General features: G+C 71.1%; 41 protein-coding genes (2 of these 41 running past the window's edge). 25 read left to right on the forward strand and 16 right to left on the reverse strand.

Features of this window, described 5'->3' with window-relative positions:
• Window positions 1–3,637: the 5' portion of an ATP-binding protein gene (locus tag ACZ31C_RS11590; protein WP_465795206.1), read on the reverse strand. The gene continues 1,826 nt to the left of window position 1, outside the view; only the first 3,637 of its 5,463 coding nucleotides appear in the window; the start codon lies at window positions 3,635–3,637; its stop codon lies beyond the left edge, outside the window.
• A gap of 350 nt (window positions 3,638–3,987) precedes the next feature.
• On the opposite strand from ACZ31C_RS11590, the gene ACZ31C_RS11595 reads away from it, so the two are divergent.
• From ACZ31C_RS11595 to ACZ31C_RS11605, 3 genes are all read left to right on the forward strand, one after another.
• On the forward strand, window positions 3,988–5,340 hold the full coding sequence (locus ACZ31C_RS11595; RefSeq protein WP_465795207.1) for a hemolysin family protein: 1,353 nt from the start codon (window positions 3,988–3,990) through the stop codon (window positions 5,338–5,340).
• Window positions 5,337–6,371 carry a hemolysin family protein gene (locus ACZ31C_RS11600; RefSeq protein WP_465795208.1) on the forward strand — a complete coding sequence of 345 codons (1,035 nt, stop codon included), beginning with the start codon at window positions 5,337–5,339 and terminating at the stop codon, window positions 6,369–6,371. The genes ACZ31C_RS11595 and ACZ31C_RS11600 overlap by 4 nt, the downstream gene beginning before the upstream one ends.
• 206 nt (window positions 6,372–6,577) lie before the next feature.
• Window positions 6,578–9,031 carry a cation-translocating P-type ATPase gene (locus tag ACZ31C_RS11605; protein ID WP_465795209.1) on the forward strand — a complete coding sequence of 818 codons (2,454 nt, stop codon included), beginning with the start codon at window positions 6,578–6,580 and terminating at the stop codon, window positions 9,029–9,031.
• 84 nt (window positions 9,032–9,115) lie between these two features.
• On the opposite strand, the gene ACZ31C_RS11610 is transcribed toward ACZ31C_RS11605, so the two are convergent.
• Window positions 9,116–10,750 (reverse strand): ricin-type beta-trefoil lectin domain protein, encoded by a 1,635-nt coding sequence (locus ACZ31C_RS11610; protein ID WP_465795210.1) that lies wholly within the window; start codon window positions 10,748–10,750, stop codon window positions 9,116–9,118.
• Window positions 10,751–11,109: 359 nt separating this feature from the next.
• Between ACZ31C_RS11610 and ACZ31C_RS11615 the strand changes: the two genes are divergently transcribed.
• On the forward strand, window positions 11,110–12,084 hold the full coding sequence (locus ACZ31C_RS11615) for a hypothetical protein (protein WP_465795211.1): 975 nt from the start codon (window positions 11,110–11,112) through the stop codon (window positions 12,082–12,084).
• A 71-nt stretch (window positions 12,085–12,155) separates the two neighbouring features.
• Here ACZ31C_RS11615 and ACZ31C_RS11620 read toward each other — a convergent pair whose 3' ends face one another.
• The 5 genes from ACZ31C_RS11620 to ACZ31C_RS11640 all read right to left on the reverse strand — a co-directional run bounded on the left by ACZ31C_RS11620 (window position 12,156) and on the right by ACZ31C_RS11640 (window position 16,327).
• Window positions 12,156–12,629 (reverse strand): response regulator, encoded by a 474-nt coding sequence (locus ACZ31C_RS11620; RefSeq protein ID WP_449950466.1) that lies wholly within the window; start codon window positions 12,627–12,629, stop codon window positions 12,156–12,158.
• A gap of 121 nt (window positions 12,630–12,750) precedes the next feature.
• The gene (locus tag ACZ31C_RS11625) at window positions 12,751–13,425 is read right to left on the reverse strand and encodes a response regulator (protein WP_465795212.1); all 675 of its coding nucleotides are present in this window, start codon (window positions 13,423–13,425) and stop codon (window positions 12,751–12,753) included.
• Window positions 13,422–14,630, reverse strand: coding sequence for a sensor histidine kinase (locus ACZ31C_RS11630; RefSeq protein WP_350697874.1), 1,209 nt, complete (start codon window positions 14,628–14,630; stop codon window positions 13,422–13,424). Before ACZ31C_RS11630 ends, ACZ31C_RS11625 begins: the two co-directional genes overlap by 4 nt.
• A 9-nt stretch (window positions 14,631–14,639) precedes the next feature.
• Entirely contained in the window at window positions 14,640–15,437 is a 798-nt protein-coding gene (locus ACZ31C_RS11635) for a carbohydrate-binding protein (RefSeq protein ID WP_465795213.1), read from the reverse strand.
• A gap of 113 nt (window positions 15,438–15,550) precedes the next feature.
• Window positions 15,551–16,327: a hypothetical protein gene (locus ACZ31C_RS11640; RefSeq protein ID WP_396751518.1), complete on the reverse strand. Its 777-nt coding sequence runs from the start codon at window positions 16,325–16,327 to the stop codon at window positions 15,551–15,553.
• A 211-nt stretch (window positions 16,328–16,538) separates the two neighbouring features.
• Here ACZ31C_RS11640 and ACZ31C_RS11645 point away from each other — a divergent pair, with 211 nt between their 5' ends.
• From ACZ31C_RS11645 to ACZ31C_RS11690, 10 genes are all read left to right on the forward strand, one after another.
• A complete protein-coding gene (locus ACZ31C_RS11645; RefSeq protein WP_465795214.1) occupies window positions 16,539–18,482 on the forward strand; it encodes a DUF1996 domain-containing protein in 1,944 nt (647 codons plus the stop codon).
• A 279-nt stretch (window positions 18,483–18,761) separates the two neighbouring features.
• Window positions 18,762–19,463: a tryptophan 2,3-dioxygenase family protein gene (locus tag ACZ31C_RS11650; RefSeq protein ID WP_465795215.1), complete on the forward strand. Its 702-nt coding sequence runs from the start codon at window positions 18,762–18,764 to the stop codon at window positions 19,461–19,463.
• Between the two features lie 44 nt (window positions 19,464–19,507).
• Entirely contained in the window at window positions 19,508–20,767 is a 1,260-nt protein-coding gene (locus ACZ31C_RS11655; RefSeq protein ID WP_465795216.1) for a tryptophan 2,3-dioxygenase family protein, read from the forward strand.
• Window positions 20,764–21,942: an aminotransferase class V-fold PLP-dependent enzyme gene (locus ACZ31C_RS11660; RefSeq protein ID WP_465795217.1), complete on the forward strand. Its 1,179-nt coding sequence runs from the start codon at window positions 20,764–20,766 to the stop codon at window positions 21,940–21,942. The genes ACZ31C_RS11655 and ACZ31C_RS11660 overlap by 4 nt, the downstream gene beginning before the upstream one ends.
• Entirely contained in the window at window positions 21,939–22,970 is a 1,032-nt protein-coding gene (locus tag ACZ31C_RS11665; protein ID WP_465795218.1) for a methyltransferase, read from the forward strand. The genes ACZ31C_RS11660 and ACZ31C_RS11665 overlap by 4 nt, the downstream gene beginning before the upstream one ends.
• 279 nt (window positions 22,971–23,249) lie before the next feature.
• Window positions 23,250–23,915 (forward strand): YceI family protein, encoded by a 666-nt coding sequence (locus ACZ31C_RS11670; protein WP_465795219.1) that lies wholly within the window; start codon window positions 23,250–23,252, stop codon window positions 23,913–23,915.
• A gap of 139 nt (window positions 23,916–24,054) precedes the next feature.
• Window positions 24,055–24,687, forward strand: a complete 633-nt coding sequence (locus tag ACZ31C_RS11675) for an HNH endonuclease family protein (protein WP_465795220.1) — start codon at window positions 24,055–24,057, stop codon at window positions 24,685–24,687.
• A 134-nt stretch (window positions 24,688–24,821) separates the two neighbouring features.
• Window positions 24,822–25,763 (forward strand): AEC family transporter, encoded by a 942-nt coding sequence (locus ACZ31C_RS11680; RefSeq protein WP_465795221.1) that lies wholly within the window; start codon window positions 24,822–24,824, stop codon window positions 25,761–25,763.
• Between the two features lie 286 nt (window positions 25,764–26,049).
• Window positions 26,050–27,492 carry a family 43 glycosylhydrolase gene (locus ACZ31C_RS11685; protein WP_465795222.1) on the forward strand — a complete coding sequence of 481 codons (1,443 nt, stop codon included), beginning with the start codon at window positions 26,050–26,052 and terminating at the stop codon, window positions 27,490–27,492.
• Window positions 27,489–30,764, forward strand: a complete 3,276-nt coding sequence (locus ACZ31C_RS11690) for a discoidin domain-containing protein (RefSeq protein WP_465795223.1) — start codon at window positions 27,489–27,491, stop codon at window positions 30,762–30,764. Before ACZ31C_RS11685 ends, ACZ31C_RS11690 begins: the two co-directional genes overlap by 4 nt.
• 161 nt (window positions 30,765–30,925) lie before the next feature.
• Here ACZ31C_RS11690 and ACZ31C_RS11695 read toward each other — a convergent pair whose 3' ends face one another.
• Both ACZ31C_RS11695 and ACZ31C_RS11700 read right to left on the reverse strand, forming a co-directional pair.
• On the reverse strand, window positions 30,926–32,767 hold the full coding sequence (locus tag ACZ31C_RS11695) for a hypothetical protein (protein ID WP_465795224.1): 1,842 nt from the start codon (window positions 32,765–32,767) through the stop codon (window positions 30,926–30,928).
• Window positions 32,768–32,940: 173 nt separating this feature from the next.
• Entirely contained in the window at window positions 32,941–34,389 is a 1,449-nt protein-coding gene (locus ACZ31C_RS11700; protein ID WP_465795225.1) for a thrombospondin type 3 repeat-containing protein, read from the reverse strand.
• Between the two features lie 131 nt (window positions 34,390–34,520).
• Here ACZ31C_RS11700 and ACZ31C_RS11705 point away from each other — a divergent pair, with 131 nt between their 5' ends.
• Window positions 34,521–35,966 (forward strand): helix-turn-helix transcriptional regulator, encoded by a 1,446-nt coding sequence (locus ACZ31C_RS11705; protein WP_465795226.1) that lies wholly within the window; start codon window positions 34,521–34,523, stop codon window positions 35,964–35,966.
• A 174-nt stretch (window positions 35,967–36,140) separates the two neighbouring features.
• Here ACZ31C_RS11705 and ACZ31C_RS11710 read toward each other — a convergent pair whose 3' ends face one another.
• Window positions 36,141–37,088 (reverse strand): FAD-dependent oxidoreductase, encoded by a 948-nt coding sequence (locus ACZ31C_RS11710; protein WP_465795227.1) that lies wholly within the window; start codon window positions 37,086–37,088, stop codon window positions 36,141–36,143.
• 151 nt (window positions 37,089–37,239) lie between these two features.
• Between ACZ31C_RS11710 and ACZ31C_RS11715 the strand changes: the two genes are divergently transcribed.
• The 4 genes from ACZ31C_RS11715 to ACZ31C_RS11730 all read left to right on the forward strand — a co-directional run bounded on the left by ACZ31C_RS11715 (window position 37,240) and on the right by ACZ31C_RS11730 (window position 42,752).
• The gene (locus ACZ31C_RS11715; protein WP_465795228.1) at window positions 37,240–39,717 is read left to right on the forward strand and encodes a M14 family zinc carboxypeptidase; all 2,478 of its coding nucleotides are present in this window, start codon (window positions 37,240–37,242) and stop codon (window positions 39,715–39,717) included.
• Between the two features lie 233 nt (window positions 39,718–39,950).
• Complete coding sequence (locus ACZ31C_RS11720; protein ID WP_465795229.1) at window positions 39,951–40,484, forward strand: DUF1772 domain-containing protein; 534 nt, start codon at window positions 39,951–39,953, stop codon at window positions 40,482–40,484.
• Window positions 40,485–40,601: 117 nt separating this feature from the next.
• Window positions 40,602–41,393 (forward strand): hypothetical protein, encoded by a 792-nt coding sequence (locus ACZ31C_RS11725; protein ID WP_465795230.1) that lies wholly within the window; start codon window positions 40,602–40,604, stop codon window positions 41,391–41,393.
• Window positions 41,394–42,302: 909 nt separating this feature from the next.
• A complete protein-coding gene (locus ACZ31C_RS11730; RefSeq protein WP_465795231.1) occupies window positions 42,303–42,752 on the forward strand; it encodes a hypothetical protein in 450 nt (149 codons plus the stop codon).
• Window positions 42,753–42,898: 146 nt separating this feature from the next.
• Here the strand turns inward: ACZ31C_RS11730 and ACZ31C_RS11735 are convergent, their stop codons facing one another.
• Both ACZ31C_RS11735 and ACZ31C_RS11740 read right to left on the reverse strand, forming a co-directional pair.
• Window positions 42,899–43,993 (reverse strand): toll/interleukin-1 receptor domain-containing protein, encoded by a 1,095-nt coding sequence (locus ACZ31C_RS11735; protein ID WP_465795232.1) that lies wholly within the window; start codon window positions 43,991–43,993, stop codon window positions 42,899–42,901.
• A gap of 537 nt (window positions 43,994–44,530) precedes the next feature.
• Complete coding sequence (locus ACZ31C_RS11740; RefSeq protein ID WP_465795233.1) at window positions 44,531–45,127, reverse strand: DUF4352 domain-containing protein; 597 nt, start codon at window positions 45,125–45,127, stop codon at window positions 44,531–44,533.
• 612 nt (window positions 45,128–45,739) lie between these two features.
• Here ACZ31C_RS11740 and ACZ31C_RS11745 point away from each other — a divergent pair.
• From ACZ31C_RS11745 to ACZ31C_RS11760, 4 genes are all read left to right on the forward strand, one after another.
• A complete protein-coding gene (locus ACZ31C_RS11745; protein ID WP_465795234.1) occupies window positions 45,740–46,936 on the forward strand; it encodes a helix-turn-helix domain-containing protein in 1,197 nt (398 codons plus the stop codon).
• Window positions 46,937–47,503: 567 nt separating this feature from the next.
• Window positions 47,504–47,791 (forward strand): hypothetical protein, encoded by a 288-nt coding sequence (locus tag ACZ31C_RS11750; RefSeq protein ID WP_465795235.1) that lies wholly within the window; start codon window positions 47,504–47,506, stop codon window positions 47,789–47,791.
• A gap of 120 nt (window positions 47,792–47,911) precedes the next feature.
• Window positions 47,912–49,507, forward strand: coding sequence for a GGDEF domain-containing protein (locus ACZ31C_RS11755; RefSeq protein ID WP_465795236.1), 1,596 nt, complete (start codon window positions 47,912–47,914; stop codon window positions 49,505–49,507).
• Between the two features lie 230 nt (window positions 49,508–49,737).
• Window positions 49,738–50,268 (forward strand): hypothetical protein, encoded by a 531-nt coding sequence (locus tag ACZ31C_RS11760; protein WP_465795237.1) that lies wholly within the window; start codon window positions 49,738–49,740, stop codon window positions 50,266–50,268.
• 3 nt (window positions 50,269–50,271) lie between these two features.
• Here ACZ31C_RS11760 and ACZ31C_RS11765 read toward each other — a convergent pair whose 3' ends face one another.
• Window positions 50,272–51,150, reverse strand: a complete 879-nt coding sequence (locus tag ACZ31C_RS11765; RefSeq protein WP_465795238.1) for a LysR family transcriptional regulator — start codon at window positions 51,148–51,150, stop codon at window positions 50,272–50,274.
• Between the two features lie 68 nt (window positions 51,151–51,218).
• On the opposite strand from ACZ31C_RS11765, the gene ACZ31C_RS11770 reads away from it, so the two are divergent.
• Window positions 51,219–52,121: an EamA family transporter gene (locus ACZ31C_RS11770; protein WP_465795239.1), complete on the forward strand. Its 903-nt coding sequence runs from the start codon at window positions 51,219–51,221 to the stop codon at window positions 52,119–52,121.
• Window positions 52,122–52,218: 97 nt separating this feature from the next.
• Entirely contained in the window at window positions 52,219–54,363 is a 2,145-nt protein-coding gene (locus tag ACZ31C_RS11775) for an APC family permease (protein ID WP_465795240.1), read from the forward strand.
• Window positions 54,364–54,374: 11 nt separating this feature from the next.
• Here ACZ31C_RS11775 and ACZ31C_RS11780 read toward each other — a convergent pair whose 3' ends face one another.
• From ACZ31C_RS11780 to ACZ31C_RS11790, 3 genes are all read right to left on the reverse strand, one after another.
• The gene (locus ACZ31C_RS11780; protein ID WP_465795241.1) at window positions 54,375–56,765 is read right to left on the reverse strand and encodes an excinuclease ABC subunit UvrA; all 2,391 of its coding nucleotides are present in this window, start codon (window positions 56,763–56,765) and stop codon (window positions 54,375–54,377) included.
• A 69-nt stretch (window positions 56,766–56,834) separates the two neighbouring features.
• Window positions 56,835–57,245, reverse strand: a complete 411-nt coding sequence (locus ACZ31C_RS11785) for a VOC family protein (protein ID WP_465795242.1) — start codon at window positions 57,243–57,245, stop codon at window positions 56,835–56,837.
• Between the two features lie 5 nt (window positions 57,246–57,250).
• Window positions 57,251–57,671 carry the 3' portion of a helix-turn-helix transcriptional regulator gene (locus ACZ31C_RS11790; RefSeq protein ID WP_396693755.1) on the reverse strand. The gene runs 29 nt beyond the window's last position, so only the last 421 of its 450 coding nucleotides appear in the window; its start codon lies off the right edge, out of view — the gene reads right to left on this strand; it ends in the stop codon at window positions 57,251–57,253.

The following is a 57,671-nucleotide window of genomic DNA, read 5'->3' on the forward strand; positions in this document are numbered from 1 at the left end:
CCTCCAGCCCGGCGCCGGCCGTGGTCGGGCGGATCCGGGCGGCGAGGTTCTCCATCTCCTCCAGCGTCAGGCTGCTCGGCGGCCAGACGTAGATGACGATCCGGTTGGTGTGGAAGCGCTTCTTCGACGACCGGCGGGACTGCGCCCGGCGGATCGAGTCGAGGCAGGCGGCCACGGTGTCCTCGGTGGTGGGCAGCGCGACCAGCCGACCGTCGTGCTCCCGCAGCTCGGTCAGGTCGCGGATCTGTGCGAACGCCACCAGCCGCTCGTCGGACGGGTTCTCCCGGGCCACGCACTGGAAGAGATAGACCTCCTCGTCCGCCGACGGCAGCCGGGTCAGGTCGAACTTGTGCAGTCGCTCCAGCTGCATCCGCTGCGCGATGTGCGGGTGCAGGCCACGGATCAGCCGCTCCTCGGCCATCCCGGCGCTCGACGGGCGGAACGTGAAGTGGTGGTGCATCACCGCCCCGCCGCTGCCGGCGACCGTGGCGGTCAGCCGGCGGACCTGCGGCGGCAGCGGATGCGCGGTGACGACCGCCAGCAGCGCCGCCGCCATCTCGTCGAAACTCTCCGGCTGGTTCTCCCACGCCAGGTAGATGTCGGCGTCGACGGCGGGCCCGTCGGTGGCCAGCTCGGCGAGCCCGCGGAGCGCGTCGCCCAGCGCGTCGAAGCCGACGGCGGCCGAGACCAGCTCGGAGTCCGCGCGTCCGGCGACCACGAAGCGGCAGCCAGCCGCCTCGCGGCTGGTGACCCCGGTCAGCCCCTTGTTGCCGTAGTACCGCCGGGTCAGCACCTCCAGCATCACGGTGTTGTCCAGGTGGCCGCGCTGCAACCGCTGACCGAGCAGCCGGACCAGCGGCTCGGTGCTGCGGACCATGGCCGCGACGCGCTCGGCGCGGTCCGGCGCGTCCGGCACCGTGTCCAGGTGCCGCAGGTGGCGGCGGACCTCGGCGTAGACCCGGGCCCGGTTACGACGCAGCAGCGGCTGGGCGAACCAGGCGAAGGCCACCCCACGGGCGAGGTCGGCGATCACCGGGTAGCGGACCTGCGTCGCGGCCAGCAGCCGCTCCAGCGCGAGGCCGGTCGGTTCGCGCAGCGCCTCGTCCGGCGGCGGCTCCCGCAGCCAGGTACGCAGCAGCGTCGCGATGACCGTGGCGTCGGCTGCCGCCCGCTGTTGGGCCAGGAAGATGCGGAAGACGGCGCCTTCCAACGCGGGGGCGCGGTCCAGCTCGGCGACACCGTAGTGCCCGAGCGCCCGGGCCAGCTTGGCCTGGAAGGCGTCCGGCACACCGGCCCGCTCGACGTCGAGGCTCTGCAGATAGGTGTGGAAGTACTCCCGGGCGCTGTGCACGTGGGCGGCCTCGCCGTCCTCGCCGGTGGGCCGGTTGCGGCTCAGCTCGGCCAGGTCGGCGAAGACGTCGACGAGGTCGAGTTCCTCGGCCAGCGGCCGGTACCCCTCCTCGACGGTGGTCTGCCGCGCGGCCAGGTACTCGTCCAGCACCCGCCCGCCGTCGTGCGGGTCTACGTCGAAGCCGAGCAGCAGGCCGCGCAGGTCCTCGTGACCGCGCCGGACGCGCTGACGGGCCGGGAGCCCGGCGGGCCGGGTGGGCAGGTCCAACTCGACGGCGGCCACCGGGGACTGCGCCGTCTCGGCCTCCCCGTCGGTTAGTGGCTCCAGCCGCAGCAGGGCCGCACCGGCCTCCACCTGGCTGCCGACCGAGACGGCGCACTCCTTCAGCCGGGCCCGGAACGGCGCCCGCAGCACCGTCTCCATCTTCATCGCTTCCAGCACCAGCACCGGCGCGCCCGCCTCGACCTCGGCGCCGACCGTCAGCGGCGTGGCGACGACGAGCGCCGGCATCGGCGAGCGGAGCACGCCGCCCTCGTCCCGGCTGACCCGGTGCGCCACCCCGTCGACCTCGACCAGGTGCACCGGACCGTGGGTGCCGGTGAGCAGGCGGTGCCGGGCGCCGTTGACGACGATCTGCCCGGTGTGCCGGTCGAAGCGGTCCAGCTCGACGTCGGCGGTGTGCACCGTGTCGCCCGCCTCGATGCCGACCCGGAACCGGTGCGCGCCGGTGCGGGCGACCCGCATCAGGTATGCGACGCCCCGCAGCTTGAGGTCCAACGGCCGGCCACTGGCGTGCTGTACCTGGGGACGCCCGCCGGAGGCGGTGGCCAGCAGCCGCTGTTGCTCGACGCGCTCCTCCTCCTCGTACGCCTCGATGGCGGCGGCGGCCAGCGCGATGCCGGAGTGCCGGTGCGCCACCAGGCGGCCGGCGCCCCGGACCCGGTCGATCCAACCGGTGTCCGCGCTGGCGTCGATCACCTCGGGCTGGTCGAGCAGGTCGAGTACGAAGCTCTTGTTCGTCGCACCGCCCTCGATGATCACCGTGGTATCCGCCATCGCGCGGCGTAGCCGGCCCAGGGCCTCGTCCCGGTCCCGGCCGTAAGCGATGATCTTCGCGATCATCGAGTCGAAGTCGGCGGGGATGGTGTCACCCTCGCTGACGCCGGTATCCACCCGGATGCCCGGGCCGGCCGGCAGGTCCAACCGCGCGATCCGGCCGGGGGAGGGCGCGAAGTCCCGGTCCGGGTCCTCGGCGTTGAGCCGGGCCTCGATCGCGTGCCCGCGCTCGACCGGCGGCCGGCCGGTGAGCCGCCCGCCCGAGGCCACCTGCAACTGGGCCTTGACCAGGTCGAACCCGGTGGTGGCCTCGGTGATCGGGTGCTCCACCTGAAGTCGGGTGTTGACCTCCAGGAAGGCGAACAGCCGGTCGCCGGGGTGATAGAGGAACTCGACGGTCGCCGCGCCCCGGTAGCCGACGGCCACGGCCAGCCGCTCGGCCGACGTCTTCAACTCGGCCGTCTGCTCGGGGGCGAGCACCGGCGACGCCGACTCCTCGATCACCTTCTGGTTGCGGCGCTGCACCGAGCAGTCCCGGACGCCGAGTGCCCAGGCGGTGCCCTGACCGTCGGCGATCACCTGGACCTCGACGTGTCGGGCACCGGTGACCAGGCGCTCCAGGAACACCACACCGCTACCGAAGGCCCGCGCGGCCTCCTGGCTGGTGCGCTCGTACGCGTCGGCCAGCTCGGCCTCGTCGGTGATCACCCGGATGCCGCGTCCGCCGCCGCCCGCGGTCGCCTTGAGCATCAGCGGGTAGCCGATCTCGGTGGCCGCCGCGCGGGCGGCGTCCAGCGTCTCGACCGCACCCCGGCTCCACGGCGCGACCGGCACGCCCACCTGCTCGGCGAGCAGCTTCGCGCCGATCTTGTCGCCGAGCTGGCGCATCGCGTCCGGGCTGGGCCCGACGAAGGTGACGCCGATCTTCTCGCACAGCTCCGCGAAGGCCGGGTCCTCGGCGACGAAGCCCCAGCCGACCCAGGCGGCGTCCGCGCCGGTCTCCACCAGCGCCCGCTCCAGCGTGACCAGGTTCAGGTACGGGCGCGCGGCGGCGGGCCCGAGGTCGTAGGCGACGTCCGCCTCGCGGACGAACGTGGCGGTGCGGTCGACGTCGGTGAACAGGGCCACGGTCTCGATGCGGGCGCCGGTCTCCGCTGCCAGCTCCCGGACCGCGTGGATGAGCCGCATGGCGGCCTCACCACGGTTGACGATGGCGATACGGCTGAACACCCGACGGACCCCTCCGGTAGACCTACGGCGACACGCGTCAGGGCACGGTGGCCCCCGCACAGATCACTGTTCTGCCTACGGGCAACCAGCGCCATGTCGTAACCGCCGAACCCTGGCCAGCCCGAGTTGTGGGAACCCCACAAAACCTTTTGGCGGTCGCCTACGTGGGCAGCGGGTACGGCGCGACCACGGCCGCTCGGTTCGTCATCCCGCCGGTGGCCCTTTTCAGCATGCTCTCAGCGCGACCGACTACTCTCTGCTGCTCATGGATGATCTTCCGCATCATAGTCCGAGGCCCCTCGTCGTCCCGGTCGCCCGTACGGCCGTCGACCCGCGACAGGGGCTGACTCGTGTCTGAATGGATCCTGCTCGGAATAGGCCTGTTGCTCACCGTGGGCACCGGCATGTTCGTGGCGTCCGAATTCGCCCTGGTCAATCTGGACCGGGGGGAGCTCGAGGCGCGTCAGTCCCGGGGTGAGAAGCGGCTCGGTCCGACGATCGCCGCGCTCAAGATCACGTCGACGCACCTGTCCAGCGCACAGCTCGGCATCTCGTTGACCACCCTGCTCACCGGTTACACCTTCGAACCCGCGGTCAGCTCGCTGTTGGCCGAACCGCTGGGTGCGATCGGCGTACCGGACGGGGCGGTGACCGCCGTCGGCGCGCTCGTCGGCATCCTGCTGGCGACGCTCTTCTCGATGGTGATCGGTGAGCTGGTGCCGAAGAACTTCGCGCTCGCCGTGCCGTTGCAGACGGCGAAGTTCGTGGTGCCGTTCCAGGCGCTGTTCACCACCGTGCTCAAGCCGGTGATCCTGTTCTTCAACAACACCGCCAACGCGGTGATCCGGGCCTTCGGCATCGAGCCGAAGGAGGAGCTGTCCGGAGCCCGCAGCGCCGAGGAGCTCAGCTCGCTGCTGCGCCACTCGGCCCGGGCCGGCGTGCTCGACCCGGACCACGCCACGCTGCTGGACCGGACGCTGCGCTTCTCCGCGCACGACGCGTCCGACGTGATGACGCCGCGGGTCCGGATGACGGCGGTCGACGCCGCCGCCACCGCCGACGAGATCATCGAGCGGGCCACCGCCACCGGCCTGTCCCGGTTCCCGGTGATCGGCCGGGACGTCGACGACATCGTCGGGGTGCTGCACGTCAAGCGCGCCTTCGCGATCCCGCCGGCCGAGCGCGCCGGGGTACGGGCGCAGGACCTCGTCGTCGAGCCGGCGCGGATTCCCGAGACCATGCACCTCGACGTGCTGCTGCCGACGCTGCGCGGCGGCGGCCTGCAGTTCGCGGTCGTCTACGACGAGCACGGCGGCACCGCCGGGATCGTCACCCTGGAGGACCTGGTCGAGGAGATCATCGGCGATCTGGAGGACGAGCACGACCGGGCCCGCACCGTCATGCGGCGCCGGGGCCGCTCGGTCTACTTCGACGCCTCGCTCCGTCCGGACGAGATCTTCGAACGGGCCCGCATCGTGGTCCCCGAGGACGAGGAGTACGACACCGTCGCCGGCTTCGTCACCGCCCACCTCGGCCGGTTCCCCACGGTCGGCGACGAGGTGGCCATCGAGGGCGGTGTGCTCCGGGTGGAACACCTCAACGGCGTACAGGCCGACCGGCTGCGCTTCGTGCCCATCGAGACCACCGGCGGCTCCGGCGCGGACCGCCGGGTCGACGACCGCCAGGAAGGGGCGATCCGATGAGCGCCTACCTGCCCGGCATCATCTGGCTGTTCATCCTGCTGGTGGTCAACGCGTTCTTCGTCGGGGCCGAGTTCGCGGTGATCTCGGCCCGGCGGTCCCAGATCGAACCCAAGGCGCAGGCCGGCAGCCGCGCGGCGCAGACCACGCTCTGGGCCATGGAGCACGCCACCCTGATGCTGGCCACCAGCCAGCTCGGTATCACGGTGTGTTCGCTGCTCATCCTGAACGTCTCCGAGCCGGCGATCCACCACCTGCTGGAGATCCCGCTGGCGAACACCCCGCTGTCGCCGGGCATGGTCTCGGTGCTCGCGTTCGTCGTGGCGCTGGTGCTGGTCACCTTCCTGCACGTGGTGTTCGGTGAGATGGTGCCGAAGAACATCTCGTTCTCGGTGCCGACCCGGGCGGCGCTGGTCCTCGCCCCGCCGCTGGTGCTGGTCGCCCGGATCTTCAACCCGATCATCTGGACCCTGAACGGGATCGCCAACGGTGTCCTGCGACTGTTCCGGGTGACTCCGAAGGACGAGGCCACCAGCACGTACACGCTCGACGAGGTGGCCACCATCGTGGCGCAGTCGACCCGCGAGGGAGTGCTCGTCGACGGCAACGGCGCACTCACCGCGGCCGTCGAGTTCACCGGCAAGACCGTCGGTGACGTGGAGGTGCCGTTGGTGGACCTGGTGATGCTGCCGGCGACGGTGACACCCGCCGAGATCCAGCAGGCGGTGGCCGCGCACGGCTACTCCCGCTACCTGCTCACCAGCGACGGGGAGCCCAGCGGGTACCTGCACATCAAGGACGTCATGGACCTGACCGGCGACGCCTGGACCAGCCCGGTCCCGGCCAAGCGGGTCCGCCGGCTCGCGTCGGTGCGGCGCGACAGCGAGTTGGAGGACGCCCTGGCCGCGCTCCGCCGCAGCGGTGCCCACGTGGCCCGGGTCCTCGACTCCGACGGCGGCTCGACCGGTGTCATCTTCCTGGAGGACATCGTCGAGGAGCTCATCGGCGAGGTCCAGGACGTGACCACCCGCTGACCTGACCGGTCTCCCCGGCGCGGAGTACCGGACTCCGCGCCGGGGGAGGACCGGCCGTCACCGTGCTCTCACCACCGGCGACCCCGGGAAAACTCAGGGTCGCCGGTGGTCGCTGATGCGTGGTGGCTGCTCACGGCCGCCGGGTAGCGTCATCGGGGTGCTCGCCACGAGCACGTCCACGCGCGTCATCCGGGGGGAGCAACCACGTGGAATCCGTCGGTGCCGCCGGTCGAGGGCAGGCCACGGACGAGATGGATCCGGTCGTCACGCAGGGTCCCGAACCGGTCACCGCAGAGCGGATCCGGGCCGGGCTTTCGGTCGCCGAGGTGGCCGAGCGGGTCGCCGCCGGATACGTCAACGACCTGCCGCCCAGCACCAGCCGCAGTCTCTGGCAGATCGTCCGGGCCAACCTGTTCACCAGGATCAACGCCATCATCGGCGTGCTGTTCGCCATCATCGTCGTGGTCGGCCCGCTCCAGGACGCCCTCTTCGGCGGTGTGATCATCGCGAACACCCTGATCGGCATCGTCCAGGAGCTCCGCGCCAAGCGCACACTGGACCGTCTGGCGATCGTCGGCGAGGCCCGCCCCCGGGTCCGCCGTGGCGGCCGGACCGTCGACCTGACCTCGTCCGAACTGGTCCTCGACGACGTGATCGAGCTGGGCGCCGGCGACAAGATCGTGGTGGACGGGCGGCTGGCCGCCGTGGACGGCCTGGAGGTCGACGAGTCGCTGCTCACCGGCGAGGCGGACCCGGTGGTCAAGGCACCCGGCGACAACGTGCTCTCCGGCAGCTTCGTGGTGGCTGGCAGCGGCGTCTTCACCGCCACCCGGGTCGGCCGGGACGCGTACGCGGCGCAGATCGCCGAGGAGGCCAAGCGCTTCACGCTCGTCGACTCCGAGCTGCGCAGCGGCATCGACCGGATCCTGCGTTTCGTCACCTGGGCGATCGTCCCCGCCGGCATCGCGCTGATCATCAGCCAGTTGCTGGTCAACCGGGACGACCTGCCCGAGGCGGTCCGCCGGATGGTGGCCGGGCTGGTGCCGATGGTCCCCGAGGGCCTGGTGCTGCTCACCTCGGTGGCCTTCGCGGTCGGCGTGATCCGGCTCGGCAAACGGCAGTGCCTGGTGCAGGAACTGCCGGCCATCGAGGGCCTGGCCCGGGTCGACGTGGTGTGCCTGGACAAGACCGGCACGCTCACCGAGGCGACGATGGACGTGGCGGAGATCCGGCCGCTGACGCCCGACGTGCCGGTGGAGACGGTGCTCGGCGCGCTCGGCCTCGGCGACGAGCGGCCCAACGCCAGCATGCAGGCGATCGTCGAGCGGTGTCCCGCCCCGGCCGGCTGGAGCGTACGCGAAACCGCGCCGTTCTCCTCGGCGCGCAAGTGGAGCGGTGCGACGCTCGTCGAGCCGTCCGGCCGCACCGGCACCTGGCTGGTCGGCGCGCCGGAGATGCTGCTTACCGAGCACCCGGCGTTGACCGAGGCGGACACCTACGGCCGGCAGGGGCTGCGGGTGCTGCTGCTCGCCCGATACTCGCGCCCGCTCACCGAGGCGCTGGCGGACCCGACGGCGGTGCCGCAGGCCACCGTGCCGGTCGCGCTTGTCGTGCTCCGGCAGCGGGTCCGCCCGGAGGCGTCGGACACCCTGCGCTTCTTCGCCGACCAGGGGGTCGCCGCGAAGGTCATCTCGGGCGACAACGCGGTCTCGGTCGGCGCGGTGGCCCGCAGCGTGGACGTGCCGGGCGCCGCTGAGCCGGTGGACGCGCGGACCCTCTCCACCGACCCGCAGGTGCTGGCCAGCACGGTGGAGACCCACTCCGTGTTCGGTCGGGTCGGCCCGCAGCAGAAGCGCGCCATGGTGGGCGCCCTCCAGTCCCGGGGGCACACCGTGGCGATGACCGGCGACGGGGTCAACGACGTGCTCGCGCTCAAGGACGCCGACATCGGCATCTCGATGGGCTCCGGCAGCGCGGCGGCCCGGGGCGTCTCCCAGATCGTGCTGCTCGACAACAACTTCTCCGCCCTGCCGTCGGTGGTGGCCGAGGGCCGCCGGGTGATCGGCAACATCGAGCGGGTCGCCAACCTCTTCCTGACCAAGACGGTCTACTCGGTGCTGCTCGCGATCATCGTGGTGCTCGCGTCCGTGCCGTACCCGTTCCTGCCCCGGCACCTGACCCTGATCGGGTCGCTCACCATCGGCATCCCGGCGTTCGTGCTGGCGCTGGCACCGAACGTGGAACGCGCCCGGCCCGACTTCGTCAGCCGGGTGCTGCGGTTCGCGGTCCCGGGTGGCGTCCTCGCCGCCGCCGCCACCATCGGCGGGTACGCGTACGCCCGCGCGCACTACGGCGGTGACCTCGCCGCGGAGACGTCGGTCGCCACGCTGACGCTGTTCGTCGTGGCGCTCTGGGCGTTGTCCATCATCGCCCGGCCGTACACCTGGTGGCGGATCCTGCTGGTGCTGTGCATGGGTCTGGCCTTCGCCACGGTGCTGGTGGTGCCCGCCCTCCAGGAGTTCTTCCAGCTCCGGCTGGTCGGCGTCCAGGCCCCGTTGACCGGGGCCGCCGTCGCCGTCGGCGCGGGCCTGCTGATGGAGGCGGTCTGGGCGGTCACCCGCCGCCGGGCGGCGACACGACCGCTCGCCCCGACCGACTGACCACCCGACCGGGCCGGTCGGAGCGTCCCGACGACCCGGAGCCCGGCACCCTCACGGGGTGCCGGGCTCCGGTGTGGGTGGGCGCTACTTGAGGGTGAAGCTCTGCTTCGGGTTGAACACGCAGATCCAGCTCATCATCGGGGCACCCGCCGAGTGGCCCTCGACGTCCAGGCACCGGTCGGTGTCCCGGTTGAACAGGGAACGGCGGCCGTTGGACTCGATCCACTCCCACTTCTGCGCGGGGTTGCCGCTGCAGAGGGCTACCTGCACCGGGGTGCCGTCCTTCCGCTCGCCCCAGGCGACGTCGAGGCAGAGGCCGTTGGCCCGGACGCTGCCGTCGGACCGGAAGGTCCACCACTGCGACTGCGTCTCCCGGCACCGTTCCAGCTCGGCGCGTACGCCGTCGCTGGTGCCGGCGGTGACGCAGAGCCCGGTCTCCATGCCGACGAGCTGTTTCGCCCCGGACGGACGGGTCGGCGGCTTCGCCACCGGCGTCTCGTCCCGGGTCCGCGACGGAGAGGCGGAGGGGCGCGGCGACGGGCTGTCCGGGTCGGCGTCCGGCGCCGACGGGTCGGAGGGCTCCGGGGACGGGCTGCCGCTCGCCGACGGGCTGCCGGTCGGGGAGGGGGAGAGCGACGGGGCGGGGCTCGTGGTGCGTACCTTCACCGCGAGCCGGCTGTCCAACTCGTAGTACTCGGTGTGCTCGCGGACCGTGCGCAGGAACGCCTGGGTCGTGCGGTCCAGCTCGCCACCGGTCTGCCGCACCGACGCCGGCCCGCCGCGGTACGCGGCCAACGCCAGCAGGTACGGGTCGCCCTCGATGCCGGCGAGCTCGGTCCGCATCGCGCACATCGTGGCGCCCATCGCCGGGATGGCCACCCGCGGTTCCCAGACCGAGGCGGCGGTCGGGCCGTACTCCTGCCACACCTCCGGCAGGAACTGGGCGATGCCACGCCGGCCGTCCGCGCCGAGCAGGTTCGGGTCGAACCCGGACAACGCCATCACCTGGGCGGCGACCGCCGCGGGCGGTACCTGCGGGCAGATCGTGCCGGCGCGGACGACGAGCCGGACGAGGTCGGCCGGGACCGCCTTCGGTGGCTGCCGGTCGGGGCTCGGTCCGGACTCGTCGGACCGGCCGAACGCGGGCAGCCTGTCGTAGTACGCCGAGTAGCCGCTGACCAGGTCGACGTACTCGACCGCCGACGGCGGGATGCCGCCGCTGTCCCGGACGTCGTCGAGCCCGGTGTGGTACGCGGCCAGCGACAGCCGCCACGCGTCCCCGTCGACCCGGGACACCCTGATGTGTCCACTCAGGTCGCACATGTGGTGGGCGAGTGCCATCACGTTCGCCGTGGTGTCCGATCGCCGCGCGTTTGGCCACGGCGCCCAGGACCGCCACGCCTCGGAGTCGAGCCCCGCGATGCCCTCGCCGCCGGAGGCGGTACCGGTGGCGGAAGAGCGCATCCCCGACTCGGCCATGAGTTGGCCGGCGAGCCGGGACGGGGTCAGGACGGGACAGGACCGGGCGGCGGCCTGGATCGCGGTCAGGTGCGCGTCGGAGACGGGACGGCCGGTCGGTTCGTCCTTGTCCGACGCCACACCCCAACCGACGGCGGCGGCCACCGCGCACAACGCGGCCAGGCCGGCGATGCCACCGGCGACCGCGCGACGCGAGAACGTGCCCAGCCGGGGCCGGGCGGAGGGGCGTACGGGCTCCACGGGTCTTCCCTTCCGGTGCTGACGTCACCGCCCTCGACGCGTGCGTGGCGCGCTCCGTTCAGCGTGGGCGGCACGATCCCGGTCGGTTTCTCGCCACCCGTCGGGCCCGGTACGCCCACCGCCACAGCAGGGGCGGTGGGACGTCCCCCGACGGGGACTCCGGAACGCCCCTGTCCGGAGGGCGGGCCGCGACCCGGCCGGGTCGGTGACCCCGAGGTGATCGGGGACTACCGATGTCCCGTACGGGCTGGCAGGCTCTGGGCACCGTGCGGCGGGGCGGGTCGGGGTCCCCGTCCCCGCGCCACGGCCGACCGGCAACCGCTGCCGGCCGGGACGGCTCGGCCGGAGGGGAACCAGGGGTGCGACGACTGCGGCGGGTCGCCGTCTGGGGTCTCGGCACGTTCGTGCTGACCGCGCTCCTGCCGGCCGGTCCGGCCCAGGCCGCCACCCCGACGCCGTTCCAGCCGGGGGCGCCGCTGACGCAGGCCGCCGGTGTGTTCGGCGCGGTCATCCTGTTCGCCCTCGCGGTGGCGGTGCTGCGCGGTCGCTCCCGCCCGACCCCCGCACCCGGCCCCGCCCCGGCACCCGACCCGTCGATGTCGGCCGAGTCGCCACCGACGATCACCCTGCTGACCCCGTCCGCGTCGGCTGCGGCGCCGACGCTCGCCGACCGCTTCTCGCCGCTGCGCACCGGGACGCTGCCGGCCCGCACCGCCGTCCTGTCCCGCCCGAGCGGATCCGCCGCCGCGTCGAGGCCGGGCGCACATTCCCGGCCGCCGGTCGAGCGGACCGCGCCGGGTCGGTCGACCCTGGTCGACCCGTACGCGCTGACCGCCGAGGTCCGGCTCGGCGGCCGGACGGTCACGGTGTCCCTCGACGGTGCCCGCACCGATCGACCCGGCCCGCCGCACACCTGGTACGCCGGGTCCGGGACGTTCTCCTCGGCGACCCTTCCGCTCCTGCTCGGCGAGGCGTCCGGTCGCTGGCTTGAGGTCGACCTGACCCGCTGTCCGGACGCGCTGACCATCGGTGGTCCGCCGCCGCAGCAGCGGTGGTACGCGCTGCGTCTGGTCCGGCAGGTCATCGACGCCGGAGGCCAGGTCACCGTGGTGGGCGACCTGACCGACGACCGTCTGCCGGCCCAGTGCCACCGGGTCGCGGACGTCTTCGACCCACGGCTGCCGTACGCCTCCGGCATCGTGCTCGCCGCCGGGCTGGACCGACGTGCCGTCCAGGTGGCCCGGCAGGTGAGCGTTAGCGGCGGACCGGTGCCGGTCCTGCTCGGTGACGCGGTGCCGACGCGCTGGTCGATCCGGATCGGCCAGCCCGGATAGGAGCGACCGGCGACAGCCGGGGGAGACCGGCCCGGGCTGGCGTGGAATGCCGGGCCGGGGCGGGTGCCGCGTTACGCCTGCGGTCGGGCGGACTCGCGCAGCGCCCAGGCGACCGCCGCCACCGCCACCGGTGACAGCCAGCCCAGCCCGGCGGCCACGGCCCGTACGGCACCGAGCAGGTCGGCCGGCTCGTGGTGCCCGTACACCAGGCAGCCCTTGAACGGCGCCCGGAGCATGGTGCTGATCGTGCGGTGCTCGGTGGCGGCGGTCAACGCGATCACCGGTGACCGCCGGGCCAGCGCCCGCACCAGGTCGGTGCCCTCGGGTGCGGTTATCCGATCGTCGAGCAGCGTCACGGTGGGCCGCATCCGGTCGGCGAGTGCCACCGCCTCACCGGCGTCGCCGGTGAGGGCGACCACCCGGATCCGTTCCCCGGTGTCGAGCACGGTACGGATCACCGACCGCTCGCCCGGGTGCGGATGCGCGACCAACACCCTGATCGTCGGCGCGGTCCGACCGACCGCGCGTACCTGCGGACTAGCCATCACGCCGAAGCCGCGCCTGGGCTGATACGGCTGCCATCCGGTCCCCGCTCCCGTCGGTGTCGGGCGGTGCGACGTCACCACCGCCCACACAACGGAGCCGGAGCGCGCCGCGTTCAGCCCGTCACCGATTCGGCGTACCGTCCGGGCCCGACCAGCGCACCACCGCCTCGGTCCGGTTGGTCACGCGCAGCTTCGCGAAGATGTGGTTGAGGTGGTTCTTCACGGTCTTCTCGGTGAGCAGCAGGCGTCGGGCGATCGCCGCGTTCGAGTGTCCGGCGCAGAGCAGTTCGACCACCTCCTGTTCCCGACGGGTGAGTCCGAACTCCTGCCGCATCCGGCGGATCTGTTCGGCCCGGCCCACCGTGTCGCGCTCCCGGTTCGCCTGTTCGCGCAGCACCGCGATGGTCACCGAGGCACCCCGGGGAGAGAGCCAGCCCTGTCCGGCGGCCACCGCGTGGACGGCGCGCAGCAGCTCCGCCGGGTCGAACTCGCCGTGCACGAGGTAACCGCTGGCGCCACCGCGCAGCATGCCGGCGATCAGCTCGTCGTCGGAGTCGCTCGTCAACACCAGCACCGACGTCTGCTGGGAGAGCTGGTGCACGACGCTGAGCCCGTCGGCGATCGGCATGCGGTGGTCGAGCAGGGTCACGGTCGGCCGTAGCCGGGTCGCCACGGTCACCGCGGTACGCCCGTCCGGGGCCTCACCGACCACTCGGACGTCCTCCGCGCTGGCGAGGTAGCCACGGATGGCGGTCCGGACGATCGGGTTGTCGTCGACGATCAGCACGTCGATCATCGGGAGGCCACCTGACGGGCGCGGCCGGACTCCGGCACCGGGCCGGACAGTGGCACCCGTGCGACCACCCGGGTGCCCAGCCCGACGCGGGACTCGACGCGCAGGGTGCCACCGACGGCGTGGGCCCGCTCCGCCATGCCGACGATGCCGAAGCTGCCCGCGCCGGAGAGGTCGGTCAGATCCCCGGGCATCGGGAAACCCCTGCCGTCGTCGGTGATGGTGAGTTCCACATGTGCCTCCGAGCGGTGGAGTACTACCTGGACCAGCGTCGCCTCTGCGTGCCGGGTCACGTTCTGCAACGCCTCGCTGAGGATCTGGGCGAGTTCGTAGCGGGCTGCCACGGGAGGCTCGACCGCGTGCGCGATCACCTGGACCGGGACGTCACTGCGCGTCGACCAATCCGCGCAGATGCTCCTCACGTTATCCGGGAAAGGCCGGTCCGGCAGGTCGCGGCGCAGGCCGGCGAGCAGGTCACGGGCCTCTCGCACGGCTGCGTCGGCACCCTCGGAGACGGTGCCGGCGAGTTGCTCGGCCAGGTCCGGTTGCCGACGGAGCAGACCGGGCAGCGCCACCGCGGCGAAGGAGACACCGCGCAGCGTCTTGGCCACCGAGTCGTGCAGCTCCCGGGCGAGCCGGGCCCGTTCCGAGGCGGCGGCGGACCGCTGGGCGGCGGTCACCGTCGTCACCGTCGCCTCGATGTAGCGGGCGAGCGCGGCGGTGGCCACCGCCGCCCCGAAGCCGCAGACGATGTTGATCATCGGGAAGGCGAGCATGAACGGCGCGGCGACCGAGGTGCCGGCCACGCCGCCGTCGGCTCGGAGCAGTTGTGTCGCGACGGCGAAGCCGAGGACCGCGTTGACGGTCCAGAGCGGCAGTCCGTGCGTACCCAGGAGTGCGCCGGTGAGGGCAGCGTGGCCGGCCGCGTAGCAGAAGAAGCCGATCCCGCCGCCGCTGACCACCAGCACGCTGATCATCAGGGCGGCGTCCAGCGCGAGGAAGCTCATCCGCCACCGGATCGCGGTCGGCCACTTGCTCAGCACGGTGACCTGCACCGCGGTGGTAGCGGCGATCAACCCGAGCGTGTGTACCGCCGCCCAGGCGTCGTCCACCAACCGCAGTCCCACTCCGACGGCGGCGATGGTCACGACGAGCCGGCCGAGCAGGACTGCCCGACAGAGAGCGGCGTATGCGACGAACCGGCTCATCCGTTGCCGTCAGCTGATGGTGACTTTGTCGATGTCGGGCGCCGACTTGTCACTCCAGAGGCGCACCGCTACCCGTCCGGCGGGGACCGAGGCGTCGAACTGGACGCTGCGCGGCGAGTCCCAGGCCGTGCCGGTGACGGCGAAGGTGTGCTGGCTGGCGTCGTTGATGGAGACTCGCAGTTCCCGTGGCCCATCCACTGTGTAGTGCACGGTGACGGTCCGGCGTCCGGCCACCGGGACGTCGAAGTATACGGTGAGGTTGCCCAGGTAACGCACCCGGGCGCCACCGTCGCAGGACGAACAGGTGGCGACCTGGGCGCCACCGCCGAGCGTGTTGCCCGGGGCCTCGGCCTGCACGGTGAGCGGCCGGAACCGCTCGGTCTCGATGTTCGTGCTGGGGCTCGCGGTCGGGCCGGGGTCCCGGCTCGTCGCGCCGGTCGCGGGTGTTCGCAACGGTTCGGCCTCCGGCGGAGGTGCGGCCGTGCCGCCACCGCCCGGGCGCGGTGTCCTGCTCGGGCCCGGGTCCGGCGTCCGCTCCGACTCGGACGGGACGGCGGGTCCTTCGGGCTGCTGGCCGACCACGCTGGGCGGGGCGCTCGGCGGAGCGGTCTGGCTCTGTGTCGAATCCGACCGGCTGTCGTCGGTGGCGAGGATCAGCGGCGGGATCAGCACCGCGGCCAGCACCATGGCGCCGGCCAGGCTGCCGATCCCCGCCCAGAGGGGTACCCGCAGTGATGTCGAGTCTGTCGAGGTGCCGAGGAACCGCTGGTCAGGACCGCTACTGTCCGGGGGCGGGTCAGACGGCACCGTGGAACCCCCTGAGTCGGGAGTCAGAAATCGGACGAGGGGCCCGCTTCTCCGTACACACGGCAGCGAATGTACACAACACCTATGTGTACTTGCCTCGGCAAGGGTCGCTGTTAGCTGACCGTGACTTTGTCAATATCGGGGGGTGGCGCGCTGTCGTGGTAGAACGTTACGGCGGTGCGTCCGGCAGGTATCGACGCGGTGAACCGGAGGCTGCGCGGTGTCACCCAGCTACTGCCGGTGACGGTGAAGGTCTGTGGTGCACCGCCGTTGACGACCACCTTCAGGTCACGAGTGCCGTCGGCCGTGTAACCCACCGTCACGGTGCGCGACCCGGCGGCCGCCACGTCCAGATAGACGGTGAGCTGACCGAGGTAGCGGACCCGGGCACCACCGTCGCAGGAATCGCAGTAGGCGACCTCCGCGCCGCCGCTGCGGAGATTGCCGGGCGCCTCGGCCTGAACGGTGACCGGTCGGAACTGCGCGGCCGGGCTCCGGCTCGGCGTGCTGCTCGGCGGGGCCACGGCGGACGTCGGCAGGATCGACGTCCCCGGCGTCGTGGTCGACGGAACGGGCCCGGCGCTGGTGCGGCTGGGCGACGGCGCGGCCGGGCCGCTGACGGCGACCGACGGGGTGCTCTCCGGGGAGGGGCTCGGGGTCGGTTCGTCCTCCGTGCCCAGGGGGAACAGGGTCGGCGGGTCGGACGGCGGGTCCGCCGGTGCCAGCGACGGCGTCTGGTCCAGCGCGCGGGTGCTCCCCTCCGGCGGCTCCGGCTGCCGGAAGGTGGACCACAGCACGATCACACCGAGACAGGCCAGGGCGGCAGCGCCGATCAACCGCCAGAGTCCGGGACCGGTCGGACCGGGTTGATCATCGCTTGCCGCAGACATGGCCACGACGGTAGACGCCGGGGCGGTGCCCGTTCCTGAGCCGAAAGACCCAGTCGGGCCCAGAGAAGGACGGGGCCGGGTGCCGGCGTCGGACTGCTGGGCCCTGGACGGCCCTCGCCTGGGTCCTAAGCCTCATCTCCCGGGCCGCCGGGCGTGGTTAGCGTACCGCGACATTCGTCGCCGACGAACGGATCGAGACCTCGGAGGTTCCATGCCAACCCGCGACCTGCCCGCGTCCGGGCCGCGCCGCCGGCCGCGCTGGCGGTACTGGATGGTGGCGGTGACCCTCGCCGTCACCGCCGCGCTCACCTCCTGGACCGCGATGGGGCCGCTGCGGCTGACCGCCGGTGAGGAGACCCCGCTGTCCCAGGGCAAGCCCGCCACTGCCTCGTCCAGTGAGGGCGACCGCTGGTCCGCCGAGCGCGCGGTCGACGGCGACACCAAGTCCCGCTGGTCCAGCACCTTCACCGACCCGCAGTGGCTGGGGGTGAACCTGGGGGCGCCGGCCCGGATCGACACCGTGGTCCTGAACTGGGAGTCCGCGTACGCCACCGAGTTCGAGATCCAGGTGTCGCCGGACGGGCTGGCCTGGACCTCGATCTACCGCACCAGCAACGGCACCGGCGGCACCCAGCGCCTCGACGTGTCCGGCGAGGGCCAGTACGTGCGGATGTACGGCACGAAGCGGGCTACCGGGTACGGCTACTCGCTGTGGGAGTTCCAGGTGTTCGGGGCCTCGACCGGCGCGGGCGCGACCCCCGCCGCTCCGCAGACGTCGGGCGCCGCCTCCGGCACGCCCAGCGCGTCGGGCACCCCGGGATCGAGCAGCCCGAGCCAGTCCCACCCGGCCGGCCACGGCAACGGGGCGACCGGCGCGCCGACCCCCGGCGACTACGTGCTCGCCGAGCGGCCGGTCACCGGTGTGACGCCGTCGACGGCGAACCCGCCCCGCCGCGACCACCGCGAGTTCCAGGCCAACTGCGCGGTCAGCCACCGACTGGAGGACGACCCGATCGTCTTCTTCAACCGGCCCGGGGCGTCGCACGACCACACCTTCATGGGCAACACCACGACCAACGCGGCGAGCACCATGCAGTCGTTGCCGAGGGGCGCGACCACCTGCCGGGTGCCGGGCGACAAGTCGGGCTACTGGATGCCGACGCTGCTCAACGGCAACACGCCGATCGTGCCGCAGGGCCCGCAGGTCATCTACTACAAGAGCGGCGTACGCGACTACACCAGCGTCCGTCCGTTCCCGCCTGGCCTGCGGTTCCTCGTCGGTAGCCCGATGACCACCGCCGCGCAGTTCGAGTCCTCGCCGGCCTACCAGAAGGGCTGGGAGTGCGGGAACAGCTACGACAACGTGGACTTCCCGGCGAACTGCCCCGCAGGATCCCAGCTCAACGTCCGGATGCAGGCGCCGAGCTGCTGGGACGGGCGGCACCTGGACACCCCCGACCACGTCAGCCACATCGTGTACCCGGTCAACGGTGTCTGCCCGACCAGCCATCCGGTTGCGGTGCCGATGATCGAGTTCAAGATGGCGTGGCCGGTCAGCGGTGACATGTCGCAGGTGCGCCTCTCCAGCGGGCGGGGCTACTCGTTCCACTACGACTTCTACAACGTGTGGGACACGCCCACCCTGGCCGCGCTGGTGAAGCACTGCATCAACGCCGGACGCCAGTGCGACAGCCGGGGCTTCGACCAGTTCGAGCCCGGTGCCGGCGCGGCTCTCGACGAGCAGTACCAGGTGCCCGGCAGCCGCACCGTCCTGAGCCGGTCAGGCTGGACCGCGACCGCTTCGGGCGGCGGCGCGGACACCCCGGCGCGGATGCTCGACGGTGACACCAACACCCGGTGGACCTCCGGTGCGCCGATGACCAACGGACAGTCGTTCACCGTCGACATGCGGTCGGTCCGTACGATCAGTGGGATCTCACTGCTCTCCACCGGTGCCGACCACGCGCGGGGCTACCAGGTGTTCCTCTCCACCGACGGGAGGAACTGGACGGGTCCGGTCGCCAGCGGCAAGGGCTTCACGAACCAGACCCTGGTCGACTTCGAGGCCCGGGACGCCCGCCACGTGCGGGTGGTGCAGACCGGCTCGGCCAGCAACTGGTGGTCGGTGGCGGAGTTCACCGTCTTCTCCGGCTGACCTCTCACCCCGCACGACGAGGCGGCGTGGCCCGGACCGGGCCACGCCGCCTCGCGCTGTCCGGCGCGCAATCCCAGTCGGACGGGTTGACTGGTTTTCGTCAATATGATAATTGACCGTCTCATTCGGATGGTGACTCTCCTCCGCACCGCCGACGGTTGACTCTCGGTGATTTTCCGGCGACGGCTAGCGCAAAGAAGATCCACGTTGGATAATATCCGGGCGTCAGTCGCCCAGCATTGCCAATTCGGGCTGTGCCGCCGGTGGAGGGACAATTCCGTGAAGCGTGACCAGTCACCTGTGCTACCTGGCGACGGTGCCACAGACTACGCACGTTATATGCGTACGGAGGCGTTGCTCGGGTTGCAGCGGTCCCCGGCGGAGATGATCCACCGCGACGAACTGCTGTTCCAGGTGGTGCACCAGTCCACCGAGCTGTGGCTGAAGCTGGCGGCGGCGGAGCTGGTCGAGTCGGTGGCTCGGGTGGACGCCGGTGAGTTGGTGGCGGCCGAGGCGTTGCTCGGCCGGGCCATCCTCGGTGTCCGGCTGGTCACCGACCAGATGGAGATGCTCCGGTACCTCTCACCAGCGGATTTCCAGGCCATGCAGCCTGCGCTGGGTAACGGCTCCGGTGCCGAGTCGCCGGGATGGCGGCAGGTCCAGACGCTCAGCCGCCGGCTCGGCCGGGCCTTCCACGACCATCTCGACGCCCGGGGCCTCGCCCCGTCGTCGCTGCCCGACCTGGACCCGACGGACCCGACGCACCGGTTGGCCGAGGCGATGGTGGAGTGGGACGAACGGGTGTCCTCCTGGCGGGTGCGGCACTACCAGGTGGCGCTGCGGATCGGTGGCCACCCTCCGGCCGGCACTGCGGGCAGCCCGGCGAACATGCTCGCCAAGCTTGTCGGGCACCGATTCTTCCCGGAATTGTGGCAGGTGCGCCTGCACACCCCCGACGCGGAATCCGCCGCTCTGCACTGACGTTTCCTCGGCCCTCGGCCGACCCGATTGCGATCCTCTTCGGAATGTCGAGGTGCGGTTTCGTGCGCGAATTGACGGTCTGGTCGGCGGGCGCAGCCGATCCCGATGAATTTCCCTACGACCAGGTGGTCGACGCATTTCACCGGGTCGGCAAGCATTTCGTCGACAAGGAACTGCTCGCCCGGCTGGACGAGGCCCGCGCGAGGGTGACCGGGCACGACGAGCGGGCCCGGCTGCTGCGCGACTTCCTCGACGTCGCGCTGGACAAGTGGGACGGCCGCTACGACTACCGCAGCTACCTCGCGCTGCGCCTGCTCCGGCTGCCCGACGGGACCGACGATCCGCCGCCCGACACCGGGACCCACGCCCGGCGGGCCCGGGACCGGCTCGTCGTCCGGCTGGTCGCCGACGCGGTCACCTTCGAACTGTCGGCCGCCGCCAAGGTCACCGGACTGCTGCCCGAGCAGCGCCCGGGGCGGGCGGTGGTGGCCAAGCGTTGCCGGCTCGGCGTCCGCGCCGCCCTGCCCGCCCTGGGTCGCCTCGGCCTGCGCACGACGATCGACGACGACACGCCCGCCACCGCCGCCACCACGCTGTCCGCCGTCGTCGCCGGCCTGGACACCACCGGCGACCCGTCGCTGCGGCTGAGCATGCTGCCGGTCCACGTCACCCACGACGAATACCTGTTCATCCGGGTGCTCCAGGCCTACGAGTGCGTCTTCGCCGGGGTCGCCGACGAACTCCGGGGCGTGGTCGCCGCCCTGCGCACCGGGCCGCCCGCCCCGGCTGTCGACCGACTCGGGTACGCCCGCGACCTGCTCGGCACCGCCGGCACGTTGTTCTCGCTGCTGGCCACCATGCAGCCCGCCGCGTTCCAGACGTTCCGGCAGTACACCGAGGGTGCCAGCGCCATCCAGTCCCGGTCGTACAAGCTTGTGGAGTCGCTCTGCCGCACACCCGCACCGGACCGGCTCGACTCGGTGGCCTACCGGTCCGTGCCGGAGATCCGCGCCCGGGTGGTGGACGGCCAGCCGACCATCGACGAGGCGTACCGTCGCGCGGTCCACGAGGGGCGGCTGGACGAACCGTCGCGCCGTCTGCTGGAGGTGGGCATGGGCCGGTTCGCCGAGACCCTGGCGCAGTGGCGGCGAACCCACTACGGGGTGGCGGTGCGGATGCTGGGCCGCCGTCCCGGCACCGGCTACACCGAGGGCACCCCCTACCTGGCGGCGGTACGCGACCTGCCGGTCTTCGACGCCGTCGGCCCGTACCCGTCTCGTCCGACCGGAGGTCGTCCCGCGTGAACCCCGCCGACATCCCGCCCGGGCCCGACACGCCGGCCTGCCTCGACCCGGCCGTGCACGCGGCGCTGCGCGCCGAGTTCCCGCTGCTGGGCACCTGCGTCTACCTGAACAACAACTCCACCGGGGCGGTGCCGGCCGGCACCGAGCGGGTGCTGCACGACTACTGGGACACGCTGCGCACCTGGCGCGACGACGCCTGGCAGGACTGGCACGTCGGCCTCGACCGGTACGCCGACTCGGTGGCCGCCCTGCTCGGCGCGCCACCGGGCAGCGTGGTCACCGACGCCAACCTGAGTACGCTGCTGGCCCGACTGGCTTCCTGCTTCGACTACCGGCCGCCCCGCGACCGGGTGGTCGTCACCGACCTGGAGTTCCCGACGGTACCGTTCGTCTTCCGGGCGTTCGGTCGCTACGGCGCGCGACTCGACGTGGTCGGCACCGGCGGACCGGACCTCGACCAGGACGCCCTGGAGGCCCGCCTGGACGAGCGGACGCTGCTGGTGTGCGTCACGCACGCCGCCTTCACCTCCGGCGCCACCGTGGACCTGCCCCGGCTGGTGGCCGCGGCCCACCGGGTCGGCGCGCTGGTGGTGGTGGATGCCTTCCAGACCGTCGGGGTGGTGCCGCTGGACGTCACCGCGCTGGGCGTCGACGCCGTCCTCGGCGGCGCGAGCAAGTGGCTCTGCGGCGTCGGCACCGCCTTCCTCTACGTCCGGCCCGACCTGGTGCCGCACCTGGAACCGGCGGCGACCGGCTGGCAGGCCGGCGACCGGGCGCTGACCTTCCGGCCCTCCACCGGTTGGGCCCCCGGCGCGCGCCGGTTCGCCGGTGGCACGCCGTACCCGCTGACCTCGCTGGTCTCCCAGGTCGGGCTGGACCTGCTGGCCGGGGTCGGCGTACCGGCGATCCGCCGGCACTCGCTCGCCCTCACCCAGCGGGTCCTGGACCGCGCCGCCCAGGCCGGCATCGCGGTGGTCAGCCCGACCGCCGCGCACCGGCGCGGGGGCGTGGTGTTCCTGGACGTGCCCGACGGCGAGGCGGTCAAGCGACGGCTGGCCGCGCAGCAGCTGATCTGTAGTTGGCGCGGCCACCTGCGGGTCGGCCCGCACGCCTACAACACCCTCGACGAGATCGACGCGTTCATGGACGCGTTGGGCAAGGAGTTGGGTCGATGACCGTCACGCTCTCCCCGCGCGCGTTGATGAGCCTGCTCGCCAACGGGCCCAAGGCGATGGACGTGCTGGAGACGGCGCTCACGCTCGGGCTGCTCGACGAGCTGGAGCCCGGTCCGGTCCGGCTCGACACCCTGGCCGACGACCTGAAGGTACGCCCGCTGCGGCTGTACAAGTTCCTCGACTGCCTGGAGAGTCTCGGCTTCCTCGTCCGGGAGGGCTCGGGCGACGACATCGGCGCCACCCGCTACCGGTCGGTGCCCGGCCTGCGCGCGGCGGTCGAGGCGGTGGTCGGCCCGGACGCGCTCGAACGCGACCGGGACCGCTACCCGTGGCGGCTGCTGCACGGGCGGCTCGCCGACAGCCTGCGGGGCGAGGTGAGCATCGGCGACGACGACTTCGCCTGGCCGCCGAAGACCGACGAACAGACCGCCGACTTCGAGCGCAGCATGGCCGTCGGGTTGGGGCCGGTCGTCGAGGCGGTCCGGCAGCACGCCGACCGGCTCTGGCCGGGTCGTCGTCGGCTGCTGGACGTGGGCGGTGGCGACGGCACCCTGGCCGCGCACGTCCTGGACACCGCGCCGGAGCTGCACGTCGACGTCTACAACCTGCCCGCGGTGGCACCGCTGGTGGACCGCACCCGCGTCGCCCGGGGCCACCCGGACCGGCTCGGTTTCGTCGGTGGTGACTTCCTCACCGAGGAGTTGCCCCCGGGCTACGACGCGATCTCCTTCGTCCGGGTGCTGCACGACTGGCCCGACGAGGTGGCCCGGCACCTCGTGACCCAGGCGTACGCGGCCCTGGAACCGGGTGGCCTGCTGCTGATCTGCGAGGAGTTCCGCACCCCCGACCGGCTGGCCATGCAGTTCTTCTGGAGCTACTTCCTGATCGGCGTCGACACCTGCGTCAGCCGGCTGCGTGAGGCCGAGTACTACACGGCGTTGCTCGCCGAAAGCGGCTTCACCGAGGTGACCGTCCTGCCCGGCACCTGGGAGTTGGTGACCGCCCGGAAACCGGCCGTGCAGGGCTGACCGTCATCCGTCGGCGTCGCGGTGGGCGATGCATTCCCTCTCGTACGACAATCGGCTTCGCGCACCATTTGACGACCGATTCGCGGAATCGTCCCCCGCTGCCGGGTGGGCCCGCCGAGGGCGGCCGTGATTGTGCTCACGACCGGCACCCCGCAAGCGTGGGGGAGTGCCTTTGATCTCCCTATGCTGGCCAGACGATCGCCCGTTCCCGCCCGCCCCGCGCGGCGAGGCGGGCAGGTGGCGGGTGCCTTGCGCGAGGCGGGGAGGAAGTGGCGAGCGATGACCAGCTCCACACGGATCTGGGACGGGCTGTCGATTCCCGCCCCCGGCACCTACCGGCTCGATCCGGCGCACAAACGGATCGGGTTCCTCGCCCGACACATGATGGTCAGCCCGGTGCGGGGCGAGTTCCGGGACGCGACCGCGCAGATTGTCGTCGCCGAGGATCCGCTTGGATCGACGATCGAGGCGACCATTCAAGCGGGCAGTATCGATACGGCGAGTACGGATCGGGACACGCATCTGCGTAGCGCCGATTTCCTCGATGTGGAGACGTTTCCCACCCTCGAGTACCGCAGTACCGGAATTGCGCGACTGGAGAAGGCCGATCCGATCTTCTACTGGGCGAAGCTCAGGAACCACCGCCTCGGCCGACGGCCGGCCCCGGAGGAGTCGGCCCGGCCGGCGAGCCCGGCGACCGCCCGGTTCGTGCTCGGCGGTGAGTTGACCGTCAAGGGGATCACCCGCCCCGTCGACCTCCAGGTCGAGTTCGGCGGTGCCCGGCGGGACCCGTACGGGCAGGACATCTTCGGGTTCAGCGCGACGGCCGAGATCGACCGCGAGGACTACGGCCTGGTCTGGAACGTGGTCCTGGAGAGCGGTGGGGTGCTGGTCGGCAAGAGCGTCCGCATCGAGATCGCCGGTGAGGCGATCCGGCAGGCGTAGCCTTCACGCCGCGTTCACCGCAGATTGACGGCGGAGACGCATCCATTGATCGCGATGTCTGCGACAATCCGTCTGTCCCTGCCATCCCGTCAGGTGGGACCCCCGCCCACCGTGGCAGGTGACAGTCAGGAGTCGCCCAGTGGCTCGCATCCGTACCGTCGCCCTCGGCGCGGTGGCCGCCGTCGCCCTGTCCCTCGTCGTGGCCCCGTCGCCGGCCGGCGCCACCCCGCCCAACATCCCGTCACACAGCACGGCGGTGAGCCGGCTCGGCGCGCTCACCGTGGCTGCCGAGTCGCACCAGTCCAGCTACAGCCGGGACCTCTTCCCGCACTGGATCACCATCACCGGCACCTGCAACACCCGGGAGCAGGTCCTCAAGCGGGACGGCAGCAACGTGGTCGTCGACGCCAACTGTTATCCGACCTCCGGGTCCTGGTACAGCCCGTACGACGGGGTGACCCGGACGAACCCGGCCGACATCTCCATCGACCACGTCGTGCCGCTGGCCGAGGCGTGGCGGTCCGGGGCCTGGTCGTGGAACACCGCCCGGCGACAGACCTACGCCAACGACCTGGGCGGTCCGGAGTTGTGGGCGGTCACCGGCAGCGTCAACTCGTCGAAGGGGGACCGGGACCCGGCGGCGTGGAAGCCGCCGCGAGCGGCCTTCCACTGCACCTATGCGCGCGCCTGGATCCAGGTGAAGTGGTACTACGGCCTCTCCGTCGACAGCGCCGAGAAGTCGGCGCTGGCCGGCATGCTCAACACCTGCTGACCTGGATGTAAGGAAGGGACCCCTACTAACGCCTCGTGTATAGGAAGGGTCCCTTCCTTGCATCCGGACGGTCGCTCCGCAGTCAGAAAACTGAATCCCGTTACCATTAGTGCTGATCCACGGAGGGGGGCGGGGTGCAGGGCGTACTCACCGGTTTCGCCGTCATCGCCACCGTCATCGCGATCGGCTACCTGGTGGGGCGCATCGGGCTGCTGGGGCCGGAGGGGCCCGCCGTACTCTCCCGGGTCTCGTTCTTCGTCGCGACGCCCGCGCTGCTCTTCGAGACCGTCTCCCGTGCCGACGTGTCCACCGTCTTCTCGTCGGCCCTGCTCGTCACGCTGATCAGCACCACCGTCGTCGCGGCGATCTTCGTGGCCGTCGCGATGCTGTGGTGGCGACGATCGGCGCCCGAGGCGACGATCGGCGCCCTCGCCGCCTCGTACGTCAACGCGGGCAACATCGGCATTCCGATCGCGGTCTACGTGCTCGGTGACGCCGCGCTCGTCGCGCCGGTGCTGATGTTCCAGGTGGTCGTGATGGCGCCCCTGGCGTTCGCGGTGCTGGAGTCGTCGGCCGCGCGGGATTCGTCGGCGGTGCGGGAACGTCGGTCGGTGCTCCGGGCGGCGGTGCGGCCTCTGCTGAACCCGATCACCGTCGCCTGCGGCCTGGGGGTGGCCGTGAGCGTCGCCGGCTGGTCGCCGCCGGAGCCGGTGATGCGGCCGGTGGAACTGGTCGCCGCGATGGCGGTGCCCGCCGCGCTGCTGGCCTACGGTCTGTCCCTGCGGGGGGCTGCGCCGCCCGGCTCCGGCGACACCGCGTGGGACGTCCGGCTCGCCGTGGTGCTCAAGACGCTGGTCCACCCGACGGTGGCCTACCTGGTGGCCCGCTATGGCCTCGGGCTGTCCGCGCCGCTGGTGCTGGCCTGCACGGTCACCGCGGCCCTGCCCACAGCCCAGAACGTCTTCGTCTACGCCGTCCGCTACGGCCGGGGCGTCGTGCTGGCCCGCGACGCGATCCTCCTGTCGACCGCCACCGCCGTTCCGGTGCTGATCGCGGTGGCGCTGCTCGCCGGCTGACCCGGGCGGCGCGGCACCGAAAGCATTTCGCATCCTTTTCGACGTGCCAACCTGAGGGTCGCGTCGGTCGAAGCGCGCTTGGCGACACCTCGCCGGCCGCGTCATGAGGGCGGCCCGGGAGGCCTTGCCGAAATGGTTTTCGGGGCGCACGCTGTCGGCGGACAGTGATATCTGTCGATCACCTGTCGGGTCGACACGCACCGCGTCGACCTCGCGCCGGTGCCGCTTCCGCCGGTGCCGGCAACACCACCCGCCCCCGTCCCGTCCCCGTCGACTGGAGACCTCGATGCGACGACGACCCGTTGTCCGCACCCTGGCCGCCGGCTGCGCCGCCGCGCTGGCCGCGACCCTGGCCCTCACGGCACCCGCCACGGCCGCCAACCCCGTCATCACCACCATCTACACCGCCGATCCCGCACCGCTCGTGGTCGGCAACACGATGTACGTCTACGCCGGGCGCGACGAGGCGCCGGTGGGCACCAACAACTTCGTCATGCGCGAGTGGCACGTGCTCTCCACCACCGACGCGGCGAACTGGACCCTGCACGGCGCCCGGGCCGGCATCGGCACCTTCGGCTGGGCCGGCGCCGACGCCTGGGCCAGCGAGGTCGAGCACCGCAACGGCCGGTACTACTGGTACACCTCGGTCAACGGCAACGGCCTCGGCTGGATGAACATCGGCGTGGCGGTGGCCGACAGCCCGCTCGGCCCGTTCACCGACGCCAAGGGCGGGCCGCTGATCAGCGACAGCACCCCGAACTCCTCGCCGCTGAACATCGACCCCACCGTCTTCGTCGACGACGACGGCCAGGCGTACCTGTACTGGGGCGGCTACTGGGGCGCCCGGGCGGTCCGCCTGGCCAGCAACATGATCGACACGGTCGGCTCGGTGGTCACCCCGCAGGGGTTGACCCACTTCTGGGAAGCCCCGTTCATGTTCAAGCGCAACGGCCTCTATTACATGATCTACGCGGCGAACGACACCCAGGGCTGCGTCACCTCGTCGAGCTACGCCTGCCAGCGCTACGCCACCGCCACCAACCCGATGGGCCCGTGGACCCACCGGGGCGTCGTGCTCGGCCAGGTCTCCTCGACCACCAACCACGCGGGCGTGGCCCAGCTCAACGGCCAGTGGTACATGGTGTACCACAACGCCAACGCACCCGGCGGCGGCAACTTCCGGCGCTCCGTCGCGGTGGACCGGATGTACTTCAACGCCGACGGCACGATCCAGCCGGTGGTGCAGACCACCACCGGGCCGCCGCCCAACCCCGGCGGCGGTGCCCCGCCGCCCACCGGCACCAACCTGGGCCCCGGCGCCACCGTCTCCACCTCGCACGTCTCTGCCTGGGAGAGCCTGGCCGCGATCAACAACGGCGGGGTACCGGCCAGCTCCGCCGACCGGAGCAACCTGGCCTACGGCAACTGGCCGCAGCAGGGCACCCAGTGGATCGAGTACCGCTGGCCGACCGCGCAGACCATCAACCGCACGGCCACCTACTGGTTCGACGACGGCCAGGGCATCGACCTGCCCGCCTCGTGCCGGGTGCAGTACTGGAACGGCAGCGCCTACGTCGACGCGCCGAACCAGTCGACCTGCCCGGTGGCCGGTGACACCTACAACGTCACCACGTTCGGCCCGGTCAGCACCACCCGGCTGCGGCTGAACATCACCTCCCGGACCGGCTCCTCCACCGGAGTCCTGGAGTGGATGGCCTTCCAGTCATGACCGGGACCCCGCGCGCGTACCTCGCCGCTCTCGTCACCGCCGTCCTGGTCGCCGGCACGCTGGTGCTTCCCGGCACACCTGCCTCGGCCGCCCAGACCATCGGCTATCCCACCTTCTCCGGGCCGGCGGTGCCGGCCCCGCCGGTCGGCTACACCACCGGCAACACCATGCGGGCCATCTACGACGCCGAGAGCGCCGGCACCGACTTCTGGATCGACCGGCTGCTGGCCCGCCCGGGCAACGACCCGGCCGGCCCCTGGCTGATGACCCGGGGACGCGGCCTGTTCATGTACACCCACAACCCGTCGGTGATCGGCTTCGGTGGCAACACGGCCTACTGGGACGACATCAGCAGCCAGGGCGCCTACACCGTCACGGTCGGCTCGGGCACCCTCACCGAGCAGGTGGCGCAGCGCTGGCAGGCGCCCAGTCACTGGCGCAGCGTGCACACCGGCGGCTCGCTGCGCGTCGACGTCACCAAGTTCATCACCCGGCAGAACGTGGCGGTGACCAACCTGACCGTCACCAACACCGGCTCGACCAGCAGCACCGTGCCACTGCGGGTCACCTCCCCGTACGCCGCCACGGGCAGCGGCAGCGAGCTGACCGGCAGCCGGCAGGTGAAGAACAACCTCACCACCATCCGGCCCCGGCTCTCCGCCGACGGGTTCACCGTCAGCAGCGGCGGCCTGAGCCGGTCGGTGACCCTGGCCGCCGGGCAGAGCGTCACCACCAAGGTGCAGTTGGGCGTGGTCACCGACGAGATCCCCGAGTCGTTGACCGAGTACACCGGTTACCGCACCGCCACCCCGGCCGCCGCGTTCGCCACCCACGTACGCGAGTACCACCGCTGGTGGGCGGAGAACGTGCCGTACATCGACGTGCCCGACCCAGCGATCAAGAAGAACATCTACTACCGCTGGTGGCTGATGCGCTTCAACCACCTGGACGTCGACATCCCGGGCCAGGACTTCCAGTTCCCCACCTCGATCGAGGGGGTGACCGGCTACAACAACGCCATCGTGCTGACCCAGCCGATGCACGTCGACGACCTGAAGTACCTGCGCGACCCGATCCACTCGTACGGGCCGTGGCTGTCGGTCGGGCAGTCCTCGGCCAACGGCCGGTACGTGGACAACCCCGGTGACCCGGAGAACTGGTCGAACAGCTACACGCAGTACCTGTCCGAGGCGGGCTGGCGGGCATACCAACTGCACGGCGGGCAGCCGGCGATGCTGCACAACTTCGCCCGGTACGCCGAGATGGACGTGAAGGGCCAACTCGCCACCTACGACACCAACAACAACGGAGTGATCGAGTACGACTGGGGTGCGATGACCGGCAACGACGCCGACGCGGTGTCGTTCCACTGGCGTTCCGGCAACCTGGACCGGGCCGAGGGCGCGTACGTCTACAGCAACGCCCTGGCTGCCGCCCAGGCGTACACGGCGCTCGGCAACACCGCCAAGGCCACCGAGATGCAGAACCTGGCCAACCGGGTCCGCGACGGCATCGTGAACGTGCTCTGGAACCCGAGCCGGCGACTGCTGGAGCACCGGCATGTCGCCACCAACACCCACGTGCCGTGGAAGGAGATCAACAACTACTACCCGTACGCCGTCGGGCTGATGCCGAACACCGCCACCTACCGGGAGGCGCTGCGCCTGTTCGACGACCCGGCCGAGTACCCGATCTTCCCCTTCTATACCGCCAACCAGCGGGACAAGGCTGCTGCGGCGGCGGCCGGGAACCCCGGCAGCAACAACTTCTCCACCATCAACTCCACCGTGCAGTTCCGGCTCTACTCCTCGGTGCTGCGCAACTACCCCAACCAGTGGATGACCGCCGAGCACTACAAGAAGCTGCTCTACTGGAACGTCTGGGCGCAGTACGTCAACGGCAACACCCAGTGGCCGGACGCCAACGAGTTCTGGTCCAACTGGAACGGCTCGTCGATCACCTACCGCTCCTGGATCCACCACAACATCCTGGGCAGCAGCAACTGGACGGTCGTCGAGGACGTGGCCGGGCTGCGCCCGCGCAGCGACACCACCATCGAGCTGCACCCGATCCCGATCGGCTGGTCCCACTTCGCGGTCAACAACCTGCGCTACCGCAACGCCGACCTGAGCGTGGTGTGGGACGATCCGGCCGACGGGATCACCCGCTACCCGGGTGTCCCGCAGGGCTACTCGATCTATCTCAACGGCACGCGGGTGGCCACCGTGGACCGACTGACCCGGGTACTCTACGACCCGACCACCGGGGCGGTCACCCTGCCTGCGGGTGGCACCACCACCTTCAGCACCGCGTTCGCCGGGCTGCAACTGCCGCAGAACGTCAGCCACGGCAGCGCCCGGATGGTGGACATGTTCGCCAAGGCCGGAGTCGACCTGACCGCCACCACGCCGAACCTGGCGCAGGGCGCGACCACGTCGGCGTCGTACACCGCCTCGGGCACCTCCACCGGCGCGGCGGTCGACGGGTTCCCGACCAACGCGCCGATCTGGGGCAGCTCCGGGTCGTCGAACGCCACCGACTGGTACGAGGTCACCTTCGGCCAGACCCGGACGGTCGACGACGCCTGGCTGTACTTCCGGGACGACCGGGCCGGCAACCGTTACCGCGCACCGGCGTCCTACCAGGTCCAATACCACAACGGCAGCACCTGGGTCACCGTCGCGAACCAGGTGAGGACCCCGGCGGCGGCACGGGCCAACCACAACCGGGTCCGGTTCACCCCGGTCAGCACCCAACGGATCCGGGTACAGCTCACCCACGCCTCCGGATTCCGCACCGCGCTGACCGAGCTGAAGCTGTACGCCCGGGGCGGTGGCCCGCCGCCGTCGGGCAACCTGGCCGGGTCGGCGACGCCGTCGGCGTCGTACACCTCGTCCTGGGAATCGGTGGCCGCGCTCAACGACGGCATCGACCCGCCGTCGTCGAACGACACGGTCAACCCGCGCTGGGGCACCTGGCCGAACCAGGGTCAGCAGTGGGCGGAGCTGACCTGGCCCGCCGCGCAGACCCTGAGCGCGGCGGAGGTGTACTTCTTCGACGACAACGGGGGAGTGCGGTTGCCGGCGTCGTGGCGGTTGCAGTACTGGACCGGCACCGCGTACGCGGACGTGCCGGGAGTCAGTGGGTACCCGATCGCGCTCCACCAGTACAACCGGGTCACGTTCCCGGCGGTGAGCACGGCCCGGTTGCGGGTGGTGTTGGAAAGCGGCGCGGGCTCGGTCGGACTGTTGGAGATCAAGGCGACCGGATGAACGGTCGGTGACCGACGCGGCGGGCGGGTGCGACCACCCGCCCGCCGCAGGGCGGGGCCACTCACTCCACGGAATGGAGGCGTACGCGAGCTGAACCACCACCGGTGACACGACCGGCCCGGTCCACCGCGCCGGCCGTGCCCCTGCCGATCACCGCACCGCTACCATCGCGTGGCGGTCTGGTCCGGAGTGACCGACCGACCGACCCGGATCGCCAGCCGGTCGAGGTAGCGCACCTGGAGCACGACCAGCGCGATCAGGAACAGCAGCAGCATCGGCAGCGGGAGCAGCGCGCCGAGGGCCAGTTCGTCGGCGGGGATCCGGCCGGTGGTGCCCTGCGCCAGCGCCTCGACCGGTGCGGTCCGGGTGCTCGGGGTCTGTGCCACGATCCACGGCCACAGCAGTTGCCCGGAGCTGACCAGCCAGGTCACCAGACCGGCCAGCAGCACCATCGGTACGGCCGGGGCGAGCATGGTGCGGCCGAACCCGCCACCCGCCCGCCACTGTGGCTCCAACCCACGGAACAGCAGCGTGAACAGGAACAGCGCGGGGATGCTGACCCAGCCGGGCGGGATCACCCCCAGGAAGGTGTTGACCTGGTCGAAGTCACGGGTACGCAGGTAGGACTCGACGGCGAGCGGCCCGGTGCCGACGAAGAGCCACGGCGCGAACGGCAGCAGGAGCAGTTCGCTGAACCGGCCCAGGGGGCGCAGCCCGCCGATGGCGAAGCCGCCGGCCACCGCGACGGTGATCGTGACCAGCGTCGCGACCAGCGTCGGCAGCCAGGTCCAGATGAGCATGTCGGACAGGCCAGCGCCCGGCACCGGTCCGAGGTCGTTGGTGAACCGGAGGCTGCGCCGCAGCCACGGCCACGCCACCCACAGCATCAGGCCGACGGCGACCACGCCCGCCACGGCCAGCCCGATCCGGGCCGGGCCGCTGCCGCCGCCCGTCGGACCGCCGCCCCCGCTCGTCGGACCGCTGCTCCCGGTCATCGGGGCGCCCGGCGGCGTGGACGCCGGCCAGGTCGGTACGGCGCTGGCATCGGACGCCGGCCAGGTCGGTGCGGCGCCGGCGACCGGCGTGGGGGTGCCGTGCGGCGTGGTGACGGCGCTGGACGCGGGCCAGGCCGGTGCGGCGGTCGATGCCGGCGTGGCCGTGGTGGGATCGCCGGTCGGGGCGTCGGCGAGTTCGATCCGGGCGCGGGTGATCAGCAGCAGCGCCGTCGCGGCCAGGCCCAACACGGCCAGGACGGCGAGCAGCAGCACCGCGTCGGCGGAACCACGGCCGACGTCCATCCGGGCCAGGGACTGCACCACGATGGTCGTCAGCGGGAATTGGGCGCGGTTGCTGGCGGCCAGCAGCGGTGCCACGAAGCTCTGCAACGTGGCCGCGACGATCCCGAGCACCAGCAGACCGGCCACGGTCGCCGCCGCGGGCAGCGCGTCGGCCGGACGGCGACGGCCGCGCAGCGTGGCGAGGAAGGCGGTGGTGGCGACGGCGACGACCAGTCCGGCGCTGCCGACGGCGGTCAGTTCCACGAGCGTCGCGTACGGGCTGTCCACGGCCGCTCGGGGCTCGACGCGGTCGAGACGCCAGCCGAGCAGCAGCGCCACCGGGGCGTACCCGGCGACCGGCACGGCCAGCAGGGCACGGGCCGCGAGCCGGGGTCCTCGCCCGGCGCGGTCGGCGAGCAGGGCCAGCAGCGGGGCGACCAGCAGAGCCAGCACGAGCGGCACGAGCGTCAACAGCAGCGCCATCCGGTACTCGCCGACCACGCCCTGCTCGAAGCGCTGTCGATAGTGCTCGGCGCCGACGTCGGTCGCCGGACCGAGCAGGTTGTCCCGGGTCGTGGAACGCGCGATCGCCAGCCCGGTGGGTAGCAGATAGGACCAGAGCAGGGCGAGGAAGGCGGGAAGCAGCAGCACGAGCCCGATGCCGACGCGGGCACCGGTGCCCAGTCGGTCGGAGGGCTTCGTCACGGAGAGTACCGGGCTGGTCATGGTGCTCCTCGCTTCGTCGGATCCCGGGCCGGGCCCGACGATAGGCGCAACGATCAAGCCGGGCCACCGGAGCGAAGATCTTTCGTCCGCACGGCCCACCAGCGGTGCCGATGCGGCCGGGGGAGCATGAGCAGGCCGGGCGCCGTCGGGTCGACGACGCCCGGCCGGCGGGTTCAGCAGAGGCCGTTGCAACCGTCCGGGTTCGGCGGCGGCGCACCGATCCAGGGCTGGGAGAGGCCGGGCACGTGCTCGGGCTGCGCCCCGCTGATCCGAGGCTCGGAGAAGACCGTGTTGTACGCGTTGGCGGTGTCATCGACGTAGATGATCCCGCTCAGCTTGTTCTCCGGGATGGTGCCGTTGGCGTACGGCGGCGTCCAGTCGCGGACCGGCGTGATGTTCGCGCCGAGGAAGCGGGTGATCCCGTCGGCGCCGGTCAGCACGGAGATCACGTCGCCGGAGTAGTCGGGGTTGACGTACCCGTGGTCGCCCTCCGGGTCGCCGTGGCCGGTGCCGTCGTCACCCCCGTCGTCGCCGTGCTCGCCGCCGGTGTCGTCGTCGGAGTCGTAGTGGGTGTTGATGCCGTCGCCGCAGTTGCCGCTGGTGTCGCAGGTGGTGACGGTCTGGTTGCCGGAGCTGTGGGTCGAGCTGTTGAAGGTGACGCTCTCCACATGGAAGGTGCCCGTCTTCTTCCCGTTCTGGTCGTACAGGTGCACGGTCGTCTCGGAGTGGGTATCCGACTGGCCGTTCTTGGTGTGGCTCTTGGTGGTGGTCTCACTGATCAGGCGGCCGTGCGGGTCGAAGACCATGACGGTCTGCTCGGTGTAGAGGTCGCCCGGCTCGCCGCGCTCCTCGTACTGGGTGAAGACGGTGTTGCCCTTGGACCCGTCGGCGTTGACGTGTTCCCGCACCGACCCGCCCGGCACCAGGTCGACGTCGTCGCGCGACCCGTCGGCGTAGTGCAGCCGGTAGTCGTGGTCGCCGAACCACGGCTTCTCGGTCTTCACGATCCCGCCGTACGCGGCCGGGCTGTGCGTCGTCTCGCCCGGCTCGAACTCGACGAACATCGACTCGAACGGCGTGATCAGTGGATTGCCCTGCTCGCCGACGGCCTGCGACCGGGTGCCCCGGCCGATCGCCACGCCGTCGCGCTGCACCGAGAGCCTGAGTGCGTCGAACTGCTTGAGGTCAACGCCCAGCCGGGTGTAGGTGTCCTTGCGCACCGGAAGGGCGAAGACCCCCAGGGCGGGCAGGTTGGTGGTGGTCTCCCGGAGTTTGATCAGCTCCGCCGGGAACGCGATGAAGCTGCCCCGCCCGTACCCGAAGGACGGCAGTTTGTTCACCGAGGCCAGTTCCGCGGCGACTTCCAGGCTGGGCCGGCTGGCCGGGTCCCACGGGTCGGTGCCCGCCGCCATCTCGTCGGCGTCGCTGAAACCGTCCTTGTCGCTGTCCACCACCCGCCAGGACAGGTAGCAGCCGGTCGGGTCGCAGATTCGGGCGTACGACAGCTTCTTGCGCGGCGGCTTGTCGGCGGAGGCGGCGGTGCTGCCGGCGGTCAACGCCAGCGGTATGGCGAGCAGCGGGGCGACGACCATCGCCACTCGCCTGCGGTTACGAAGGATCATGAGCGGTACGGTCGCACCCGCCGGGACGCGTCCCGATTGCTGAGTCGGCAATCAGTCGCGGGGTCGCGGCACCCTGGGAGGATCCCCAGCTAGGGTGTGGCTGCTGCGCTGGTGCGACGAAGGTGACGGACGTGGACATCGACCGGTGCGGCCATCGGCCGGAGGACGCCGACCGACTGCTGGCCGCCGCCGACCGGGCCGCCGACCCGGTGACCGCCGCCCGGCTGGTGGCGGAGGCGTTCGTCGCGGTGTCCCGGACCGCCGACCCGACCGTCCTGCCGCCGATCGTCGCGCGGTTGGCGCGGCTGCGGACCCACCCGCCGCGTCCCGAGGTCGAGTTCCTGCACCACGCCGTCGGCTGCGCGGTGGGCGCCCGGACCGGGCGGCGGGTCGCACCCCGGGAGACCGACGACGCGTTGCGCCTCTTCGCCAGCGCCGGCCTGCACGACGATCCGCTCCTTCTGGAGTGCGCGATGATCGCCACGTTGAGCGCGCAGCGACCCGACCAGGTGCGCCCGAGGTTCGCCGCCCTCGTCGAGCGCTGGGTGTCCGGCGAGGAGGCGACCGACCCCGCGCGGCGGGCCCGGTTCACCACCATGCTCGGGATGGGCGACGCGTGGTCCGGGGACCTGCTGCGCGGCCGGGCGACGCTGCGCCGCGCCCAGGCGTACGCGGTCGAGGCCGGGCGGCTCGACCTCCAGGCCGAGATCGTGTCGTGGCTGGCCAAGTGCGAGGCGCTCTGCGGTGACCTGGTCCAGGCGCGGCGCTGTCTGGACGAGGCGCGGGTGCTGGCGGCCCGCTCGGGGTCGGCCTGGGTCGGGTTCCACATCGCCGAGTGCGCCGCCGCGCTGCACCTGGCCTCGGGCGACGTCGAGGCGTGGGTCGGCGTCGTGGGGCGGCTGGTCGACTCGGCGGTCGGCAGCAGCTCCGGGCTCGTCTTCGAGCACCGGTGGGAACTCGCCACCCACCACGCGCTGGGCGGGGACGCCGAGGCCGCGCACGCCGTCCTCGCCGCCATCGCGGACCCGCCGCTGGACTGGCCGGGTGCGCCGGCCCTACCGGCCTGGCGGGCCTGGATCGCCGACCCGACGGACCCGGCGGCGATGGGCTGGCTGGAACAGGCGCTCGCCGGGCTCAACCGGCCGGTGGAGCGGCTCTCCCGGGCCCGGCTGGCCTGGCTGCTCGGCGCCCAGCACGCGCGCCTCGGCCGGCGGGTCGACGCGATCCGGCTGCTCGAACTGGCCAGCAGCGAGTACGCGGCGACCGGTGCGGCGGGCCTGCTCGCCCGCGTCGCCGTGGACCTGGACGCGGTCACCGCCGGCCCGGTCGGTACGCCGTGGCCGCCTCCGGCGGGGCCGTCGACCGGGCGCGGCCGACCGGCCGGTGCCGAGATGGAGGTCCGGCTGACCGCGATGGAGACCAGAGTGGCCGGTGCCGTCGCCGACGGACTGAGCAACCAGGAGGCGGCCCGGCGGCTGTCGGTGTCGGCCAAGACGGTCGAGTTCCACCTCGGCAACATCTATCGCAAGCTCGGCGTCCGCAACCGCACCGAACTCGCCCGGCACCTGTCGCGCTGAGGCGTGGCCGGGCGGCCGAGCTGAAAGGAAGGGTCCCCGGCTAACGCCTCGTGCATAGCAGGGGACCCCTCCTAACACCCGCGCGCCCCGGCCTGTGGGCCGCGCCGACACCGCGCCGGGTCGCTGCCCGCAGGTGCCGCCGGGTCCCTGCCCGCCGGTGCCGGCGCGGCCCGGTCAGTCGAGCGCCGCCACCAACTCGGCGACTTCGGCGGCGCAGCCGTAGGAGAGCGTCACCCCGGCTCCGCCGTGGCCGTAGCAGTGCACCACCGGGCCGGGCGCGGTCCGTTCCGTCTCCAGCCGGACGCTTGGTCGGGCGGGACGCAGCCCCACCCGGTGCGCGAGGACGCGGGCCCCGCCGAGCGCGGGAACGAGCGCCGTGCAGCGGGCCACGATCGCCTCCGCCGTCTCCGGGCGGGCGTGCCGTTCCTCGTCGCCCTCCTCGGCGGTGCCGCCGAGCAGCACGGTGTCCGTCCGGGGCACGACGTACCGCAGGTGTCCGGGGTCGGTCTGGTCGAGCAGCCACTCGTCCAGACCGACCTGGGTGACCACGACGACCTGTCCGCGTACCGGGGTGAGGGAGGCGTCGCCGGTCAGCTCCCGCGCCGCCAGGCCGGTGCAGTTCACCACGGCGTGCACGCCGTCGGTGAAGGCGTCGGCGAGGGCGGTCAGCTGGCCGGGTCGGATCTCGACGCCCGCGCGCACCGACCGGTCCCGCAGCCAGGGCAGGTGCCGTGCCATGTCCACCACCGGCACGGTCAGCTCGTACCCGTCGACGTAGCCGGGCGGCAGCCGGTCGCCGCGTACCCGGCCCAGCGTGGGCACCGCGGCCCGCCACCACGGCTCGGCGGTGGGCCGGCGGAAAAGTTCCCGGCCCCGCCGCAGCCGGACGCCGGTCGTCGGGTCGTCGGCCAGCCCGCAGAGCACCCGGTAGGTGGTGGCCGACCAGCCGGTCACCCGGGCCCGGGGATGGGCCCGGTAGGGGTACCAGAGCGCGGCGGCGACCGACGACGTGGTCTGCTCGCCCGTCCCGGCGGCGACCACGTCGACCCGGTGGCCGTCCTGCGCCAGGCGCAGGGCACAGGTCAGGCCCACCACGCCCGCACCGACGACCCTGACCCTCATAGCCGGAGATCACACCACACCGTCGGGGCCGTGCGGAATCCTCAAGGTTTCCTCAACCGGGCAGCTCAAGATCTATCGACCTCCGTCGCCGCGACTAGTTTGACGGCAACCGATGGACGTGCGTGACACGCCACAAGCAGGAGGAGGGGAGATGCGACGCACACGACTGCGCCTCGCGCTCTTCGCGCTGCCCGCCCTGGTGGGCGGAGTTCTCATGGCGGCGGCATCACCCGTGCCGGTGGGCGCGGTGCCCGCCGGCACGGGTGGTCCGGCCGACACCCATCTCGACGAACCCGACCACGTCGACCACGTCCGGGTCCAGATGACCGGCGCTGACATGCTGGACCGGGTGGCCGCCGCCGGGTTCGACATCGAGCACGGTCTCACCCGGGTGCCGGACGGCATCGAGGGCGAGGTGGCGGTGACCGCCGAGGAGCGCGTCGCGCTGGAGGCGATGGGTGTCCGGATCCTCGCCGACGACGAGGGCTTCGAGTGGAGCGACGAGGCCGACGGTGGCCTGCCGGCCGTCGCGGCCCGCACCCTGACGGCGGCCGGGGAGGACAACGCGGTCCGGATCGCCCGCGCCGACTGGTTCACCACCAAGGGCCAGGGTTTCCTGTACGTCGAGGCGCGCACCACGGAGGGCAGCCAGACCACGCCGATCGTCGGGATGCAGGTGGAGAACGACTCGGGCAAGGGCACCGAGTTCGGCTTCGCCCGGACGATGAGCCGGTTCGTCGACTCCGGGCAGTACATGTTCCACCGGAACCTGTTCAAACTCGACACCCGCCCGGACCAGATCCGGGTGACCAGCTCGACCGGCGGCGTGGTCACCGGCCCGGTCTCCGACTGGCTGGAGGACGGTGCCCCGCCGCTGACCGCGAACCCCGGCTACCGGTCGGACTTCGTCGACGGCTACCGGCACCCGCAGCAGCTCTTCGCCCGAGCCGAGGAGATCGCCCGCGAGTACCCGCAGATCGCCGAGATCGTCCACCTGCCGCACCGCACCAACGGCTACCAGCGCAAGGCACAGGCCACGATCGGCGGGACCGGACAGTCGGCAGTGGTGGTCAGCACGGCGGCGTGGGGGCACGAGGGCGGCAACGACGTCACCGTCGAGTTCGCGCACCAATCGGGGGAGAACCTGCCGCTCACCGTCGAGGTGACCGGCACGGCGGTACGCGTCCTGCTGGGCACCGACGCCACCGGCGCGGCGGCGAGCACGGCCGCCGAGGTGGCGCAGGCGGTGCGTACCCGGTCGCAGGGGCTGATCGACCGGGCGCACCCGTACCGCAGCAACGCCGGCACCGGCGTCGTGGCGGCGACCACCGGCCCGGTGGCGTTGACCGACTTCCTCGACCAGAAGCGGGTCGGCGCGCCGGAGGGTGAGGTGCCGCGCGGCCCCGCCACCATCCCGGTGCTGCGGATCGGCAAGCACCGCGACGGCCGCAACCCAGGCGTGCTGATCCAGGCGCAGGACCACGCCCGCGAGTGGGTGCCGCCGACGACCACGCTGGAGACGGCCGAACGTCTGGTGCACAACTACCGCACCGACAAGGAGACCAAGAAGATCGTCGACAACACCGACGTCTTCCTGATCCTCTCCAACAACCCGGACGGCGCGAACTACAGCTTCTACAACTTCGCCTCGCAGCGCCGCAACATGACCAACCACTGCGCGGACGACAACGCCGACCCGGCTCGCCGCAACGCCTGGGGCGTGGACCTGAACCGCAACTACCGGGTCGGCTCGGGCCACGACGGGTACGCGGGCGGCTCGACCAGTTGCGTCAGCGACACGTTCCAGGGGCCGGAGAAGCTGTCGGAGCCCGAGTCGAAGAACGTCGTCTGGCTCGTCGAGACGTACTCGAACATCAAGTTCATGATGTCCGTGCACTCCAACGGCGGCCAATTGTTCTGGCAGCCCGGCGCGTACATCGCGAACGGGCGGATCACCACGCCCCGGCCTCCGCTCGGTGACGAGGCGTTCTACTGGCAGTCGGCGGCGCGGATCCTGTCCCAGGTCAAGGCGCACCGGCAGACCGTGGTGACGCCGCAGAACGTCGGCGGTTCCTCGGACGTCCTCTACTCCTCGGCGGGCAACGTCCGCGAGGACCTGTACCACACCTACGGCATCTACTCGTTCGGCTGGGAGGTCGGCGGCTCGATCTACAACCCGGCCACCGGCAACTGGCAGGGCGGCTCGTTCCAGCCGCCGTGGGTGGGCAACCCCGAGCTGGTCAGCGGGCACGCCGAGACGATGGAGTACGCCAACGGCATCATGGAGATGTTCCGGATCGCGGCGGAGTGGGGCAAGGACAAGAAGAAGCCGACCTCCACGCTCGTGCCCGGCGGCGGCCGGTACGCGGCCCCGGTCGACGTCCGGTTCGAGACCAGCGAACCGGCCACCATCTACTACACGACCGACGGCAGCCGTCCCACCCTGGACTCGCCGCGCTACCAGGCGACCGAGTTCCGGGAGCCGGGTCAGGTGTTCCGCGTGACCGAGACGACCACGTTCCACTGGTTCTCGGTGGACTCGGCGGGCAACGTCGAGAAGGGGTACGACCCGACGAAGAACGACAAGCGCAACAACTACCGCAAGGCGACGGTCACCATCACCCGGTAGCCGGTCTTCGGTGACGCCTCGTCGGTGCGGGTCGCTCCGCGCCGACGGGGCGTCGTCGTGCGCGCGTCGACGTGGACCGTCGCCGACGCGCGTCGGGAACACCGCACCGGGTACGCCCACGGGCGACCCGGACCGCGCCTACGGGCGGCAGACGGTGCGGACCGCCGGACCCAGCATGGGAGACGACGTCAGCGCGCCCGGTCCGGGCGCCGTCGCGCCAGGAGGTGCCCGTCGTGACCCGTACCCGACTGACCTGGATCGTGCTCGTCGCGCTCGTGTGGGCGGCGATGATGTCCTTCGGCGGTGTCGCCGCCGAGACGGTCATGCTCTATCCGAACATCTTCGACGACGCTCCGGCATCGCTGCTGCGCGCCCGCGAGTTCCTGGTGGTCAGCGGCCCGAGCGACTACTTCCCGCCGCTGGGCGCCTCGGTGATCCTCGGCAGTCTCGCCGCCACGGCGCTCACCTGGCGCGACCGGCGGCTGCGCTGGTGGGTGGCGTCCGCGACGGCGGTCTTCGTGGTCTGCGAGTTCCTCTTCTCGGCGGTCTTCTTCTGGCCGCGCAACGAGATCATGTTCGTGGACCCGGTGGGCACCCATTCGCCGGAGTACCTGCGTCAGGTCGCCGCCGAGTTCGTCGCCGGGCACTGGGTACGCCTAGCCGGCGGGGCCGTCACGGCGGTGCTGGCCTTCACCGCGCTGCTGCGTTTCGCTCGCGACACCGGCCGCACCGACGGTGACCACGGGGCGGTCCGGGCCCTCTCCTGACCGCCCAGGGGAGAGGATCGGCAGGCCAGCGCGGTGATGGGCTCGACGGCACGTGCTAGGAAGGAGGCGTGAATCGTGATCGTCTTTCCGCCGTGCCGCCGGTCCCGGTGACGGCGCATGGCTGAGCGCAGACTCCGGACCGGCCTCGCGTTCGTACTCGGTCTGACCGTGTTGTCCGGGTGCGCCGTCAACAAGGGCAGCGCCCTGGCCGCCGACTTCGAGGCCGACTGGGCCGGCACGCCCGACGTGGCGACCGTCCACGCCACCGAGGAGAACACCCTGCCCTTCTTCGGCACGTCGACCGGCACCCTGACCGTGCAGGAGGGCACCTCGGCCGACCGGGTGAGCGAGCTGGCGGGCGAGCTACGGCAGTACGTCGCCGGCCGCGACGACGTCACGGGCAAGATCGCCGCCGCCGACATCACCTTCACCGTGGTCCCGGACAGCGCCCGTACCGACGAGGTGGTGTCGTTGTGGCGGTCGATGAGCACCGACCCCCAGGTGACGTCGGCCCACATCTCGAAGCCGTCCCGGGCCGACGTCAACCGATGGCGGATCGTCGGCACCGCCCCCAACGTGGTCGGCGCGATGGAACTATTCGACGACCTGACCACCGGCGGCGGCCGACACGGCACGCTGACCGGCGTCACGACGGTGCTCATCTCCACCGACCGCACCGTCGAGCCAGCCGTCTCCGTGGAGACCGGTGCGGACGGTGCGGTCCCGGTGGAGGCGATCGCCGCGTTCCGGGCGGTCGTCGGCAGGTATCCGATGGTCCGGGCAACCCTGCGGGTCGACCGGGTCAGCATCGTCCTGACCCGGCCCGAGGACCGGTCTGCCGCCGAGGAGGTAGCCAGGGCCCTGGCACCGAACCTCGGCACCGTCGAGGTAACCAGCCAGAACCGCTGAACTACGGCGATCGGGCCCGAGCCGGTGGCGGTTCACACCGAAGAGGTCACTGGTTCGATCCCAGTATCGCCCCCAAGTTTTCAGGTGCCCCCTGTTCGTAGAAGGCGCGGACCACGGGCTTTGTCCTACCTACTCCCGGGGACCGGCGGAACACTTAGCACTAGGCAGGAACTCAGCATCTGGCGTAGACGGGGAACTTCCTGAAGGGGGCGCTACGTCCCCGCCAAGGACTTGAAACAGCACAGCTCGCCCCGACTCGCTCGCAGGATTCGGGCCGCGATCGCCGCCCGCAGCAACGGCGGTTCGATGTACGCCGAGCACGGAATCGCCATCTAAGCCGCAGTTCTGCGTTCGAGGGGCCCTTGAGCTGGCCGCACAGGTCGCCGCCTGGCCGCAAGTCGGTGCCCCGCAGTCCCTCTACGCCGATTACGCGAAACGTCCGACAGTTGTATGGACAGCGGAAGCTGGGGACGACGGCCGCAGGCGGATCGAATGTGGAAGTGGTGACGGTTTGCGCTGGCAGCCGGTCACGCTGTGCCCCCAGCAACGCGGCGTAGGCAAGGGCGCGTTGTGGCCGCGTGGCGGGTCTCGGCAGCAGAGCCGGCGTTGACGGAGCGAGCGTGCCGGGTCGCACCTCCGAGTTCAAGGCACTACGCGTCGCAAGCGACGGCCTCCGTGCGGTCCTTCACCTCGAAGCCTCTGCGACCCTCGTGAAGAGGCTGCGGGCACGTCGATGGGTTGCTGCTACATGGTGCGCGTCGCTAAACCCGTTCCCTGACTGATCGCCGTTCGCCGCGGACGTCAAGGTTCGCTTGACGTGGCGGGCCGTGCGGAGACCGGCTCCTGTGGTGGCGGATCGATGGCATCGGGGTGGCAGGATGGAAGAGCGTTGATATCGGGGAGGGGCGGATGGCTGACGAGGTGGATGTCCTCATCCAACAGTGGGCGAGCCGATGGGAGCAAATTCGTCATTCGGAGAACCAGCGAGCATCCATGACGAACACGCTGCTCGTCCTTTCGGCAGCAGGAATTGGTTTCATTAGCCAGAAGAACCTGGGCCCCGATGTGCTCATGGTCTCGGCAGCGCTCTTGTTCTTAGGGGCATTCGGAGTTATTGCGTCCCTGAAGTACTACGAGCGCTTTCGTATGCACCTGCACGAAGCCGGAGCAATACGCGAGAAAATTGACTCTAGGTTTCCTGGGCTCGATCTGACGGGCGCGGCGGATGCTGCCTGGCGTGAGCACCTTTCGCTATTTCAGCACCTTGCCAGGATTCCACTATATGGACTATGGGTTGCGCTCCATGCTGGAGTTGCGCTTGCTGGAGCATTGACCTGTGTGATAGTTATAGCTAACTAAGATGACACGCAAAGGTGACTTATGGGTCAAGTTACCCCAAGGCGTATAGCGACGACCAAGCTCCACCGGCGAAATGCCGGTGGAGCTTGGAATAAAGCGCTGACAGGGTGAAGTCTAGCAAGTGACTTGCTTGATGCAGGCGTTACTCAGCCAGCGTCGGCAAGGCGAGCCCACCCGCGAAGAATGGTTTGCGCATCAACGATTGCCGACAGGCCCTTCCGAATCTTACGCAGAGGGGTCCGGATTACGCGTGAGAGCGACTGGGCTTGGTTGATGCTCTCGGCCAACGCCTCAAGTTGGACGACGCCCCCTGTGGCCGCGTCTGCCAGGTCTCGTAGGTCGGCAAAAAACTTCTCAACAGTGGCCTTCTCTTCGGCCGGCAGGTCGGGTGATTTCCCTGCCTCGATTAGGGCTGCGATGCCAGGATTGGCGTTAACAACCGCGCGCCCGAAATCCGTCCCCAGCGATTCAATGCGCTCTGCCGGGGTAGAAATATCATTAGCGAACTGGTTCAGTACGACCAACCGTCCCCGCGCTCCCGCGTTGCGTGCATCGCTCGCATGAAGCCGCCCAGTCGCAATTTCTGCGATCTCCATAAGCTTGCGCATCTCACCTGCCATGTCGACCAGTGTGGCGCCCCACGACATTGCAGATTCCTCGGCGACCGCAACTTTGTCCAGAAACCCTTCAGAATCAGTGGCGGCTTCATCAACTTCGGGGACGGGCCTCTCGGATACCTCGGCGGTAATCTTGGCTAGCTTAAGCGCTAGGCCGTGAACGGCTGAACGGTATTCGGGCGAATCCTCGTCCGCGAGCCGAAGCTTGCGCCAATCTTGGTACTGAATTTCTTGGACGAGGCGCGCCACCTCGTCGTCTGTGTCCATGTCAAGAATTGCCGGAGTGTCGGTATACAGAATTGGAAGAACCAACTCCCTGACATTAGCCCTGGTCGCTCTCCCGGTAAACTCTATGAATTCGCGGCGGCAGTATTCGCTTCTCAAATACAAGGGTGTGATGATGGGAATAAAGAAGGCCGTGTAGACCAGGGCGCCATCGATTACTGCCTGCCATTCGTCGCCCCATTCCAACTCCGTCCGGTCGACGAATAAGCGCAGCCGCTCGGCCGTAAGCAACTCATACTCGTTCGTGATAGCGGTTGCGAGTCTCCCGATCCGCCCGCGCTCAAGCTCATCGTCACGGTGCGTGTAGCTCCAAAACCCAATGGGGCCGTCGGTGCTCATCGTCAAATATCTCCTTGGTGTAGTTGAATTCGCCAACGACCTCCTGGATGCGCCAACCTCGTCGGCACCGCAGGTCGAATGGTCGAATCATTGAGGGAGGCTACCGCTGCCGCCTGAACCGTTGTTACCCCAAAGCTGCCCAAGTGTCATGTAGCCGACATGCAAGCGGATGGCTGACGACGCCTTGAGGCGACATCAGGCGGGCCAACTGCGGCCGACAACTAAAACGACAGGTGAGCAGTGGACCAGGGATCGACTAGATCGTCCAACGCCGGCCCACTAACGCTTCAACCGATGGAGGGTGTCGGCAGAGGCCAGCCCTGCCGGCGAATCGTATCGATTGAAAACGATTGGTGGCGAGTAAGGATTATTTAGGTTCAGCTGTATGTCGAAGCGCTGCCTCGGTTTGTCTTTTAGATCAAGGTGCTCGCGCAAGCGCGGGCACTCCCGCTGCTACCCGGCCTGCTGGAGACCTCCCGCCCGGTATCGACCGAGCGGCAGCGGCAGCGGGTCATCGCGCCAGTTCGTCCACGTCTGTCATCGCTTGAGTGCCCACTCCACTTGGTCTGCTTCGTTGTTGTAGACAGCGACCACAGGGGTCTCGTCACGCTGAGCGATGAACGAGATCCAACCCCGCGTGCACTTCGAGGGTTGCAGGGTGCGACCGCCGTAGACGGGCTGCTGTGGCATGGCGAAGTCCTGGAAGTTCGCCTTCTCGTACTCGGTGCTGCCCGCCGACTGAAGAGTCCAGTAGTAGTCGTCTACCTCGATTGGTGCGGAAGATGTGTTGCAGAGGCGGACGTCAACCGAGGCCCAGATCTCCGAGGACTCGATGTCCTTGGCACGGTCATTCGACGAACCCTGGCGGTAACCCTGGACAGTGATCTTGACCGAGCCGAGGTCGGCCGTTCGACCAAGACGCAGAGGGCCCGATGGGGAGGGAGATGTGCTGGTGGGTGCGACGGCCGGTACCGACGTCGCACTCGGGCTGAGGCTGGGGCTCGGCGAGGGAGATCCAGTGGAGCTAGGCGAGGCGGCCAATCCCGCTGATGTCGGGCTATCGTCGGAGGCCCCGCAGCCCGCAAGAGTTATCAATGCCAGTGCAGAAACCGCTAAACGAGAAGTGAGAATCACCGGAGCACCGTAGTGGTTTGTCTGGCCGGCGGCGGTCGCCTATCCGACAACTACCTGCGTCTTGTGAAAGACGTATAGCCCAGCGCTCTCGCCTAGCAGCAGTCCTCCGCCTGGATACAAGCGCAGCCATGCAGCGGCTGCAAGCGGCCGTGACTATCTCGGTGGTCGACCACCCCGAGGCTAGGACAATCGGCTGCCGCGCCGCTGCGCAGCGTGCCACCGGGTATCGCGGTCCAGGCGCGTGGAGGCCGGCGGCACGGCAAGCCGCCGCGGCCCGACTGGCGGGCAGGTGATCCTCCCATCCAGGGATCTGCGAAGCCTCGGAGCACATGTCGACACTGCCGTCTGCGTGATCGACCGCCAGGAGGGCGGAAGCGAGGCACTTGCGGTTGAGGGCGTCACACTGCGAGCGCTACTCACTCGCGCCGACCTCGGGCACACAGAGGGTGACAAGACACCATGAAACGTCCTCAAGCAGTGCCTCGATAGCAAGTGATTTCGCCGGCAGGAAAACGGCGGCGACGGGTCCTCGTCGCATGACGTATCGGGGTACCGTCCGACGAGGTGGTGACCGGTTGCGGTCGCCTGGCCTCTTGAGCTTGGAGCGGCGCTATGGCCTCGTCCGTCGACCCGCGCTTCGGTGTAGCCCTGCGTGAGTTTCGGGAGCGGCGCGGTCTGTCGCTTCGTTCCCTCGGGCAACTCGCCCATCGGAGTAAGAGTCATCTGCACGAGTTGGAGGCGGGGCTCAAGGCTCCGACTGTCGATACGGCTCGTCACCTGGACCGCGTTCTCGACGCGGGGGGTGTGCTTGCTCGGTTGGTGGAGGCGCCAATCGACCACGCGGCTGAGGCTGGCGAGTTGCGGGCGAGAGTCGCCGCCAGTGATGTCAGCGGAGATGTGCTCGATCGGATCGAGCAGGGCGTCGACGATCTTGCCAGTTCCTATCCGACGATGGCCCCGGCGGATCTTCTGCCGTTGGTGCGGCGGCATCTCGCCTACGTGGGGCGGTTGTTGGACGGGCGGGTCACGCTTGCTCAGCAGCGGCGGCTGCTGGTTGCCGGTGGCTGGTTGGCGGTGCTGCGGGCGACCGTGCACATCGACTTGCGGCAGAGGGCCGCTGCGGCTGCCCACCTGCGAGCCGCCCGTGATCTCGCCGAACATGCTGAGCATGGCGAGATCCAGGCATGGTGTCTCGAAACCCGAGCCTGGGACGTGCTGACCCAAGGTGACTACCGGACGGCACTTGATCTTTCCCGGCAGGCACAGCGGGTCGCTCCGAAGGGGAGTTCTGCCCGCATCCAGGCGACTGCTCAGGAGGCTCGTGCGTGGGCTCGGATCGGGGATGTCGGTGCGACCCGGCGAGCGTTGGACCGGGTGGAGCGGCTGACGGCGAATCTGCCTGTTCCTGAGCGAGCCGAGCACCACTATCGCTACGACCCGGCCAAGGCCGCCGCGTACACGGCCACGACTTTGGCGTGGGCGGGAGACCCCGGTGCCGAGCAGATAGCGCGGGCGGTGCTGGCCGATCTGGACCCGTCCGGCGATGGGGGAGCGCGACCGCGCCGGTCCGCGTCGGCCCGTCTCGACCTTGGTCTTGCCCTGGTCACTGCCGGTCAGCCGGATGAGGCGGTGGCTCTGGGTGCGCAGGCGGTGGCGTCCGGGCGGGTGGTGCCGTCGAACTGGTGGCGGGCTGCGGAATTGCTGGCCAAGGTGGAGCAGTCGGGGACACCAGAGGCGGCGACGTTGCGTGAGGCGTGCATCGAGTACGCACCTGGGCGGCGGCCATCAGCGGACAGCACACGTAGTTAGCGGACGCTCACCCTCTGGCTCGGTGAGCGTGCCTGGCGTGACGCTGGACCTCACTGAAACCGGGCGCGGACGAGGCACATCAGCAGGTGCCCTCCATGCCCTGAGGACGGAGGGCCGGCCACATGACGGTGAATGTTCGACTCCTGCGGAGCGTTGTCAGCCGGTTCTTCCCGTCATCGCCGTCGGCGGGTTGTGGCATCGGAGAACGCATCCAGGCGATGGAGCAGGAGGCCGCCCGACGACGGTTGTTGGATCTCGCGCGAGGCATACCACCGCACCCGGCGTCGGGCGGGAATGCCTTGTGGTCGAACCGGCGCATCTCGTACGACGAGTATCTGTCGGCCACGGCTCTGACCCTCGCCCGCCGGCATCGGCCGGTCTGGTGTTGGCGGCGATGGCGGCGGGTCTGCCGGTGCGGAGTCGACTTGCCCTGCCAGGCCCAGCACCGAATCCCGATCGAGCGCGGCCACTGGCCCGGGAACGGTGAGCGGTGACCAGCGGCGCAGAGCTTGCGATCCAGGCGGATCACCTTCGAGGACGCGACGGCTGGTCTCTGGGCGGTGTGCGGTGACCAGTCACGGCCCGGTGATGCCGATCTGGAGCTGTGGGGGCTGTGACCTGCCGTGGCCGTGCCCGACGCGGCGGCGGGAGCTGCGTGCGGAGTACGCGGACGCGCCGGTGTCGCTGGCTCTCTACCTCGGGGCCTACCTCATCCAGGCCGCCGAGGACATGCCCTGGGCACCCGCCGGCACCCTGCACCGCCGTTTCGTCGGCTGGACCCGACAGCCGCCGGAGGCACAGCGACGAGGCACAGCAACCGTGCCAACCGAAACCGAACGCCGCCAGGCCGGATGACCTCGGACGACACCGGTCCGACCGGCCTGCCGTGATCGCCCACGAACGGCGGCGAAACGTCACGACGGATTCATGTCGTAACATCGTCCTGTTTCTTTCCTGGGCGGTGCGGAGGACCGCATGGACGATGTGACCCTCCGGGCGCTGCGACTCGTCGAGGAGGCCCAGACCGGCGCCGCCGCCCCGGCGTTGGCGACCGCCGAGACGACGCTGCGCGAGGCCACCGGGGAGATCGCCGACGGACCGGCGGCGCTGCACTTCGCCCGGGTCGTGGCGCTGACCCGGCTCGGTGAGCTGCGGGCCGCCGTGGCCGCCGCCGACCTGATGCTGGCCGCTGCGGACCGCGAGGGCAGCGCCGGCTGGCGGTCGTGCGCGCTGTCGCTGCGCGCCACCCGGCGGCTGCGCGTCGGTGACAAGGACATCTCCGAGTACGACGTGGAGACGGTGCTGCGGGACCTGGTCAGTGCCGAGACCGCCCTGCTCGTCGACGAACCCGACCCGGTGATCATGGGCAACGCGCACACCGGGATCGCCATCGGCTACGCCCAACTGCGGCTCTACGAGTTGGCCGCACCGCAGTTCGAGGCGGCCTACGAGACGACCCGGCATCCGGACTACCCGGACAACGGCAACCGGGCCATGTGGCTGTGCAACCTCGCCGAACTCAACCTGCTGTGGGCGCTGGAGTTGTACCAGGTGGGTCAGGTCGCGGTGGCGGAGCGGCACACCACCACCGCCGAGGCGCACGCGACCCGCGCGGCGACCGAGGCGTCCGGCCCCCAGGCGCGGGTGTGGCGGCTGCTGGCGCTGCTCTATGCCGCCTGCGCCCGCGCCGACCGCCAGGACCCGGCCGGTGCGGCGGCCGACATTCCCCGGTACGCGGCCCTGCTGGAGGAGTCCGGCCTGCGGCAACAGCAGGAACTGTTGCTGTGTCGACCGTTCCACGCCGTCGCGTTGCGCCGCTCGGGGCGACCGGGTGAGGCGCTCCGGGTCATCCAGCAGGCGGTGTCCGCCCTGCCGGTCGAGACCGAGTGGCTGATCTCGGCGGCCCTGCACCGGACGCACGCGGTGCTGCTGACCATCAACGGCTCGTCGGACGCCGTGCCGGGGCTCACCTACGGTGACGCGCTCGCCGAACTGCTCTGGCGTCAACGGCACCGCTGGCTGCACACGGCGATGACCATGCAGTCGTACGACGTGTTGCGGTGGCAGCACGAGCAGGCCGAACGGGCGGCGCAGACCGACCCGCTCACCGGCGTCGCCAACCGTCGGGGACTCGACGTCTTCCTGCGGACCCTGGCCGCCTCGGGCGCCCCCGCCGACCGGCTGGTGGCGGTGCTGGCGGTGGACATCGACCGGTTCAAGCACATCAACGACTCGCTCGGCCATGCGGCCGGCGACGAGGTGCTGCGGGCCGTCGCGCAGGTGCTCACCGCCAGCGTCCGCAAGGGCGACTTCGTGGCCCGGCTCGGTGGCGACGAGTTCGTCGCGATCCTGCCCGACGCCGACACCGCCGACGGCACGAAGGTCGCCCGACGGGCCGTGGACGCGGTGGCCGGGATGGCGGTGTGGCGCGCCCGGGTCAGCGTCGGCGTGGCCAGCGGGCCGGTGTACGCGGTCGGCGACGCCCTCGCCCAGGCCGACCGCGCCATGTACGCGGCGAAACGCGCGGGCGGCAACCAGGCGACCTACCGTCCGGCGGCCGTCGAGCAGTGATCCGCGTACCCGTGGTCGACGGCGGCGACTACTGTGTGTGCGACGGTCGTCGACAGAGGAGGACCACGTGAAGCCCTGGCACCTCACCGCTGTGGTGATCACCGTGGCGCTGCTCGGATTCGTCGTCTGGTGCGTCATCGCGTTCCTCCAGGGTCGCCGCGGCGGTCCGTCGGATCACTGACGCCGGGCCGCCGGTGCGGCGTGTCGGTCGCGGCGGCTACCCTGCGGCGGTGGCTGACGACGCGGAACGGGTGGCGGCGTCGTTGGCGGTCCGGCTCGACGCGGTCACCTTCACCGACCTGACCGTCGACCAGGTCACCGCCCGGCTGATCGACGAGGTCGTGCGCTGGGCGGGGGAGCGGGGCTGGCGGGTCTATCGGCGCGCGCCCAGCGTGGTGCCGTTGCCGCCGCCGATGTCGGACCGGCAGTCGGTCCTGGACGTGGCGTGTGCCCGCCCGGACGGGCCGCCGGTCGTCGTCGAGGTCGACCACGGCACCCGGCGGCGTACCTGGGACAAGCTGCGCGCCGAGGCCGACGCCGGGCGCGTACCGCTGTGGGTGCGGTGGGGTGCCGGCCGGTTCACCGCGCCGCCGCCGCCGATCCTGATGGTGACCTGCGAGGTGTCCGGGCGGACGGACCCGGCCGGCGGGCGTCTGCACACTCGGCTGCCACGCGCCGACATGCAGCCGCCGGCGCACTCCGCCACGCGGGTCGGCGAGGCGTCCCCCGTCGAGCTGCCGCTTCCGCCGCCCGGAGCCTGAGGGCTATCCGGTCTCCGCTGTGGGGCGGGTCGGGCGGTACGCCTCGCACGCCAGGGTGACCAGTTCGGCGAGGTGGGCCGGCGGGTCGTCCTTCCACCAGGCCAACCAGACCGGGATCGGCGGGGTGTCGCGGACGGCCCGGTACGCCACCCCGGGGCGGGGATTCTGGTGGGCGGTGGCCTCGGAGGTGATGCCGACCGCCTGACCGGCGGCGATCAGCGTGAGCCACTCGTCGACGCTGTGCGTGGTGCGGATGGTGCCCGGTGCCGCGCCCGACGGGAACAACGCGGGGGTGGTGGTGCCGGTGCGGCTGTCGATGGCGACCGGGTACCGGGCCAGGTCGACGAGGCGTACCGACCGCCGTCGGGCCAGCGGGTTGTCGGTGGCCACGGCGGCGTAGCGGGACTCCACCCCGAGCAGGGCGCTGTCGAAACGGGGGTCGGTGAGCTGGCGGCGGACCACGGCGACGTCGGCGCTGCCCTCGCTGAGCCCGGCGGTCGGCGTGTTGCAGTGCACGAACACCAGCGGCACCTGCGGGTGGGCGGCGGCCCAGGCGCGTTGCAGCCGACGGGTGTGCTTGCCCAGCGCCGCCCAGGCGTAGCCGAAGCGCAGCTCGGCGCGGGACTCCTCGACGATCCGGTGCAGGTGGGCGACGTCGTCGAGGACCCGACGCGCGGCGGCGAGGACGCGGCTGCCGGTGCCGGTGAGCGAGACGTGCCGGGTGGTCCGCTGGAGCAGCCGGACGCCGAGCGTGGCCTCCAGCGCGCCGATCGACCGGGAGACCGCCGCCTGGGAGACGCCCAGGACCACCGCCGCGTCGGTGAACGTCCCGGCATCGACGACCGCGACCAGCGTACGGAGCTGACGGAGCTGCACATCCATACGCTCAGCGTATAGGTGACGCGGTCGATGCATTTCCGGTATGAGTCGGGGCGTTCGACACTGCCCTCATGACGGTACGGACAGTGGAGCGCGACGACGTCACCCCGAGCGACGGTCGGGTGGCCGATGTCGGCCGAGGGCCGCTGGTGCGTGGGATCGTCACGATGACCGCCAGCGCGGCCAGCAACCAGGTCGGGGCGGCCCTGGGGGCGCACGCCTTCGGTGCCATCGGGCCCGCCGGGGTGGTGGCCGTGCGGCAACTCGTCGCGGCGGCGGTGCTGCTGCCGACCGTACGCCCCGACCTGCGTCGCTTCACCTGGGCGCAGTGGTGGCCGACCCTGCTGCTCGGGGTGGTCTTCGCCGCGATGAACCTCAGCCTCTACAGCGCGGTCGACCGGATCGGCCTCGGCCTGGCCGTCACCCTGGAGTTCCTCGGCCCGCTCGCCGTCGCACTGGCCGGCTCCCGGACCCGCCGCGACCTGCTCTGCGCCCTCGGCGCCTGCGTCGGCGTCTACGTGCTGGTCCTGCCGGGCCCGGCCAGTGACCTCATAGGGGTGGCGCTGGGGCTGCTCGCGGCGGCGTGCTGGGCGTCGTACATCCTGCTCAACCGGCTCGTCGGGGCCCGGCTGCCGGGCTTGCAGGCCCCGGCGGCGGCGAGCCTGGTCTCCGCGCTGCTCGCCCTGCCGGTCGCGGTGGCGCTGCTCGCCCAGGGACGGCTGGCCGGCACCGCGCTGCTGTTCGCCGTCGCCGCCGGTGTCCTCGCTTCAGTGGTGCCGTACGCCGCCGACCTCGTCGCGCTGCGCACCGTGCCGCCCCGCTTCTTCGGCGTCTTCATGAGCATCCACCCGGTGCTGGCCGCGCTCGCCGGTCTCGTGCTGCTCGGCCAGGTGCTCCGGCCGCACGAGTGGATCGGTATCGCCATGGTCGTGACGGCCAACGCGGTGGCCGTCCGGTCCGCCACCACCGGCTGACACCACGAGCCGGTCTCGCTTCCGCCGATCGGCGTTGCCCGCACGGTGTTCCTGGAATGGTCGGTGGTGCGGGCAGCGGGCACGAGGCGGAGGCACGGTGGGCAGGTCGGGGCAGGACCCGGAGCAGGAGGCGGGGTCGGCGACCTTCAGCCCCTCCGCCGAACTGCCGCCGCCGTCCCCGGCCGACCTCGACGTGCTGCGGCGACTCGGCGCGCGGTGGCGGGTCGACGACACCGTACGGGCACTGCCGGTGGACCCGCAGGCGGACGAGGTGCGGACCGCCGAGGGCGCAGGCCGGCACCGGGTGCTGTTCGTGCCGGACGAGGCGGGTCGGCTGACCGCCACCCCCACCGTCGAACGGCAGGACACCGTCGAGGGGCGGGCGCTCGGCGGACTGCGTCGACTCCTGCTCGGGCCGCCGCTGACCAGCGGAGCGATCCTGCGCGAACGGATGCCGAAGTTCCTCGCGCTGCCGGTGCTCGCCTCCGACCTGCTCTCCTCGGTCGCGTACGGGCCGGAGGCGATGCTGACCGTGCTGGTCCTCGCCGGCAGCGGCGCCCTCGGGCTGTCGTTGCCGATCGCGGCGGGACTGGTGGTGCTGATGCTCGCGGTCGGCACGTCGTACCGGCAGACCGTGTACGCGTACCCGCACGGCGCCGGGTCGTACCTGGTGGCCAGCGACACCCTCGGGCCCCGCGCGGGCTTGGGCGCGGCGGCCGGTCTCGTCCTCGACTACGTGCTGACGGTCGCGGTGTCGGTGTCCGCCGGGACCGCCGCGATCACCTCGGCGCTGCCCGCGCTCGCGCCGTACCGGGTGCCGTTCGCGCTGGCCGTCATCGGCCTGCTGCTGACCGGCAACCTGCGCGGCATCCGGGTCGCCGGCAACGTGTTCGCCGCCCCGACGTACTTCTTCCTGGTCGCCGTGCTCGGGCTGATCGCCGTCGGTCTGGTGCGGGCCGCCGCCGACGGGTTCACCGTCGACACCCCGCCGCCGACGCCCGCCGTGGAGGGGCTCGGGCTGCTCCTGGTGCTGCGGGCCTTCGCCTCCGGCGCGACGTCGATGACCGGCATCGAGGCGGTCTCCAACGCGGTGCCGATCTTCCGGCCCACCGAGTGGCGCAACGCCCGTACGGTGCTGACCTGGATGGTCGGCCTCCTGATCGTGATCTTCGTCGGTCTGGTGGTGCTCTTCCACCTCAACGGCCTGGTGCCCAGTGCCGATCAGACGCTGCTGTCCCAACTGGCCCGGCACACCTTCCCCACCGGTCCCTGGTACGCGCTCGTGCAGGCCGCCACCGCCCTGGTGCTGCTGCTGGCCGCGAACACCGCCTTCAACGACCTGCCGCGACTGCTGTACTTCATGGCCCGCGACGGCTACGTCCCGCGCCGTTTCCTGCACCTGGGGGACCGGCTGGCGTTGAGCAACGGGCTGATCGCGCTCGCGGTGGCCGCCGCGGTGCTCCTGGTCGCGTTCGGCGGTCGGACCCACTCGCTGATCCCGCTCTACGCGGTCGGCGTCTTCCTCGCCTTCACGCTCTCCCAGACCGGGATGATCCGCCACTGGCAGCGGCACCGCGAGCCGGGCTGGCGGCGACGCGCCACCCTCAACGGCGTCGGCGCGGCGCTGTCGGCGCTGGTGCTGGTGACCGCCGCGGTCACGAAGTTCACCGAGGGCGCCTGGGTGGTGGTGCTTGCCGTACCGTTGCTGGTCCTCCTGTTCCGCCGGGTCCGCCGCCACTACGACCACGTCCAGCAGGCCCTCGGCCTGCACTCGGTGGCGCAGACCGACGGCGCGGGACCGGCCGGGGACGAACCACCGCCGATCGTCCCGCAGCAGGTCCGGCACCTGTTCCTGATCCCGGTGGCCCGACTCAACCAGGCGGCCCTGCGCACCCTCGCCTACGTCGGCTCGCTCGGCCAACCCGCGCTCGCCCTGCACGTCAGCCCGGAGCGGACCGAGGCGGACCGGTTCCGCGCGCAGTGGGCCACCTGGGGCGACCACGTCCCGCTGGAGACGATCCTGTCACCGCACCGCGTGATCATCACGCCGCTGGCCGGGTACGTCAGCGCGCTGCGGCGCAGCCGTCCCGACCTGACCCTCACCGTGGTGGTGCCCGACGTGATCGTCGAACACCCCTGGCAGCGGCTGCTGCACTACCGCACCGAGCAGCGCCTGCGCCGGACCCTGCGACGGCACCCCGGCATCGTGGTGACCAGCATGCCCACCCACCTGAGCCGCTGAGCCCCGCCCGGTCAGCGGCCCACGTAGGCCGCCAGGTGTTCGCCGGTGAGGGTGGAACGGGCGGCGACCAGCTCGGCGGGGGTGCCCTCGAAGACGATGCGTCCGCCGTCGTGACCGGCGCCCGGCCCGAGATCGATGATCCAGTCGGCGTGCGCCATCACCGCCTGGTGGTGCTCCACCACGATGACCGACCGACCGGCGTCCACCAGCCGGTCGAGCAGGCCGAGCAGGTGCGTGACGTCGGCGAGGTGCAGGCCGGTGGTCGGTTCGTCGAGGACCCAGACGCCACCCTTGTCGCCCATGTGGGTGGCGAGCTTGAGGCGCTGCCGCTCGCCGCCGGAGAGCGTGGTGAGCGGCTGGCCGAGGCTGAGGTAGCCGAGGCCGACGTCCACCAGCCGTCCGAGGATGGTGGACGCGGCAGGAGTACGCGCCGCACCCGCGCCGAAGAACTCCCGCGCCTCGCTGACCGGCATCGCGAGCACCTCGCTGATGTCCCGACCGCCCAGCCGGTATTCCAGCACCGAGGCGTCGAACCGTCGACCCTCGCACTCCTCGCAGGTGGTAGCCACGCCGGCCATGATCCCCAGGTCGGTGTAGAGCACCCCGGCGCCGTTGCAGGCCGGGCAGGCGCCCTCGGAGTTCGGGCTGAACAGCGCCGGCTTCACCCCGTTGGCCTTGGCGAACGCCTTGCGGATCGGATCGAGCAGACCGGTGTAGGTGGCCGGGTTGCTGCGACGCGAACCCCGGATCGGGGTCTGGTCCACCGACACCACGTCCACGCCGGCCGGGATCGAGCCTTGCACCAGCGAACTCTTGCCGGAGCCGGCCACCCCGGTCACCGCGACCAGCACGCCGAGCGGGATGTCGACGTCGACGCCGCGCAGGTTGTGCGTGCGCGCGCCCCGGATCTCCAACGTGCCGGTGGGCTTGCGGACCGACTCCTTCAGGGCGACCCGGTCGTCCAGGTGTCGGCCGGTGACGGTGCCGCTGGCCCGCAACCCCTCGACGGTGCCCTCGAAACAGACCGTGCCACCGTCCGAGCCCGCACCGGGACCGAGGTCGACCACGTGGTCGGCGATCGCGATGGTGTCCGGCTCGTGTTCCACCACGAGCACCGTGTTGCCCTTGTCCCGCAGCCGCAGCAGCAGGTCGTTCATCCGGGCGATGTCGTGCGGATGCAGCCCGGTGGTGGGCTCGTCGAAGACGTACGTGGCGTCGGTCAGCGAGGAACCCAGGTGACGGATCATCTTGGTGCGCTGCGCCTCGCCGCCGGAGAGCGTGCCCGCCGGCCGGTCGAGCGAGAGGTAGCCCAGCCCGATCTCCACGAACGAGTCCAGGGTGTGCCCCAGCGCGGCCAGCAGCGGTGCCGCCGAGGGCTCGGTCAGGCCACGAACCCACTGCGCCAGGTCGCTGATCTGCATCGCGCAGGCGTCGGCGATGCTGACACCCTTGATCTTCGAGGACCGGGCCGCCTCGCTGAGCCGGGTGCCGCCGCACTCCGGGCACGTGGTGAACGTGACCGCCCGGTCCACGAAGGCCCGGATGTGCGGCTGGAGGGACTCCCGGTCCTTGGCCAGGAACGAGCGCTGCACCTTGGGGATCAGCCCCTCGTAGGTGAGGTTGACCCCCTCGACCTTCACCTTGGTCGGCTCCCGGTAGAGGAAGTCCTGCATCTCCTTCTTGGTGAACTTCCGGATCGGCTTGTGCGGGTCGAGGAAACCGGACTCCGCGTACGTCCGCACCGTCCACCAGCTGTCCGACTTCCAGCCGGGGATCGTGAAAGCCCCCTCGGCGATCGACTTGGAGTCGTCGTAGAGCTGGCTCAGGTCGATGTCGGAGACCGAGCCGCGCCCCTCGCAGCGCGGACACATCCCGCCGGTACGCGTGAAGGTCTGCCGCGTCGTCTTGCCGGCCCCACGGTCGACGGTGATCGTGCCGCTGGCCTTGACCGAGGCGACGTTGAAGGAGAACGCGTTGGGCGAGCCGATGTGCGGTTTCCCGAGCCGGCTGAACAGGATGCGCAGCATCGCGTTGGCGTCGGTGGCGGTGCCGACCGTGGAGCGGGGATCGGCGCCCATCCGCTGCTGGTCGATGATGATCGCGGTGGTCAGCCCGTCGAGCACGTCCACCTCGGGCCGGGCCTGCGTCGGCATGAAGCCCTGCACGAAGGTGCTGTAGGTCTCGTTGATCAGCCGCCGTGACTCGGCCGCGATGGTGTCGAACACCAGTGAGCTCTTGCCCGAGCCGGAGACCCCGGTGAACACCGTCAGGCGGCGCTTGGGAAGCTCGATGCTGACGTCCGCCAGGTTGTTCTCCCGTGCGCCGTGCACCCGGATCAGGTCGTGGCTGTCGGCGACGTGCGCCGTACCCGCCTGCGAGCGGCCCTTCGGGACCGTGCTCATCGTCTCTCCCTCGGTCTCACTACATCCCGCTCCCGGCCGTCGTGCGTCGGCGCGCGGTTGGACAGCGGCTCAGGCGATCTGCTGGATGCGGATCAGGTTGCCGGCAGGGTCGCGGACGGCGCAGTCGCGGATGCCGTACGGCTGGTCGGTCGGCTCCTGCACGATGTCGGTCTCGCCGGCCTGCAACTGCTCGAACGTGGCGTCGACGTCCCTGGTCGCCAGCACGATGCCGGCGTACGTGCCCTTGGCCATCATCTCGGCGATGGTGCGCCGCTCGTCGTCGGTGACGCCCGGGTCGGCGTGCGGTGGGTGCAGGACGATGGAGGTGCCGGGCTGGTCGGGTGGACCGACCGTGATCCAGCGCATCCCGCCGTACCCGACGTCGTTGCGGACCTCGAAGCCGAGCGTGTCCCGATAGAAGCGCAACGCGGCGTCCGGGTCGGTCTGCGGGAGGAAGCTCGCGTGAATGGTGATGTCCATGCCGGTCACGTTAGTTGCGGCTGTCTGACCTGTGCTTCTCGATTCCTGATCGGTCTGGTGACCTGCTTCGACAGGCACGCCGGGATGCCCGCAGTCGCCTGGGCCGCCTCGCGCCGGTAGACACTCGGCGGCACACCGACCAACTCGGTGAAGCGGGTGCTGAAGGTGCCCAGTGAGGCGCAGCCGACCGCGAAACAGACATCGGTGACGCTGAGGTCGCCGCGTCGCAGCAACGCCATGGCGCGCTCGATGCGCCGGGTCATCAGATAGCCGTACGGCGACTCGCCGTAGGCGAGGCGGAACTGACGACTGAGGTGCCCGGCCGACATGTTCACCCCACGGGCGAGCGCCTCGACGTCGAGCGGCTGGGCGTACTCGCGGTCGATCCGGTCCCGGACGCGGCGCAGCCGCGCGAGATCGCGCAGG

Source organism: Micromonospora sp. NPDC023869, assembly GCF_055559695.1.

What these genes read in the sequence shown, in the direction of transcription:
- ACZ31C_RS11600 (WP_465795208.1), top strand. Translation starts at nt 5,337, where the DNA reads ATGAGCGCCTACCTGCCCGGCATCATCTGGCTGTTCATCCTGCTGGTG.
- ACZ31C_RS11620 (WP_449950466.1), bottom strand. Translation starts at nt 12,629, where the DNA reads ATGGCTAGTCCGCAGGTACGCGCGGTCGGTCGGACCGCGCCGACGATC.
- ACZ31C_RS11625 (WP_465795212.1), bottom strand. Translation starts at nt 13,425, where the DNA reads ATGATCGACGTGCTGATCGTCGACGACAACCCGATCGTCCGGACCGCC.
- ACZ31C_RS11630 (WP_350697874.1), bottom strand. Translation starts at nt 14,630, where the DNA reads ATGAGCCGGTTCGTCGCATACGCCGCTCTCTGTCGGGCAGTCCTGCTC.
- ACZ31C_RS11640 (WP_396751518.1), bottom strand. Translation starts at nt 16,327, where the DNA reads ATGTCTGCGGCAAGCGATGATCAACCCGGTCCGACCGGTCCCGGACTC.
- ACZ31C_RS11645 (WP_465795214.1), top strand. Translation starts at nt 16,539, where the DNA reads ATGCCAACCCGCGACCTGCCCGCGTCCGGGCCGCGCCGCCGGCCGCGC.
- ACZ31C_RS11655 (WP_465795216.1), top strand. Translation starts at nt 19,508, where the DNA reads ATGTCGAGGTGCGGTTTCGTGCGCGAATTGACGGTCTGGTCGGCGGGC.
- ACZ31C_RS11665 (WP_465795218.1), top strand. Translation starts at nt 21,939, where the DNA reads ATGACCGTCACGCTCTCCCCGCGCGCGTTGATGAGCCTGCTCGCCAAC.
- ACZ31C_RS11670 (WP_465795219.1), top strand. Translation starts at nt 23,250, where the DNA reads ATGACCAGCTCCACACGGATCTGGGACGGGCTGTCGATTCCCGCCCCC.
- ACZ31C_RS11685 (WP_465795222.1), top strand. Translation starts at nt 26,050, where the DNA reads ATGCGACGACGACCCGTTGTCCGCACCCTGGCCGCCGGCTGCGCCGCC.
- ACZ31C_RS11690 (WP_465795223.1), top strand. Translation starts at nt 27,489, where the DNA reads ATGACCGGGACCCCGCGCGCGTACCTCGCCGCTCTCGTCACCGCCGTC.
- ACZ31C_RS11695 (WP_465795224.1), bottom strand. Translation starts at nt 32,767, where the DNA reads ATGACCAGCCCGGTACTCTCCGTGACGAAGCCCTCCGACCGACTGGGC.
- ACZ31C_RS11700 (WP_465795225.1), bottom strand. Translation starts at nt 34,389, where the DNA reads ATGATCCTTCGTAACCGCAGGCGAGTGGCGATGGTCGTCGCCCCGCTG.
- ACZ31C_RS11710 (WP_465795227.1), bottom strand. Translation starts at nt 37,088, where the DNA reads ATGAGGGTCAGGGTCGTCGGTGCGGGCGTGGTGGGCCTGACCTGTGCC.
- ACZ31C_RS11715 (WP_465795228.1), top strand. Translation starts at nt 37,240, where the DNA reads ATGCGACGCACACGACTGCGCCTCGCGCTCTTCGCGCTGCCCGCCCTG.
- ACZ31C_RS11725 (WP_465795230.1), top strand. Translation starts at nt 40,602, where the DNA reads ATGGCTGAGCGCAGACTCCGGACCGGCCTCGCGTTCGTACTCGGTCTG.
- ACZ31C_RS11730 (WP_465795231.1), top strand. Translation starts at nt 42,303, where the DNA reads ATGGCTGACGAGGTGGATGTCCTCATCCAACAGTGGGCGAGCCGATGG.
- ACZ31C_RS11735 (WP_465795232.1), bottom strand. Translation starts at nt 43,993, where the DNA reads ATGAGCACCGACGGCCCCATTGGGTTTTGGAGCTACACGCACCGTGAC.
- ACZ31C_RS11745 (WP_465795234.1), top strand. Translation starts at nt 45,740, where the DNA reads ATGGCCTCGTCCGTCGACCCGCGCTTCGGTGTAGCCCTGCGTGAGTTT.
- ACZ31C_RS11755 (WP_465795236.1), top strand. Translation starts at nt 47,912, where the DNA reads ATGGACGATGTGACCCTCCGGGCGCTGCGACTCGTCGAGGAGGCCCAG.
- ACZ31C_RS11765 (WP_465795238.1), bottom strand. Translation starts at nt 51,150, where the DNA reads ATGGATGTGCAGCTCCGTCAGCTCCGTACGCTGGTCGCGGTCGTCGAT.
- ACZ31C_RS11770 (WP_465795239.1), top strand. Translation starts at nt 51,219, where the DNA reads ATGACGGTACGGACAGTGGAGCGCGACGACGTCACCCCGAGCGACGGT.
- ACZ31C_RS11780 (WP_465795241.1), bottom strand. Translation starts at nt 56,765, where the DNA reads ATGAGCACGGTCCCGAAGGGCCGCTCGCAGGCGGGTACGGCGCACGTC.
- ACZ31C_RS11785 (WP_465795242.1), bottom strand. Translation starts at nt 57,245, where the DNA reads ATGGACATCACCATTCACGCGAGCTTCCTCCCGCAGACCGACCCGGAC.